36 protein-coding genes are annotated in these 42,805 nt (G+C 52.6%); 17 read left to right on the plus strand and 19 right to left on the minus strand.

Annotated elements, in window-relative coordinates; translation table 11 throughout:
- Positions 1 to 260, plus strand: a 260-nt coding sequence (locus DT73_RS26855) for a hypothetical protein (protein WP_235234558.1), incomplete at its 5' end; no start/stop codon positions are given.
- A gap of 594 nt (positions 261 to 854) precedes the next feature.
- Here the strand turns inward: DT73_RS26855 and DT73_RS20065 are convergent.
- The 4 genes from DT73_RS20065 to DT73_RS20080 all read right to left on the minus strand — a co-directional run bounded on the left by DT73_RS20065 (position 855) and on the right by DT73_RS20080 (position 7,025).
- Positions 855 to 3,926 carry an efflux RND transporter permease subunit gene (locus tag DT73_RS20065; protein WP_036114110.1) on the minus strand — a complete coding sequence of 1,024 codons (3,072 nt, stop codon included), beginning with the start codon at positions 3,924 to 3,926 and terminating at the stop codon, positions 855 to 857.
- The gene (locus tag DT73_RS20070; RefSeq protein ID WP_036114112.1) at positions 3,923 to 5,074 is read right to left on the minus strand and encodes an efflux RND transporter periplasmic adaptor subunit; all 1,152 of its coding nucleotides are present in this window, start codon (positions 5,072 to 5,074) and stop codon (positions 3,923 to 3,925) included. The genes DT73_RS20065 and DT73_RS20070 overlap by 4 nt, the downstream gene beginning before the upstream one ends.
- Positions 5,075 to 5,142: 68 nt before the next feature.
- The gene (locus DT73_RS20075; protein ID WP_036114115.1) at positions 5,143 to 6,336 is read right to left on the minus strand and encodes a cell wall metabolism sensor histidine kinase WalK; all 1,194 of its coding nucleotides are present in this window, start codon (positions 6,334 to 6,336) and stop codon (positions 5,143 to 5,145) included.
- Entirely contained in the window at positions 6,333 to 7,025 is a 693-nt protein-coding gene (locus tag DT73_RS20080) for a response regulator (protein ID WP_036114117.1), read from the minus strand. The genes DT73_RS20075 and DT73_RS20080 overlap by 4 nt, the downstream gene beginning before the upstream one ends.
- Before the next feature lie 126 nt (positions 7,026 to 7,151).
- Here DT73_RS20080 and DT73_RS20085 point away from each other — a divergent pair, with 126 nt between their 5' ends.
- From DT73_RS20085 to DT73_RS20095, 3 genes are all read left to right on the plus strand, one after another.
- Positions 7,152 to 7,940, plus strand: a complete 789-nt coding sequence (locus DT73_RS20085) for a MipA/OmpV family protein (protein WP_036114121.1) — start codon at positions 7,152 to 7,154, stop codon at positions 7,938 to 7,940.
- A 233-nt stretch (positions 7,941 to 8,173) separates the two neighbouring features.
- Positions 8,174 to 9,187, plus strand: coding sequence for an ROK family protein (locus DT73_RS20090; RefSeq protein WP_036114124.1), 1,014 nt, complete (start codon positions 8,174 to 8,176; stop codon positions 9,185 to 9,187).
- A 102-nt stretch (positions 9,188 to 9,289) separates the two neighbouring features.
- Positions 9,290 to 10,813, plus strand: coding sequence for a nucleoside hydrolase-like domain-containing protein (locus tag DT73_RS20095; protein WP_036114128.1), 1,524 nt, complete (start codon positions 9,290 to 9,292; stop codon positions 10,811 to 10,813).
- Positions 10,814 to 10,979: 166 nt separating this feature from the next.
- Here the strand turns inward: DT73_RS20095 and DT73_RS20100 are convergent, their stop codons facing one another.
- A complete protein-coding gene (locus DT73_RS20100) occupies positions 10,980 to 12,188 on the minus strand; it encodes an aldose 1-epimerase family protein (protein WP_036114131.1) in 1,209 nt (402 codons plus the stop codon).
- Between the two features lie 414 nt (positions 12,189 to 12,602).
- Entirely contained in the window at positions 12,603 to 13,157 is a 555-nt protein-coding gene (gene yjgA, locus DT73_RS20110) for a ribosome biogenesis factor YjgA (protein WP_036114137.1), read from the minus strand.
- A gap of 93 nt (positions 13,158 to 13,250) precedes the next feature.
- Here yjgA and pmbA point away from each other — a divergent pair, with 93 nt between their 5' ends.
- From pmbA to DT73_RS20165, 11 genes are all read left to right on the plus strand, one after another.
- Positions 13,251 to 14,603: a metalloprotease PmbA gene (gene pmbA, locus DT73_RS20115; protein WP_036114140.1), complete on the plus strand. Its 1,353-nt coding sequence runs from the start codon at positions 13,251 to 13,253 to the stop codon at positions 14,601 to 14,603.
- 47 nt (positions 14,604 to 14,650) lie between these two features.
- Entirely contained in the window at positions 14,651 to 15,040 is a 390-nt protein-coding gene (gene cybC / locus DT73_RS20120) for a cytochrome b562 (protein WP_036114201.1), read from the plus strand.
- A gap of 302 nt (positions 15,041 to 15,342) precedes the next feature.
- A complete protein-coding gene (locus DT73_RS20125; RefSeq protein WP_051691490.1) occupies positions 15,343 to 15,675 on the plus strand; it encodes a glycine dehydrogenase in 333 nt (110 codons plus the stop codon).
- A gap of 10 nt (positions 15,676 to 15,685) precedes the next feature.
- Positions 15,686 to 16,051: an SFCGS family glycine-rich protein gene (locus tag DT73_RS20130; RefSeq protein WP_036114142.1), complete on the plus strand. Its 366-nt coding sequence runs from the start codon at positions 15,686 to 15,688 to the stop codon at positions 16,049 to 16,051.
- The gene (locus DT73_RS20135; RefSeq protein WP_036114145.1) at positions 16,051 to 16,347 is read left to right on the plus strand and encodes a DUF4312 family protein; all 297 of its coding nucleotides are present in this window, start codon (positions 16,051 to 16,053) and stop codon (positions 16,345 to 16,347) included. Before DT73_RS20130 ends, DT73_RS20135 begins: the two co-directional genes overlap by 1 nt.
- A 241-nt stretch (positions 16,348 to 16,588) precedes the next feature.
- A complete protein-coding gene (locus DT73_RS20140; protein WP_036114147.1) occupies positions 16,589 to 17,365 on the plus strand; it encodes a DUF4311 domain-containing protein in 777 nt (258 codons plus the stop codon).
- 11 nt (positions 17,366 to 17,376) lie between these two features.
- A complete protein-coding gene (locus DT73_RS20145; protein WP_036114150.1) occupies positions 17,377 to 18,021 on the plus strand; it encodes a DUF4310 family protein in 645 nt (214 codons plus the stop codon).
- 45 nt (positions 18,022 to 18,066) lie between these two features.
- Complete coding sequence (locus DT73_RS20150) at positions 18,067 to 19,200, plus strand: amidohydrolase/deacetylase family metallohydrolase (RefSeq protein WP_036114153.1); 1,134 nt, start codon at positions 18,067 to 18,069, stop codon at positions 19,198 to 19,200.
- Positions 19,184 to 20,302 (plus strand): DgaE family pyridoxal phosphate-dependent ammonia lyase, encoded by a 1,119-nt coding sequence (locus DT73_RS20155; protein ID WP_036114156.1) that lies wholly within the window; start codon positions 19,184 to 19,186, stop codon positions 20,300 to 20,302. The genes DT73_RS20150 and DT73_RS20155 overlap by 17 nt, the downstream gene beginning before the upstream one ends.
- Positions 20,299 to 21,039, plus strand: coding sequence for a KDGP aldolase family protein (locus DT73_RS20160; protein ID WP_036114159.1), 741 nt, complete (start codon positions 20,299 to 20,301; stop codon positions 21,037 to 21,039). Before DT73_RS20155 ends, DT73_RS20160 begins: the two co-directional genes overlap by 4 nt.
- Before the next feature lie 56 nt (positions 21,040 to 21,095).
- Positions 21,096 to 23,012, plus strand: a complete 1,917-nt coding sequence (locus DT73_RS20165) for a transcription antiterminator (protein WP_036114206.1) — start codon at positions 21,096 to 21,098, stop codon at positions 23,010 to 23,012.
- Between the two features lie 169 nt (positions 23,013 to 23,181).
- Here the strand turns inward: DT73_RS20165 and nrdG are convergent, their stop codons facing one another.
- The 5 genes from nrdG to treR all read right to left on the minus strand — a co-directional run bounded on the left by nrdG (position 23,182) and on the right by treR (position 30,456).
- On the minus strand, positions 23,182 to 23,646 hold the full coding sequence (nrdG, locus tag DT73_RS20170) for an anaerobic ribonucleoside-triphosphate reductase-activating protein (RefSeq protein ID WP_036114161.1): 465 nt from the start codon (positions 23,644 to 23,646) through the stop codon (positions 23,182 to 23,184).
- A gap of 2 nt (positions 23,647 to 23,648) precedes the next feature.
- Positions 23,649 to 25,784 carry an anaerobic ribonucleoside-triphosphate reductase gene (nrdD, locus tag DT73_RS20175; protein ID WP_036114163.1) on the minus strand — a complete coding sequence of 712 codons (2,136 nt, stop codon included), beginning with the start codon at positions 25,782 to 25,784 and terminating at the stop codon, positions 23,649 to 23,651.
- 415 nt (positions 25,785 to 26,199) lie between these two features.
- Positions 26,200 to 27,864 carry an alpha,alpha-phosphotrehalase gene (gene treC, locus DT73_RS20185; protein WP_036114168.1) on the minus strand — a complete coding sequence of 555 codons (1,665 nt, stop codon included), beginning with the start codon at positions 27,862 to 27,864 and terminating at the stop codon, positions 26,200 to 26,202.
- Between the two features lie 59 nt (positions 27,865 to 27,923).
- Positions 27,924 to 29,342, minus strand: a complete 1,419-nt coding sequence (treB, locus tag DT73_RS20190; protein WP_036114173.1) for a PTS trehalose transporter subunit IIBC — start codon at positions 29,340 to 29,342, stop codon at positions 27,924 to 27,926.
- A 148-nt stretch (positions 29,343 to 29,490) separates the two neighbouring features.
- Positions 29,491 to 30,456: a trehalose operon repressor TreR gene (treR, locus tag DT73_RS20195; RefSeq protein WP_036114176.1), complete on the minus strand. Its 966-nt coding sequence runs from the start codon at positions 30,454 to 30,456 to the stop codon at positions 29,491 to 29,493.
- 468 nt (positions 30,457 to 30,924) lie between these two features.
- Here treR and mgtA point away from each other — a divergent pair, with 468 nt between their 5' ends.
- Positions 30,925 to 33,624, plus strand: a complete 2,700-nt coding sequence (gene mgtA, locus DT73_RS20200; RefSeq protein WP_036114209.1) for a magnesium-translocating P-type ATPase — start codon at positions 30,925 to 30,927, stop codon at positions 33,622 to 33,624.
- Positions 33,625 to 33,702: 78 nt separating this feature from the next.
- On the opposite strand, the gene ridA is transcribed toward mgtA, so the two are convergent.
- From ridA to arcA, 8 genes are all read right to left on the minus strand, one after another.
- Entirely contained in the window at positions 33,703 to 34,107 is a 405-nt protein-coding gene (gene ridA / locus DT73_RS20205; protein WP_036114178.1) for a 2-iminobutanoate/2-iminopropanoate deaminase, read from the minus strand.
- A 118-nt stretch (positions 34,108 to 34,225) separates the two neighbouring features.
- Positions 34,226 to 34,687 carry an aspartate carbamoyltransferase regulatory subunit gene (pyrI, locus tag DT73_RS20210; RefSeq protein WP_036114182.1) on the minus strand — a complete coding sequence of 154 codons (462 nt, stop codon included), beginning with the start codon at positions 34,685 to 34,687 and terminating at the stop codon, positions 34,226 to 34,228.
- 13 nt (positions 34,688 to 34,700) lie between these two features.
- Entirely contained in the window at positions 34,701 to 35,636 is a 936-nt protein-coding gene (gene pyrB / locus DT73_RS20215; protein WP_036114185.1) for an aspartate carbamoyltransferase, read from the minus strand.
- 203 nt (positions 35,637 to 35,839) lie between these two features.
- Positions 35,840 to 36,349: an arginine repressor gene (locus DT73_RS20220; RefSeq protein WP_051691489.1), complete on the minus strand. Its 510-nt coding sequence runs from the start codon at positions 36,347 to 36,349 to the stop codon at positions 35,840 to 35,842.
- 121 nt (positions 36,350 to 36,470) lie between these two features.
- Positions 36,471 to 37,943 (minus strand): arginine-ornithine antiporter, encoded by a 1,473-nt coding sequence (arcD, locus tag DT73_RS20225; RefSeq protein ID WP_036114188.1) that lies wholly within the window; start codon positions 37,941 to 37,943, stop codon positions 36,471 to 36,473.
- Positions 37,944 to 38,011: 68 nt separating this feature from the next.
- Entirely contained in the window at positions 38,012 to 39,016 is a 1,005-nt protein-coding gene (gene argF / locus DT73_RS20230; protein ID WP_036114190.1) for an ornithine carbamoyltransferase, read from the minus strand.
- A gap of 82 nt (positions 39,017 to 39,098) precedes the next feature.
- Positions 39,099 to 40,016, minus strand: coding sequence for a carbamate kinase (gene arcC / locus DT73_RS20235; RefSeq protein WP_036114193.1), 918 nt, complete (start codon positions 40,014 to 40,016; stop codon positions 39,099 to 39,101).
- Between the two features lie 18 nt (positions 40,017 to 40,034).
- On the minus strand, positions 40,035 to 41,255 hold the full coding sequence (gene arcA / locus DT73_RS20240) for an arginine deiminase (protein ID WP_036114195.1): 1,221 nt from the start codon (positions 41,253 to 41,255) through the stop codon (positions 40,035 to 40,037).
- A gap of 705 nt (positions 41,256 to 41,960) precedes the next feature.
- Between arcA and DT73_RS20245 the strand changes: the two genes are divergently transcribed.
- Entirely contained in the window at positions 41,961 to 42,416 is a 456-nt protein-coding gene (locus DT73_RS20245; RefSeq protein ID WP_036114197.1) for a YhcH/YjgK/YiaL family protein, read from the plus strand.
- The last annotated feature ends 389 nt before the right edge of the window (positions 42,417 to 42,805 follow it).

The following is a 42,805-nucleotide window of genomic DNA, read 5'->3' on the forward strand; positions in this document are numbered from 1 at the left end:
CTGCGCACTGCGTTCACCTCCGGGCAGTCAGCCTGCGGCCGGCTCGACTCGGCATCCATGCCTCGGTTCGCCTTATTCCGCCGTCCGGGCGGAATAACCTTGTCTTCCTTTCTGCGGTTCACCGGTCTTACGCGACACAACCCTCGCTGCAAGTAGCGGGGATTTTTGTGTTGTGTGGTGTGGCTGGGGGATTTGTGCATTGTCTGTTCTTTTTGATTTTTGCTGAGATATTACAGGCGGGTGTGGGGTGTGGCCTCTAAATCGTTGAGGCGTGCCTGGCGGGCCGGGGCTGCCTGCAGGACGCAGGCAGAGCGACGGGAGGCAGGAAGCCGACTCGGAGCGGTACCCGAACAGGCCGCCGGGGTAAGCCGAATGTCCGCGTAGCGGCGATTTTGCCGGCCACAAAAGGGGGTGCAGGGGGCCAGTGCCCCCTGCGGGCGCCGGGCGCAGTTGGTGAGAAAAATCAGTGTGGCTGACACGGCGCGCAATTTGCTCTGTGCTGGCAGATTATTGTTACAGTGGTGAAAGTTCCGTTCACCGGAAGTGATGCGCTTAATGTGGCTTCACAGCCAGTGAACGGGCTAAAGGGGGCTCGCCCCCTTTGCAATCCCCGTTTTCGCTGGCGACCGGTGCTGCGCACTGCGTTCACCTCCGGGCAGTCAGCCTGCGGTTCACCGGTCTTACGCGAGCAGGCCTCGCTGCAAGTAGCGGGGATTTTTGTGCTGTGCTGAGTGGCTGTAAGTCCTGTGTCCGGTATATCTTTCTAATGTTTTTTGCTGTGAGCATGCAGGGGGCAGTTGGTGAGAGAAAGCAGAGCGATGGACACGGTGCGCAACTGGCTCAGTACTGGCAGATCATTGTGCTGTGACAGGGTATTCTCCTTGCATGACCATACTCAGTGCGGCAGGTAATACTGTCAGAGTGACCAGTGTCGCGACCAGCAAGCCGCCGATGATGGCATAGGCCATCGGCCCCCAGAATACTTGTTCAGAAATTGGCAACATACCCAGGATTGCAGCGCAGGCAGTTAGCAGAATTGGCCGGGCACGGTGTTCTGCTGCCGCAATAATCGCAGTATCAAACTCCATACCTTTTTGCAGGTTACTGTCTGCCTCACTGATCAGAATAACCGCATTGCGGATTATCATCCCTGCCAAAGCGATAACGCCCAGTAGTGCAACAAACCCCATTGGTATACCGGCTGGCAGCATTGCCAGAACAATACCAATAAGGCCGAAAGGTGCCATCAATAGCGCCAGAAGCATCCGGGAAAAACGCTGGAGCTGTATCATCAGCAAAATCAGCATCACAACTAAGGTCACTGGCAACACAGCATAAACGGAACGATTGCCTTTATCCGATTCGGCCACCACTCCGCCTTCTTCAATCTGGTAGCCATCTGGTAATGTGGCTCGCAAGTGGTCAACTTGTGGCTTCAGCCGTTGTGACACAGTTTCTGCTCGCATGCCCGGGGCCAGGTCAGTCTGAACGGTGATAAAAGGCAGTTGCTGGCGTCGCCAGATAACCGGGTCTTCCACTCCCCATGCCAGTGTCGCAACCTGGCTGAGCGGAATCTTCTCCCCTTGCTCATTTGTCAGCAACAGGCCAGACAATGTCGCAATATCCTGGCGTTCAGCATCACTGGCTCTTAGCACTACGCCTTGCAACCTGTTGCGGGAACGTAAGGTTGTCACTTCACTACCAGACCAAATGGTCTGCAGTGTTTGGGCAATACTCTGCGAGGAAACACCTGCGGCCCGGGCGGCGGTTTGATTAATTTGTACGGTAATGACCCGTTCCGGTTCACCCGCAGTAAGGTTAACTTCACGAGTATAAGGGCTGTTGCCCAGAACAGAAGCCAGTTGATGGGCAATCACCTGAACTTTGGCGTATTCCGGGCCGGTTATTCGGTATTTCACCGGCCAGCCAACCGGCGGGCCTAATTCCAGTGGGGAAACACGGGTAGTGATATCGCTGAACGACTGGGATAGCAGTGTTTGCAGGTATTTTCGTAACCGGTCCCGGGCCTTGAGATCTTTCGCCACAATAACCAACTGAGCGGTATTTTCGTTATCCAACAAAACATCCATCGGCAGATAAAACCGCACAGCACCAGAACCTACATAACTGGAGAAATGATCCACATCAGGATTATGTATTAACACCTTTTCCAGCCGTTCAGTCTGCCGGGCGGTTTCCGTTTGTGATGCATTTGCCGGTAACGTCAGGCTGACCAGTAACTCTGGCCGGTCGGAAGCTGGAAAGAATTCACCCTGCATAAAAGTGGCACCATAAGCAGCCAGACCCAGCAGCATAAGGGCTGCGCCGATAGTGATTACCCGGTGTCGCAATACACAGCACAATAGTTGGTGGTAGCCACGCCGGAGCCTTCCACCGGAATGGGATGAATGCTGTGAACTGATTTTTGCCGGTAAGATCCTCACGCCAATCAGCGGTGAGAACACAATGGCGACAACCCAGGAGCACAACAAAGCGATTAGCATCACCGCGAACAGCGTAAAGCAGTACTCCCCTGCACTCGATGCAGCAAAACCGACAGGAATAAACCCGGCTATCATCACCAGTGTTCCAGTCAGCATCGGGAATGCGGTGGTTTTAAACGCACAGGAAGCGGCTTCCTTGCGAGTGTCTCCCATTTCCAGGCGAGTGACCATTGTTTCAACGGTTATCATAGCGTCATCAACCAGTAGCCCAAGAGCAATGATGAGCGCACCAAGTGAGATGCGCTGTAAGCCAATACCCGCCAGCATCATCCCGGTAAATGTCAGTGCCAGTACTAATGGTATTGCGGTGGCAACAACCAGCCCGGCGCGCAGTCCAAGTGATACAAATGAAACTGCAAGTACGATAATAATCGCTTCAACAAGAACTCTGACAAACCCATGAATAGCCTGGGTAACCACTGCAGACTGGTCGGCAACTTTGACCATTTCAATGCCCCGGGGCAATTGTTCGCTGAGCCGGGTCATGCGTGTATTCAGCGCATTGCCGAATGCCAGAAGGTTACCGCCTGAAACCATAGAAATTGCCAGCCCAATAGCGGGCTTACCATTGACCCGGAAGGTGGGTTCAGGTGGTTCGGTATTTTCCAGGTGAATAGTGGCAATGTCTGTCAGTGGAATATAACGATCATTTATGTGTAGCGTGATGGCCCGCAGGCTATCTGCTGTAGTTAGCGCCCCACTGACGTGCAGGGCGATGTTTTCGTGGTCTGTGCGCAAAACACCCGCAGGCTGGACGGCATTCTGTGCACTCAGGGCATCACTGACTTGCTGCAGTCCAATTCCCATTCCCGCCAGTTTTTTGGGGGAAAAGGCAATAACCCACTGTTCGTCTTGTTCGCCAATAAGGTGAATTTTACCGATATCCGGCACGGAGATTAGCCGGCGGCGAATTGCCTCCACCCGGTCACGCAGTTCACGGGGGGTAAAACCCTCAGCAGTAAAGCCATAAATGGTGCCCCAGGTATCGTCAAATTCATCATCCACCACAGGGCCCTGAACGCCTTCTGGCAAAGAAGACGCAATATCCTGCATCTTTTTACGTACCTGGTACCATATTCCGGCTACCTGACTCGGCGGCGTATCATCCCGCAGGTTGACAAATATCACTGATTTACCTGCATGAGTGTCGCTTTCAACGTAATCCAGATGTGGGATCTCCTGTAATTTTTCCTCCAGCGTATTAGTCACCAGATTCACTGTGTCCTCGACATTTGCTCCCGGCCATGTTGCCGAGACGACCGCGGTTTTAATGGTGAACGCAGGGTCTTCATTGCGAGGTAAATGCTCATAGCTCAGGATGCCGCACACCATGACCAGCAGCATGAAAAATGCCACGAGTTGCTGGTTATTCAGTGCCCATGCAGACAAATTGAAGGTTAATTTTTCCGGGGGCCTGCTCATTCAATTCCCTCCCCGGGAGCAACCTTTTCTCCTTGCCGTAGTTTACTGACACCCGCAGTGACAACGGCATCTCCTGGGGTAACACCGCCGGATACCAAAATTGTGTTTGCGGTATATCCTCCCAGTTTTATTGGTCTGAGCACCAACTGGTGGGTTGCCTGGTCCACCACGAATACAGCTGGTTCACCGTTAATTCTTGCCAGCGAAGATGCCGGGAGTGAAATCAGTGCAGGCCCGGAGTCAGGCAGGCGGACCTGTACACTGGCCCCCAGCGCCATTCCCTGCGGCGGGTTTATCAGTTGGATACGAACCCGCCAGGTCCGGGTTTGTGGATCTGCTTGTGGGCTGATATCTCGCAAAATACCACGGGCGTGAACTGAAGGATCACTCACCAGTGCAACACTAAAATCACCATGGCGCTGTTCAAACAATTGTGGATTGGCCACATTGATAATGGCATCAAGGGTGTCTCCTGCCGCGAGTGTCAGTACGGTTTGCCCGGCACTAAGTACTTGCCCCGGTTGTGCATCAACCTGAGTGATAATACCGGCTGCAGGTGCTCTGAGTTGTGCCCAGCCAAGGTATTCCTGCGCTGTTTTCAGCTCCGCTTCACTGCTTTTGCGGCGTGAAACGGCCGATAACCACTCTGACTGTGCAGTATCAAACTGAACACGCGCAATGGCGCCAGAGGGCATGAGTTGTTTCATGCGTTGTAAATTCAGTGCGGCCAGGTGCTCCGCAGCAAGCGAACTCTCCAGGCTGGAACGCGCGCTGTTGAGTTGGTTTTGTTGCACGGAGCTTTCCTGTGTTGCCAGCAATTGCCCGGTTTTCACCCGGTCGCCCACATCTACCAGCCGAGCCAAAAGGCGGCCATCCTGGCGAAACCCGAGTGGCAGTTCATCATGAGGGTGGATTTCCCCGGTCTGCATAAACTCGCCGGGCCCGGATGCCGCAGGAGCCGTGATGGTGCGCACCGGGCGCGGAACCACCACCGGCTTCTCGGGTTTTCCGCCACAGGCTGTGAGCAGTAACGCAAGCGGGAGCAATACAAGAAGACTGTATCCCAGCAGAGGCAACCGGTTTGGTGCAAACAGGTGGTAAAAAACCTGCCGAACATAGTCGGGCAGGTCAGGAATATTATCCGTCATGGCGGGGCTCCTGAATGATATTCCGGCCATTACACCGAAACACTGTCAGGATTTACCCCCGCAATCTGTCAGGAACGTGTCAAGACAACTGAATTATTGGCAGGAAGCGTGATGGTGATAACCAGACCTTTATCGGCACCTTGCGCTGCATGGATAGCGCCGCCATGAGCCAAACAGATAGCTCGCGCAATCGACAGGCCAAGGCCACTACCGCCGGAGTGCCGCGCCCGTGATGACTCGCCGCGTGTAAAACGGTCAAACATCACTGGCAGAAATTCGGCTGCCACACCCGGGCCTTGATCACTAAACGCCATTGCATACCCGCCTGGTGTTTTCCGCACTGACGCAGTCAGTGAGCCGCCCTCAGAGGCGTACCGCAGCGCGTTTTCCATTACGATAGTCACAACCTGGCCGAGGCGGACGGCGTCAACTTCACAAGGGCAGGGAGTATCAGCGATAACATGCAGCGCCATACCGGCACTCTGCGCCTGTGGCGCCAGCCATGCCGCTTTTTCATGCAGTAACCCGGCGAGGTCTGTTACCGATTTATGCAGACTGAGCTGGCCCGCATCCGCCAGTGATAACAAGTGTAATTCATCAGTCAGGCGGCTAAGCAACTGGAGTTGCTTCATCACCATTTCCAGTTGTCTGGGCTCAGGAGTAAATACGCCGTCGATCATTCCCTGCAATCGCCCAATAGCGGCAGTAAGCGGTGAACGCAGTTCATGAGCCATTGCAACATGCGAAGCCCTTAGTTCGCGTTCATAGCGTGCCAGTTGCTGCATCATCGCGTTGAAGTTTTGGGTAAATCGGGACATTTCCAACGGAGCCCCGTCAACCTGTGCTGCCCGTGTGCTGAAATTACCTGCAGAGACTGAACCCGCCGCCGCTGCCAGGTGGCTAAACTGCACAGAGAGTGGCCGGGCGGAACGTAGCCCAAAAAACACGATGAAAGGAATGATGACCACGACCAGCAGCCCGACAGTCAGCCAGTCGGCTGAGGCTATCGACGGGTCGGAATAGCTTATTCCCCACCATGCATCAATAATCTCATGGAAACGAGCAGGGTTGGCTTCCGGGTGCGAGCGTAACTGCACAAACTCATTACGCAAATCCGCAGGCATATGGTGCAGTATCCAGATATTTTCAATGGCGTAACGTAACCACATGCATAAGGCAATAACCACAACGGAACCCACAGCCAGTGCCAGTACCCGCACGCAGATCCAGCGCCATAATGTCTGTTGCTGTAAAGTTTTCATGGCTGACGGAACCGGTAACCAATACCACGCACATTGACCAGTACGTCAGAAATGCCGGCAGCTTCCAGTTTTTTACGCAGGTTATAAATGTGCGTATCCACTGCTCGTTCCAGAGCATCGCTCTCTGGCAGGCAACGCTCCAGCAAATCCTGGCGTGAAAAAGGACGAACGGGTGCCCCCATCAATACCGTGAGTAAGCTGAATTCTGTTGGTGTCAAATCAATCAACCCCAGCTTTCCGTCGTTGCCACGCACTCCTGCTGTCATCATCGAGGTGTCAACTTCCAGTGTCTGCCAGCGCAATAACTGTATTTCCGGCTCCCGGAATACCCGCCGCAAAACTGCCTGCACGCGTGCAACCACTTCTCCTGGGTTATAAGGCTTGACCACGTAGTCATCTGCCCCGTATCGCAATGCACCAATTTTATCTGGCGCATCGCCCATAGCGGTCACCATAATGACGGGCGTGGTACTTTTGCGCCGTATTGCTGCCAGCACTTCTGTGCCATTCAGGCCTGGCAACATCACATCAAGCAATATAAGGTCAGGGCGCAACTGTTGGCTCATGTCCAGGCCAGACAACCCATCACCCGCAACACTCACTTCGTAGTTTTCTCGCCGTAAATATGCACTTAACACATCTGCCGCATCTGTATCATCTTCAATAATCAGTATTCGTTTTCCGGACATTCAGACCGCCTTGACCGTTTCTTAATAAACCCCTGACAGTTTACTGACACTGCCTCCGTATATTCACTGGCACACCCGGCCACCCTGACAATGGCCCGTTAACAATACAGGTACGGAGAAGCCACAATGATAGCCAGAAAACTGAAGTTGTATATGGCCTGTCTCGCTCTCACAGGCACAGCAACGGCAGTACGTGCCGACGACACCAGCCCTGCGCAGCGCAGCCTTTCAATTGGCATCGCCGGGCAAAATACCCCCCGTTACAGTGGCTCAGACAAACGTAACTGGCAGGTGGTTCCTGTTGTACAGGCCCGTGATGGCGCATTCTTTCTGGATTCAGAGAAAGGCGTGGGATACGACCTGCAAAGTGACAATGGGCTCTGGCTGGAGCATACACTGGGGTACAACCTGGGGCGTTCAGAACGTAATTCCCTCTGGCGGGATGGTAGTGACAAACTGAAAGGGATGGGGAACATCAACCCGGCAGTGAATACAGCCATTGCGGTTGGCTGGTCAGTCACTTCCTGGTTGACTCTGGAAGGCAAGGCTACTCTGCCTCTGAGCGAAAGCCAGGGCGTGAGTTACCAGACTTCTGTCACGCTGGTTCCCTGGCAGACAAGCACGGACACGGTTGCATTAAGCTCAGCGGCCTTATTTGGCGATAGCCGTTACATGAATACGAACTATGGGGTCAACATCAGGCAGAGCCGCCGTTCAGGTTACTCATTCTATTCAGCGCCCGGCGGGTTTTACGGTGTGGATACCAGCCTGACATGGGAGCACCAGCTAACTGAGCAGTGGGGAGTTCTGGTCAGTGTCGATTACCAGTGGCTGGGCTCCCATGCTGCAGACAGCCAAATTGTATCCCGCCGCAATGAAGTGGGAACTACATTGGGTGTGCTGTATTCATTCTGAGAAATGCGCGCGACCAGTTATTTGAACCTGGGCCGGTTAAATCTGAGTCCCGGCGATACGTAGTTTTTGCTTAAGACCTGTCTTATCAATGCCTGTTCAGTAGCCATATGGCGTGGAACAGGGTGTGAATCTTGCCGGGATAAAGCAAATCAATTGCTTTCATTTTTTTTTGAAAAAGCTAACCATAGGCGAATTGCCTATATCTTATTGCGCTATTTCTATTTGAGGACGTTATGAACTTCAGGCATCAATTGCTGAATATTTTGCACAGTTCACCCGAATCACGCATTTCACTTGCTCAACAGCTTGAAGTGACACGCCCTTATATCACCAAGCTTACCAATGTGCTGCTTAATGAAGGCATTATTGAACAGACCGAACAGCAGAGCTCAGGCGGTGGCCGCCCCAGGACTTTGCTGACGGTAAAAAAGCGCCACTATTACAGCCTCAATATTATGGTCAGGGCTCTGAGTCTTGAAGCCTCACTGGATGATTATAATACCGGGGAGAAAAGCGTTTCTGCCACACAATATCTGTTTAGTGAACCTGTTTCCTCAGAAGCATTTGCCAGTAAAGTCAATGAACTGGTGTCATCGGTTTGTTTGTCTGCGGGGATAAACTCCGGTCAACTTAAACATATCAGCATCGCATTGCAGGGAGGCATTGAGCAGGATACCGGCGTCGTCCGGTGGAGCCCTACATTTACGCAGGATAATATCTCGCTGCGCAACCAGGTAATGGCTGTTACCGGGCTAAGTGTTTCAGTGGTCAATATTGCCTGGTGTTCCAGCTATTTGTTGGGTAAGCAGAAAGGGCTCAAAGGTTCGTGGATTGCCTTAATGCCGGGGTTTGGCAGCCTTGGGTTTGGCTACTGGATTGATGGAAAGCCCGTATTTGGTGACAACGGTTTTTATCCTGAAATAGTACACCTGCCTTATCCGGGGGGGCTCGAAACTGCCTTTGCAGAGGCTCCTGATGGCCAACAAATTACCACCAGCATTGATGCCTTACTGTTTGCCATTTACTGTACGGCCACAGTTCACAATATTAAACATGTGATTTTGACTGGTGAGTTTTTTGACGATGTTCCTGCAAACTTTATTTCCCAAATTGAACAACAGTTAGCCAGTCACCCTGACCCTCATATTAAGAATATCCAGTTGCGCTACATTAAAACTCAGCGCTATTACAGTATGAAAGGGTTAATTCGGCTGAGTTCCGATGCCATTACCACACTGATAACATAAGTGTTTATGTGATCCCAATACCATTTCAGGAGCATTTTTTTTTACTTTGTTTCCTGTGTTAACTAAGTTGAATCATCATCAACAGAGGTAACAAGGATAAAAATGAAACGCCAGTATATAGCCGCAGCGCTAACGCTTGCTGCAACCTTCGCCTTCCCCTTCAATGCTATTTCTGCGGAATCTGTTCACTCAATGGCTGCCAAAGTCATCCCCTGGCAGGATAAACCGCGTGTATTTGTGTTATCCGATATTGGTAATGAACCTGACGACCAGATGTCTCTGACTCGCTTTTTGCTATACAGCAATGAAATGAATATTGAAGGGCTGGTGGCCACTACATCCACCTGGCAGCGCAGTAAAGTGAGCCCGGAAAAAATGGAACTGGTTCTCAGCCACTACGCTGAAGTGCAACCTAATTTACTTAAACATAAACCTGATTATCCCAGTGCTGCGCAACTTAAATCACTTATCGCGTCAGGCCAGAGCGGTTATGGAATGGCTGATGTAGGGCCAGGGAAATCCTCAGCAGGTTCTGAATTGCTGGCGAAAGCCATTGAACGCTCAACGGATAGCAAGAAACCGTTGTATATCACGTTGTGGGGTGGCGCCAACACGCTGGCACAGGCACTGACGGATCTGTCTGCCCGGCATCAGGCAGGTAACGTTGTTACGCTAACGAAAAACCTTATTGTTTACTCGATTTCCGACCAGGATGACGCCGGGCATTGGGTGCGGGTACATTACCCGAATATCACCTGGATTGTGGATCCTTCAAACCAACAAGGGGAGGATTACTCACGTGCAACCTGGACCGGCATCAGTGGAGACCGTTACTACCGGAATGGGGCGGGTGCCGACTTTACAACGGTTTCGCAGTCATGGCTGGATAAGAATATCCGCAGCAAAGGACCAATGGGAAAAGGTTATCTCCAGTATGCCTTCATAATGGAAGGAGATACACCTTCATTCCTTGGGTTAATTCGCAATGGACTTGGTAGTGAAATGAATCCCGGTTGGGGTGGTTGGGGTGGGCGGTACATTGTGCGCACTCCTCAAAATGAACCGCATCCTGTCTGGACCAGCGGTGGAGATTTTTTCCCGGGTAACCCCAATGGCGCGGATACAGTAAAGGGTACGGATGGGCACCAATATACCTCTAATCAGGCGACTATCTGGCGCTGGCGTGAAGCCTTTCAGCATGACTTTGCTGCCCGTATGGACTGGACCATTAAGGATTTCAAGCACGCTAACCATAATCCAGTGGTGGTAGTGAACGGTGTATCGGGGCAGCAGCCATTATTTATTACCGGGAAAGTTGGCTCCACAGTACAACTCACGGCTGAAGGCACTCACGACCCAGATGGCGATTCCCTAAGCTATAAGTGGTTTACCTATCCGGAAGCGACTTCCGCTGTTTCAAAACAGATAGACAGTAAACTGGTTCAGGGCGTGCGTGGAGAGGACTACCTCAGTGCACCTGCAGTGCTACAGATAACTCAGCAAAGTGGCCGTGAAGCGAGTGTGAAAATTCATAGCCCTGGAACAGAACACATTATTTTGGCAGTGACAGACACGGGGACGCCTTCGCTCACGTCATACCGCCGAATCATTGTGAGTGGGGAATAATTGCGTAAGACAGGCAGCTTTCGGGGTGCCTGTTATTGCACCGGGTGCCCGGGTTTTGGATCCGGGAATGACCACACTGTTGCTTTGCCCGGTGACACTTGCCTGTAATCAGAGCTAAATAATCTGACTCAGTCGGAGAGCCCGCATCCCTGCGGGCAAGGCAGTCTTACTCCTTAGCCATCGGTGTGCTGACTTCCTCTACTTTCTGGTCACCCTGAATCGTGGCGATATCCTGTTTAATCTGGTTTACGTCGTTTGCGGAGTGCAGCAGTTGGTAGGTTAAATCAAAGTGTGCGCTCTGGCCTGGTGCCAGTTGTTTCACACGTTTCTGTTCACGTTCAATGGTTACCGGGTAGGCATAGCTGGTGCCAGGCTCAATGCCGGTCACATAACCTTGTTTCAGCGTATCGGTATTTTTCCACAGTGTCAGAACCGGAAGTTGTGTGGTATTAAAGTGAATGGCGGCACCTTTGTTGCCCGCTTTATTCACCACCGCAGCCAGTGTCTGGTGGTTGGCTCCAGACAGTGGAGCAATATTAAACACCATCTCGTCAAAGCCTTTGGTTGGTCCGGCATAGGTTTGCCAGGTGCTCAGGCCTTTTTTCGCATAGTCATTAAACGGGCTGATTTGCGCGATGGGCGCGAGGAACTGTGCGCCTTCTTCCAGAATCGGCTGACCAAAGTTACTGTGATAGATTATCTGGTAATCATGGTCGTAATCACCTTTATTGGTCAGTACGTCATGAATGCTGAACTGGCTGCTGCCCGGGACATATTGCAATTCTGTTTGGGTCTGCAAATCGGCTTTTTTAAAGGTGCTCTCTTTCAGTAAGCCGCGTACAGTAATGGTATAAGGTGCGCTGTCGCTTACGCTCACTTCCACTTTAGACGCCGGTGTATTCCCCGCTTTGCCGTGCAGGGTGTACAGCTGGCCATCAGCTGTGCCGGGGTGCCCGGTCCATTCATAACCGCAACGCACCATCATTTCATTAAACCCTTCCAGCCAGCCCAGCCCGTTACGGCTTTCCAGATTCATGTACGCCGGGTTGACCACCTCTTTAACCGGGGAATCCCAGCCCATCCGCACGCCAAACCCTTCCACATGCAGAATATCCATGCCCCGGGTGGGGATCAGGGTAATAGTCAGGCCATTTTGGCTTTTGATAACCAGCAGTTTACTGCCTTCCTGCTTGCCGCCATGCAGCACGGTTTGTTCAATGCTGAACGGAGATGATTTTATGTTCAGCTGATGGCTGGAAATATGCCAGTTCCCTTGTTCTGTATTGCTTTCAGTGTCTGTCAGCACCCAGGTTTTGGCTGCCACTTGTCCTGAAATCAGTAACGCGAGGGTAGAGAGGATCAGAGCTTTTTTCATCGGAACATCCTTTTTGCTGAATCGATTATGTTTGTTTCAGCAAAGACTAATTTCTCGGGTAACAAGAAAATGTGATCCTCTTCAATTCACAGTATTAAGTGTTATTTTATGTAAATAAATGGGATGTGGATCTGAATTTACGATGTAACAACTGATCTGTTGCTTTAATTTTGCGTTGTTTAATCTGTTTTGTTGTAACGATTCAGCTTTTGGAGTCGGAAATATAATTCAGCACCTGAAGGCTGGTCAGAAAAGTATGCCGGTACAGGGGAGTACCCGGGGCATAAGTGGCAGGGCTGCAATATGAGTAGAGTGAGAAATACTGGCAGCAGGCATAGCAAAAAGCAGCAACCAACAGGCCGCCATGGGGATGGTGAATAAAACTGGCTGCCATCAGGAATGGCAGCCGGAAGATTAATCCTGGTTTTCGGCCAGATCGCGCAAGTATTGAAAGATCAGGCGGCTGGATTTGGGCGGTTTATTGCCAGCAACTTCTTTCTTGGCATTACGCGCCAGGGAACGTAATTGCTGACGGTCAGCATCCGGATACAGGCGCAGTACTTCTTCAATGGCTTCATCGCCACCAGTAATCAACTGGTCGCGCAGGCTTTCCAGCTTGTGAAACACAACAACCTGTTGGTTGTGGCGGTTTTTCAGCTTATCAAGCGCCTGGCGAATCGGGTCCACATCACGCTGGCGCAGCATTTTCCCAATCAACTGGATTTGGCGGCGACGGCCTTCTTTCTTGATCCGTTGTGCCAGTTCCACTGCAGCACGCAGGTCCTGGTCCAGTGGGATTTTATCCAGCGCGTTTTTGCCAAGTTCAGTTAACTCAACGCCGAGACGTTTCAGCTCTTCTGCGTCGCGCTTAATTTCACTCTTGCTGACCCAGATAATTTCATCATCTTCGTCCTCTTCGTTTTGGCTATCGGGGACGTCATCGAGCCAGTCTTCAGGCTGTTTTGTCATATCAGGCTCCTTAAAAAGAGGCTAATACTACCAGTTAAGGTGCGCACTGCGAAATGGTTCTCTGTTAGACTGTCAATTAACTTACCTTACATTATGGCATTGGCGATGAAAGTAATCACTCAAGTTGCACAACAACGTAAAGCACTGGAAGAAGCGGTAGCCCATGCGCTGGAACTCGCCTCCGGTAAGGCGGATGGCGCAGAGGTCGCAGTCAGTAAAACGACGGGTATCAGCGTAAGCACCCGTTACGGCGAAGTCGAAAACGTAGAGTTTAACAGCGATGGTGCGCTGGGAATCACGGTGTATTCGCAAAACCGTAAAGGTAGCGCTTCCTCTACGGATTTGAGCAAAGAGGCGATTGCCCGCACAGTGCAGGCGGCGGTGGATATCGCACGGTATACCTCGCCAGACCCGTGCGCTGGTGTGGCGGAAAAAGAGTTGCTGGCATTTGAAGCCCCGGATCTGGACTTATTCCACCCGGCGGAAATTTCTCCGGAGCAGGCTATCAGCCTGGCTGCCCGCGCAGAACAGTCTGCGCTACAGGCCGACAAACGTATAACCAACACCGAAGGCGGCAGCTTTAACAGCCACTACGGCATCAAAGTATTTGGTAACAGCCACGGCATGCTGCAGAGCTATTGCTCCAGCCGCCACTCTTTATCCAGCTGCGTAATTGGCGAGGCCAACGGCAGTATGGAGCGGGATTATGCCTATTCTATTGGCCGCGAAATGAGCGACCTGGAATCACCCGAGTGGGTGGGTGAAGAGTGTGCAAAACGCACTTTATCACGCTTATCTCCGCGAAAACTATCTACCATGAAAGCGCCTGTTATTTTTGCCGCAGAAGCGGCAACTGGCCTGTTTGGTCACCTGGTAGGGGCAATCAGTGGCGGTGCGGTGTACCGGAAATCCACTTTCTTGCTGGACTCTCTGGGCCAGCAAATCCTGCCAGAATGGCTGACTATTGAAGAGCACCCGCACCTGTTAAAAGGGCTGGCGTCTTCCCCTTATGATGGTGAAGGGGTGCGTACCACCCGGCGCGATATTGTAAAAGATGGCGTGTTGCAACAGTGGCTTCTGACCAGCTACGCAGCCCGGAAACTGGGCCTGCACAGCACGGGCCATGCAGGCGGGATTCATAACTGGCGTATTGCTGGCCGAGGCCTGAGCTTTGAGCAGTTACTCAAAGAGATGGGCACCGGCCTGGTGGTAACGGAACTGATGGGCCAGGGTGTCAGCGGTATTACCGGTGATTATTCCCGTGGCGCTTCCGGTTTCTGGGTAGAAAATGGTGAAATTCAGTACCCGGTGAGTGAAATCACTATTGCCGGTAATTTAAAAGATATGTGGCGCAATATGGTCACCATTGGTGACGATATTGAGACCCGAAGTAATATTCAATGCGGTTCGGTATTACTGCCGGAAATGAAAATCGCCGGTCAGTAATGTTTTCGGGTGCGACCTGCCGCACCCTTTATAAAAAAGGTGAGCCAATGCGTAAAACACTGTTAGCCCTGTTAGCGGCCTGTTCATTCTCTTTGGTAAGTACTTCGGTACTGGCGGAAGACCTTGGCGTAGATATGGACACTCTGGCCCAAAACTATAAAACCGTGATGAGCACCAAAGATGCCGGTGAACTTAAAACGGCACTGACCAATATGCGCCAGGCAGCAGAAGACGCGAAAAAGTCCACACCGGAAAAACTGGATGGTAAAGCCAGCGACAGCCCGGAAATGAAAGATTACCGCCATGGGCTGGATATGCTGGTTGGCCAGATTGACGGCGCGCTGAAACTGGCAGATGAAGGCAAAGTGAAAGAGGCGCAGGCTGCCGCGGAAAACTTCAAACAAACCCGCAATACTTACCATAAGAAATACCGCTAATCCTTTGTTTATTAGCCAGCCTCAATGAGCTGAAAGATAAGCCCGTCTTATTATAGTGCCCCGGTTTACCGGGGCATTTTGTTTGCCTCTTCTCTGTTTTTCCTGCTTTCCCCCATGCTTCATGCCTGCCAGAGGCTGGCTGCCAGTGTTTTTGTTTATCGTTATGGCGTAATGCGAAACAGATCACTCCCTGCCGCTGTTTTTCCACTTTGAAGTGGAAAACAACTTGCTACAAACCCCCGCACGCGCGCGATAGCTTAATAGCATCTCAATGAATCAAGGTAAGTCGCGTGGATAACAAAATGGCCCTGAATACGGGGGCTTCTCAGGAAGAACATGCTGCGGCGCTGGCCGGGCAGGTACTACGCCAGGTAGAGCAGTTGCTGGCAGAAAAAGGAATTTTTCCGACGCCAGTGCAGCAACAAATGCTGGTGTCGCATCTTCGGGCCATGGCGTGGCGCTCAGTAAGCGGCGAACCGTTGCCCGAAGTGGACGCCAGTTTGTTTGATGAGATCCCGCAACCGGCAATGCAACTGGCTAAAACAGTGGTCGATATCTTCGGCAACTTACCCCAGGAAGAAGTCTGGTTGTTATCTGTCCATTTCGCAGTAGCAAAAGAAAACGGTGTCAGTTAAGGAGCGCACAGTGGAACAAATTACAGTGGTTATTGGCGACCGCCTGGGAAAAGGGCAGAAGGTTGCAGCAGGTGTGGAAAAAGCGGGTGGGCGCGCGGTTGTGGTACCGGGTGTCGCAGCTGATATGAAACTGGGTGATGTCATGAAAGCTGAACAGGCAACCTTTGGCATCTCGTTTTGTGGCAGTGGCGGTGCCGGGGCAATTACAGCCCAGAATAAACATGGTTACAAAGCCAAATACGGCATGCGCTCAGTGGATGAAGGCGTCACCGCAATTAAAGAAGGCTGCAATGTCCTCGGGTTTGGTTTTATGGACATCGAAGAACTGGGTATTCGCCTGGTTGAGGCCTGGCAGAAAAAATACGGCAACGGCTGATGAAACAATTATCAACAACCACCGTCAGCGTGCAGGGAAAGGGCGTCTCGAAAGCGGCTGCTTTTTCTGATGCGTTTTCCCATATCCAGCGTGAGGTGTTGAAAGGCTCTTCACAGGTATTACTGCGCATTGAACCACAGGATGTGAAAGTCATTGCCGCCCGCCAGTTTGTGCGGAAAGAGGCGTTTCTGTTTTTCTTTCTGCGCCGTGAACGACGGACATTCAGCGTTGAGCTGGAAGTCACCGTCAATGTGACGGCGATAGATCCAGAACAGGTGGATTTTATCGCTCAGTAAATAACGTGATACCCGAGGGTATTCGGGGTGCAGGCAGCGGGTTACGCAGTACCCGCGCGGACAATTGCCAGTGCTCAGGCGAGTACGGGTTGCCCATACGCCAGCAATCTGGAGCCCAAACGGTACCTATGCACGGCATCCTTCAGGTGTTTTTCTTGTTGGCTGCACCTGCGCAGCGGTATTTCTGTGCCGTTACGCATCCTGAAAGGTCTTGTGTATAAAAACAAAAAGGGCAGGACGTATGTTTTTCATCATATTAATAAAATCGCTCATTATTGGCGGGCTGGTCGGTGTGGGAGTTGGGGCCGGCGCCGCACGTATGTTCCATGCACCGGTGACACAAGGTATGGGGGCATTCCGTACGCTGGGTGAACTGAATGCCTGCGAAGGCGACCCGGCATCACACTTCTCCTTTGGGCTGGGTTTTTTCTTTAACGCATGGGCTTCTTCGGTTGCCGCCGGGTCATTCACTCAGGATGTTGACCACCGCATTATCCCCAACTGGGGTGTTGCTGCTCTCATGATAAAAAACCGTGATATCACCCAAACCCTGCATAACCCTAAAAAAATGGCGATTGCCTGTGGCCTGGTTGGCATGGTGGTGGTTGCCTTTCTTAACTCTACGGCATCTGCCGTACCCGCTGCTTTGCAGGTAACGGCAGTCAAAGTGTTGGTGCCTGCGGCTAACCTGCTGGTCAATACCGTTATGCCCGTTATTTTCTGGCTGGCTGCGATTGATGCCGGAAAACGCTCGGGCTTATGGGCCACCATTTTTGGCGGCCTGGCACAAATGATTATGGGGAATGCGGTTCCAGGCCTGGTGTTGGGCATCCTTGTCGGGAAAGGTGTGGAAGAAAGCGGGTGGAACAAAGTCACCAAAATCATGATGACGGCGATTATCACACTGTTTGTATTAAGTGCCTTCTTCCGCGGATTTGATCTGAAATTCCTTGAGTCGTTCCGCCTTGGCGCACCGAACTGGCTTGAACTGCTGCATAACTCGCTGAGCGGTAAATAAGGGGAAAGCAAATGGAAGATAACAAAGGTTTTTGGTACGCAGACTGGTCATTCCCTATTTTTGTTGGCCTGTTATCTGCAGGGGTATTCGCCGGAACACACATGTATTACCTGTATGGTATTGGCGCATTCAATGAAGTGGCGTTTGTGTCGATGTTGCGCTCAGGTATGGATACCGGGGTTTACGGAGCGGTAGCCGCATTTGGTGCCAGTTTTCTGTTTGCCCGCATTATTGAAGGCTCGCTGGTGGGGATTCTGGATATCGGCGGGGCAATTCAAACCGGCGTTGGCTTAGGTGTCCCGGCTTTATTGCTTGGTGCCGGTATTGTGTTTCCGGTAGCAAACTTTGCCGCATCACTGGCTACAGGGTTAGTACTTGGCCTGGCGATTGGCTACATCATTATCCTGGCGCGTAAGTTCACAATTAACCAAAGCGATTCCACCTACGGGGCCGATGTCATGATGGGGGCCGGGAATGCCTCTGGCCGTTTTCTTGGCCCGCTCATCATTCTGAGTGCCATTAGCGCCTCTATTCCTATTGGCCTGGGTGCTCTGGCAGGCGCACTGGTGTTCTACCTGTGGCAGAAGCCGATTACCGGTGGCGCTATTTTGGGTGCCATGGTGCTTGGCGCCATTTTCCCTATCGCAATCAGCTAAATACCACGCCAGTGGGCGCATTGCCTGCTGGCGTAAGGAGCAGTTATGTTCGATATGATCCTGCGCAGGGCTCGCCTGGTCGACGGTAGCATTACTGATATCGCCATTCACCAGGGGGTGATTGCGCAAGTCGGTAATATTAATACCCCGGCCCGGCAAGAAGTAACCCTGGGCGGGCGCTTTTTCCTCAGTGCCGGGTGGATAGACAGCCATGTGCACTGTTACCCCAAATCCCCCATCTACCACGATGAACCCGACAGCGTGGGAGTTGCCACGGGCGTAACAACGGTGGTGGATGCCGGCAGTACAGGAGCCGATGACATCGATGACTTTTGGCAACTGACCCGTGAGGCAGTCACCGAGGTTTATGCTCTGCTCAATATCGCGCGCCAGGGGCTGGTTACCCAGAATGAACTGGCGGATATGGCAAAAATTGATGCCAGTGCGGTCAGCCTGGCGGTAGCACGCCACCCGGATTTTATCGTCGGGCTGAAAGCCCGCATGAGCAGCAGTGTGGTGGGGGAAAATGGCATTGCACCTTTGCAGCGGGCAAAAGTGATTCAGCAGGAAAATGGCAACCTGCCTCTGATGGTGCATGTAGGCAATACGCCGCCAGACCTGGATGAAATCGCCGCGCTGTTGTCTGCGGGCGATATCCTGACCCACTGTTTTAACGGCAAGCCAAATCGCATTTTTTCCCCTTCCGGTGAGCTGCACGGCGCAGTACGGCAGGCGTTAAAACGGGGTGTCCGCTTTGATGTCGGGCACGGCACTGCGAGCTTCAGTTTTGCCGTGGCTGAAAAAGCAATCGGCATGGGGTTGTTGCCGCACACCATCAGTTCCGACATCTATTGCCGTAACCGTATCGACGGGCCAGTCAAAAGCCTGGCGTTGGTGATGGCGAAGTTCCTTGCGCTTGGCATGACGCTGGAACAAGTGGTGGCCTGCGTCACGCAGCATGCAGCCGAAGGGCTGCGCCTGGCGCGCAAAGGCCGCATAGCACCAGGGCTGGATGCCGATTTCACTCTGTTCGATGTGCGCCCATACCAGGGGGTACTTACCGACAGTGAGCAAAGTGTGCTGGCGGCATCAGAATGCATCGTTCCGCTGGCTGCAATGCGGGCAGGAACATGGTTTTTGACAGAACAAGGGAAGGCCGAACATGTCTTCAGTGTATGAGAAATATCAGGTTAAACCGGTCATTAATGCATCTGGCCGCATGACTATTTTGGGCGTGTCCACACCATCCAGTGCGGTTGTTGATGCAGTCACGCAGGGTATGCAGCACTATTTTGAAATGCATGACCTGGTTGAAAAAACCGGGCAGTACATTGCCCGGCTGCTTGAAACCGAAGCGGCAACTATTGTGTCCTGTGCCTCGGCAGGGATAGCACAAAGTGTGGCGGCAGTACTGGTCAAAGATGACGACTGGTTGTTAACTCACCTGCATGAAACGCCACTGACCCATAACGAAATCGTGCTGCCAAAAGGCCATAACGTGAACTTTGGCGCGCCGGTTGGCGCTATGGTTGCCCTGGGGGGCGGCAGGCTGGTGGAAGCGGGGTACGCCAACGAATGCAGCGCCCGGCAACTTGCTGCTGCCATCACACCGCAAACCGCCGCGGTGCTGTACATCAAATCGCACCACTGTGTGCAGAAAAGCATGCTGACTGTTAGCGAAGCCGCGCAGGTAGCCCGGGAGCATCAGTTGCCACTGATAGTGGACGCCGCAGCAGAGGAAGATCTGCGCTGCTATTACCAGGCCGGAGCAGATCTGGTGATTTACAGTGGGGCTAAAGCCCTGGAAGGGCCAACCAGTGGCCTGGTGGTTGGCCGGCAACCCTGGGTGGGCTGGGTACAGCGCCAGTCTGCGGGGATTGGCCGGGCAATGAAAGTGGGCAAAGAAGGTATTTTGGGGCTCGCCTGCGCTATTGAACAATATCTGCATGCACAGCACGAAACCGGGCAGCAAATGGTGGCGAAGATGTCCCCTTTCATTGAGGCGCTTAACCAACTGGATGGCGTGCAGGCGCGTGTGGTGTGGGATGCGGCTGGCCGGGATATCGCCCGGGCGGAAATGACCTTCAATGAAGCGGTAACCGGCCTGCCCACAGGCCAGTTGCTGGAGCAACTCAAACAAGGCGAACACGCTATTTATTTCCGGGGTTATAAAGCCAACAGCGGCATTGTCGAAGCCGATGTCCGCAGTGTTGATGCCCAACAATTAATGACGATTTTCCACAGCATTCGCGCTGTACTGAACAAGGAGACAACAGCATGAGCCTGAGCCCACGTTTTTACCAGGACCGCGTGTGCCTGAATGTTCTGGCGGGTTCCCACCAGAATGCGGTGGATATCTATGAAGCCGCAGAAGGTTATGTGCTGGTTGGCGTGTTATCCAAAAATTACCCGGATACAGAACACGCAGTGGCAGACATGCGCGAATATGCATCACTCATCAACAACGCGGTTTCGGTGGGGCTGGGTGCAGGCTCACCTGGGCAGTCGGCCATGGTGAGCGAAATCTCTCGCCAGATACAGCCACAGCACGTTAACCAGGTGTTCACCGGGGTTGCCGTCAGCAGAGCATTATTAGGGCAAAACGACACTGTAGTGAATGGCCTGATTTCCCCCACAGGCACACCCGGGTTAGTAAAAATCTCAACCGGGCCACTCAGCAGCCAGGCACCGGATGGCATTGTGCCCATTGATACCGCTATTGCATTGTTGAAAGATATGGGCGGCAGTTCAGTGAAATACTTCCCTATGGGCGGGTTAGCCTGCCGTGATGAATATATTGCGGTTGCAGAGGCCTGCGCACGCCAGGATTTCTGGCTGGAGCCCACCGGGGGGATAGACCTGGACAATTTTGAGGCCATCCTCGGCATAGCACTGCAAGCGGGTGTTAAACGCATTATTCCGCACGTGTACAGTTCCATTATTGAGAAAAACACCGGGCAAACCCGTCCTGGGGATGTGCGTACCCTGCTCAACAGTGTTAAAAAATATCTGGGGTAACCCTTATTCAGACTCACGGGCGCACTGGGGCGCCCGTGCCACCAGAGGACACAGACGTGCGATTTCCCAACCAACGGCTGGCGCAGTTGTTTTGTTTACTGGAAAACGAAGCACTGCCTCAGGATGAACTGGCTCGCCGCCTGGCTGTCTCCACCCGCACAGTCAGGGCAGATATTACGGCACTGAATACATTGCTGGCCTGCCATGGCGCGCAATTTATTTTGAGCCGGGGAACCGGCTACCAGTTGCGGGTTAACGACCCGGGCCGTTTTGGTGAGTTACAAAGCCAACACCAGGCACCATTACGCGTTCCCCGCACCAGTGCCGACCGGGTTAACTACTTACTGGTGCGGTTTTTAACTTCGGCGTTTTCCCTCAAACTTGAAGACCTTGCCGATGAATGGTTTATCAGCCGGGCAACGTTGCAGGGCGATATGGCGGAAGTGCGCGATGTGCTGGCTCGCTATAATTTGTCGATTGAAGCAAGGCCCCGGCATGGCATGAAACTGTTCGGCGATGAAACCGCTGTGCGGGCATGCCTGACGGACTTACTGTGGCAAATCAGCCAGCAGGACAGTGACAGCCCATTAATACAAGAAGAAGCGCTGAATTCCGGTGTGCTGGCGGCACTGGAACCCACTTTGCAAAACTGCCTTGAGCAGTTTGCCATCCGCATGACAGACGAGAGCGTTGATTTTCTCAGGTTTTATTGCGCAGTGGCCGTGCGGCGTATTAGTGAAGGTTACCCCATTGCCAGTTTCCACGCCGACAACGTAGATGAACCTGTGCGCCAGGCCGCCAGTACCATGAGCCACCTGTTACAGCACCTGAGCGGCAAAGCGCTGTCAGATGCAGAAGAAAACTGGTTACAGGTACATTTTGCCGCACGCCGTATTCTGGATGCCGACCCTTGTGCTATTAGCGCCGATGACGACGAAGCGCTGGTCAGCTACATTCTGCGTTATATCAACAGCCACTATAATTACGATTTGACCCGCGACCAGCAACTGCACGCCGATTTGCTGACCCACATTAAAACCATGATTACGCGGGTTCGCTACCAAATCCATATTCCCAACCCATTGCTGCAAAATATTAAACAGCATTACCCGCTGGCGTGGGATATGACACTGGCGGCAGTTGCCAGTTGGGGAAAACATACGCCATACACCATTAGTGAAAATGAAGTGGGTTTTCTGGTGTTGCATATCGGTGTCGGGCTGGAACGCCACTACGACATAGGCTGGCAACGTAACCCTCAGGTGCTGCTGGTGTGCGATACCGGTAATTCCACCGTGCGCATGATTCAGGCCCAACTGGTGCGTAAATACCCGCAAATTGAAGTCACACGTATTATCTCCCTGCGGGATTACGAACAACTGAACACCGTTGCCGAAGACTTTGTTATCAGCACTGCGCGGCTGGCGGAAAAAGACAAACCGGTTGCCACTATGTCGCCGTTTCCTTCCGATTACCAGGTAGAGCAAATAGGCAAGCTGGTGCTGGTGGACCGCACCCGCCCCTGGATGCTGGAGCGGTTTTTTGATGCGCGCTATTTTCGTATTATCGATAAGCCCGTCAGCCAACAGGCTCTGTTCACCAGCCTGTGCCAGCAACTGGAGAGCGAAGGCGTTGTCGGGCCAGATTTCCTGCCTTCAGTGACTGAGCGTGAAGCCATTGTCAGTACCATGCTGGGCGACGGCATTGCGTTACCACACTCGCTGGGTTTGCTGGCACATAAAACCGTGGTGTACACCGTACTGGCCCCACAAGGTATTCCCTGGGGAGATGAAACAGCAAAAGTGATTTTCCTGCTGGCTATCAGTAAAGAAGAATATGAAGAAGCGATGGCGATTTACGACCTGTTTGTGACGTTTTTGCGCGAGCAGCGTATGCCATTACTGAAAGACTGCCGGGATTTTGCTGAATTTAAAGCCGTGGCGGTATCCTGCCTGAATACTGCTCAGAGCTAGCCTGTTCAGCACAACCACAAGACGGGCACTGGGGAAAATTTTGCTGTAAGGCACACCGAAAGCCCACCGAAAATACAGGCGGAGACCATCACAAAAAAATACAGCACCGCGCCATATCATATAGGGTAGGTGCTGTATTTTTTATTACTTCAACTGGCTTTCACCGGCTTTAACGCAGGTGGTGGATAACCTGGTTGCTGCTACCGCGCCAGATCAACGCCGGGTCGCGTAAATCCTGCATGTACTTGCCATCAACCAGCGCATTAATCAGCGCAACAACTTCTTGCTGTGCATAATTCAGCTCGCTCAGCAGGTAACCGGTCCAGACCCAGATGTCTTTGCCCGGGCACTCGCGGCATATGCGCTGCACCAGCCGTAACACAGCAGGCACATTGGCCGGGTGAAGAGGGTCGCCACCAGACAGCGACAGCCCCTGGCGTTTCACCCGGGTGTCTTGCAGGTCGGCGATTATCCTGTCTTCCATTTCCTGGGTGAACGGCACCCCGGAGTTCACCCGCCAGGTGCTTTTGTTGTAGCAACCGGGGCATTCATGAACGCAACCGGCGACAAACAACGTGCACCGGGTGCCGGGGCCATTCACCACATCCACCGGGTAATACTGGTGGTAATTCATAATTAACCCAACTGGCCGTTATTGAGGTGTTTCACCCGGCGCTTCACTTCTTCCTGCTTACCGGCATTGAACGGGCGTGCATCCGGGCTGCCCAGGTAACCACAAACACGGCGGATAACAGACACCCGTGAAGAATCATGGTTGCCGCATTTCGGGCAGGTGAAGCCTTTGCTGGTGCACTCAAACTCACCAGTAAAACCACACTCATAGCATTCATCAATAGGCGTGTTAGTGCCGTAATACGGAACATGCTGGTAGCTGTAATCCCACACATCTTCCAGCGCGCGCAGGTTGTGTTGCAGGTTCGGGTATTCCCCGTAGCAAATAAAGCCCCCATTACTCAACGGCGGGTACGGTGCTTCAAAATCGATTTTGTCGTAAGGGTTAACCTTTTTCTCCACATCCAGGTGGAAGCTGTTGGTGTAATAGCCTTTGTCTGTTACGCCAGGCACTACGCCAAATTCGGCGGTATCCAGGCGGCAGAAACGGTCGCACAGGTTTTCACTCGGGGTACTGTACAGGCTGAAACCGTAGCCGGTTTCTTCTTTCCATTCGTCCACTGCTTTACGCAGGCGGGCGACAATGGCAACGCCAATTGCGCGCAGTTTTTCATCGTCATAAATATGGCGGTTACCGGACAACGCGTTAATGGTTTCATGAATGCCGATATACCCAAGCGAAATTGACGCACGGCCGTCTTTAAATATTTGCGCGACATCATCATCGGCTTTCAGGCGCACACCACATGCACCTTCCATATACAGAATTGGTGCAACACGGGCTTTTACACCTTCCAGGCGGGCGATACGTGTCATCAGGGCTTTCTTCGACAGCTCAAGGCGGCTGTCCAGCAGTTTCCAGAATTCGGTTTCATCGCCTTTGGCTTCCAGCGCAATACGCGGCAGGTTCAGGCTGATAACCCCAAGGTTATTACGCCCGTCGTGAATCTGCTCGCCGTTTTCTTCATAAACACCCAGGAAGCTGCGGCAGCCCATTGGTGTTTTAAAGGAACCGGTCACCTTCACTACCTGATCGTAATTCAGGATATCCGGGTACATACGCTTACTGGCACATTCCAGAGCCAGTTGCTTGATATCGTAGTTCGGGTCACCGTCACGGTGGTTCAGGCCATCACGGATCGCGAAGACCAGTTTGGGGAACACCGCAGTTTTGCGGTTTTTGCCCAGCCCGGCAATGCGGTTACGCAGAATAGATGTCTGAATCAGACGGGATTCCCAGCCGGTACCCAGCCCAAAACCGAAGGTGACGAAAGGTGTCTGGCCATTCGCGGTATGCAGCGTGTTAACTTCATATTCCAGAGACTGGAAGGCATCGTAACACTCTTTTTCAGTGCGTGAGCGGGCATAACCTTCGGCATCAGGGATCTGCCATTCATCTGCAGTTTTGCGGTGTTTTTGGAAACTGGCAGTAACGAATGGCGCCAGAATTTCATCAATACGGTTAATAGTGGTGCCACCGTAAATATGGCTGGCAACCTGCGCGATAATTTGTGCGGTAACCGCCGTGGCAGTAGAAATGGATTTCGGCGGTTCAATTTCCGCGTTACCCATTTTAAAGCCCTGAGTCAGCATGCCTTTTAAATCAATCAGCATGCAGTTAAACATGGGGAAGAAGGGCGAGTAATCCAGATCGTGATAGTGGATTTCACCACGTTCATGAGCCAGTACGACATCACGGGGCAGCAGATACTGTTTGGCGTAATGTTTAGCCACAATCCCGGCCAGCAAATCACGCTGAGTGGGGATGACTTTGCTGTCTTTGTTGGCATTTTCATTGAGGATAGCCGTGTTGGTTTGCTCTACCAGACCACGTATTTCCTGGTTGAGCTTGCCGCGTTTTTCGCGGGCGACATCACGGTCATGGCGATATTCAATGTAAGCGCGCGCCAGTTGTTTATGGTTTCCGGCCATTAACTGGTTTTCAACAGCGGTCTGAATTTCATGGATATCGACCTGGCTACGGCCTTCCATTTGTGCACGGACGACTTCTGCGACGGTGGCGCAATAGTCTGCGTCATCGACACCTGCAGCTTTAGCGGCACGAAGAATGGCTTCTTTAATGCGCTCTGAATTGAAAGGTACTTTGCACCCATCTCTTTTCAACACGTGCGGTGTCATGATCTCTCCATTTTTAAAAACAGGTTTTCCACAGAAACAAAGGTTCAGAAATAAGGCGCTATGTATCAGGAATACGCCAGAAAGCCCTTCTCTTTGCCTCGATTTATCCACAAATACTTCCCTTGCGGAAATGTGGCCTTAGTAAGGTATAACAGATGATTACTACAATATGTAGTTGAGGAATGCATTTTAGTGTCTACATGTAGTGATTTGCATCAAACATGTTTGCGTTTTTTTTGATGCAGGACAAAGTAATCTGGCGGAGAAGCTATGGCGCGGCTTGCTGGCTGAACGTGAAATAGGCAGTCAAACTTTTTTCTTAAACGCGTTCAAAAAACAACCAAAATATGCTGATTATGCAAACATTTCAGGCCAGCTTTTTCAGCCTGGCCTGAGTCCCTGGGAATAACCAGGATTAATCGGAGGATGCCTGCCACCAGACAGCTTCAAAGGGCCGCAATGTGATGCCTTCTGGTTGTAATGGTGGATGAGGGTAGTTGGCCGCCAGAACCTTTGCTGTACCTGGTAAAGCACAACCGGCCCAGGTTTGTGGCTGCGGGCTGAGGTTGATGGCGACCACCAGTTGCCGGCCCTGCCAGGTGCGGCGGTAGCACCACAATGTTGGTGCATCGGGCAGCAGGTCTTCATAGTCGCCCCAGGTTATTACCGGGTGTGTTTTACGCAGGCGAATCAGGTGCTGGTAGGTGTAAAACACTGAATCCGGGTTATCCAGTGCGGCACGGGCATTAATTTCCGGGTAATTCTCACACACGCCTATCCAGGGTGTTCCCTTAGTAAAGCCAGAATGTGGGCTGCTATCCCACTGCATTGGTGTGCGGCTGTTATCGCGGGATTTACTGGCCAGCACTGCCAGCAGTGTTGCCTCACTTTCACCACGCTGCTGCCCTGCGGCAAACATGTTCAGGCTCTCTACGTCGCGGTATTCCTCAATGGTGCGGAAATGCGGGTTGGTCATGCCCAACTCTTCACCCTGGTAGATATACGGCGTGCCCTGTAACCCATGCAGCGCCAGCGCCAGGGCTTTTGCCGCCACTTCCCGCAACGGGCCTTCACTCCCAAAACGGGACACAATGCGCGGCTGGTCGTGGTTACACCAAAACAGCGCATTCCACGCCTGGTTGTGCATGCCCTGCTGCCACCAGGTAAAAATCTTTTTCAGTTCGATAAAGTCCGGTTCGGCCAGGGCCCATTTTTGCCCGTTCGGGTAATCCACTTTCAGGTGATGGAAGTTGAATGTCATAGATAATTCGCGGCCATCGAGCGCGGCATACTGGCGGCAGTGCTCCAGCGATGTCGACGACATTTCACCGACAGTCATTAACTGGCGCGGAGCAAACACTTCACGGCTGAATTCCTGCAAAAAATCATGAATGCGCGGGCCATCGGTATAAAAACGGCGGCCATCACCACCGGGGATATCTTCCGGCCAGCCGGGGTGTTTGGACACCAGGTTCACGACATCCAGCCGCAGGCCATCAACGCCCCTGTCTGCCCAAAAATGGCATATCTGCTGGAGCGCCTGGCGCACTGCCGGGTTTTCCCAGTTTAAGTCTGCCTGTTCAGGCGCGAACAAATGGAGGTAATGCTGCCCGCTTGCGGCATGCCATTGCCAGGCACTGCCACCGAATTTTGCCTGCCAGCCGTTAGGCGGTGTATTGGGTGTGCCATCGCGCCAGATATAGAAATCACGGTGTGGGTCTTGCGGGTTTTCTGCTGCACGGAACCACGCATGTTCAGTGGATGTGTGGTTAAACACCATGTCCAGAACGATGCGAATACCGCGCTGGTGGGCTGCTGCAACCAGGTTATCAAAATCGCCCATGGTGCCGTACGCCGGGTCAATGGCCTGGTAATCGGCAACGTCGTACCCGTTATCAACCTGAGGAGAAACATAAAACGGCGTCAGCCAGATGGCGTCCACACCCAACGTTTGCAGGTAGTCCAGCCGCTGGATAACACCGGCCAGGTCACCCGTGCCACTGCCGGTAGTATCCTGAAAACTTTTCGGGTAAATCTGGTAAATCACACCGTTTTGCCACCAGGGCAGAGTTGTTGTCATTGTGCTTTCCTGCATCATCAAAAAGGAACAGGCGGGTAAGCCGCCTGTGAAGTAAAGACTTAAATCACCTGCAATGTGCCCTGATGGTTTTTTCGTTTGTACAGCACCGTGGTCAGAATAATGGGCACAACAATGGCGACCGCCATGGCAAGTGAAAAGGTGCCCCAGAAACGTGGCTGAATGGAGAGAATGCCCGGGATACCACCCACGCCAATGCCGTTTGCCAGTACACCACTTAACCCGCACAGCAGCGCGGCCAGCCCTGAGCCTGTCATGGCGCACAACATGGGGAAACGGTACTTCATGTTAATGCCGTACATAGCAGGTTCAGTGACGCCCAAAAAAGCGGAAATGGCGGCAGGGACAGAGATTTCACGTTCATTTTGTTTACGGCTGACCAGGATAACGCCCACAACGGCAGCACCCTGAGCAATATTGGACAACGCAATCAGAGGCCAGACAGGTGTACCGCCCATGCTTTGAATCATCTGCATGTCGATGGCCAGCGTGGTTTGGTGAACACCGGTAATCACCAGTGGGGCATAGAGAAAACCAAACAACGCGGCGCCAATTGGGGCAAAACTACCGGTCATCAGGTGGCGTACTGCAAAGGCAACACCGTCACCAATCATGCGGCCTGCGGGGCCAATCAGCGCGTGGGCAAGGAAAACTGCCAGTAACAGCGAACAGACCGGTACCACCACCAGGTAGAGGTAATCAGGAACCAGGCGTTTAAGGCGGGTCTCAATCATGCCCAGCGCCAGTCCGGCGAGCAGTGCCGGAATAACTTGCGCCTGGTAACCCACTTTTTGAATGGTAAACCAGCCGAAGTTCCACACTTCAGGAACCTGGCTACCCAGCAGGTAGGCGTTCATCAGTTGGGGGGATACCAGCGTGATGCCCAGCACAATCCCCAGAATGGGCGTCCCACCCATTTTCTTCACTGCTGACCAGCAGATCCCCACAGGCAAATAGAAGAAAATAGCTTCACCAATCAGCCATAAGAAGTCGTACAGGGTTTTTAATGCTGGGTACACTTGCGCCAGGGTTTCGCCGTTGCGAAAGGGCACATCGCCAATGACATTACGAAAACCGAGGATCAACCCGCCGCTGATAAGTGCCGGCAGGAGCGGGAAGAAGATCTCGGCAAAATGGGAGATCCAGCGTTCATGCCATTTCATATTCTGGCGTGCGGCCTGCTTCACCTGGTCTTTATTGGCGGAGCTTTGCCCGGTGTGCGCCAGCAGCGCCTGGTACCAGTCACCAACGTTAGTACCAATCACCACCTGGAATTGCCCGGCATTGGTAAAACAGCCTTTCACCATTGGCAAGGTTTCAATGGTTTTCGGCTGAGCCAGCGCCGGATCATTCAGTACAAAACGCAGCCGGGTAATGCAGTGGGTTACGGTGGCGATATTTTCCTTGCCACCCACCAGTGCAATCAGCGTATCAATATCCTGCGGGTTAATTTTTTTCATGGTAAATCCCTGTGGAGGTAGGTAAAGGCATCAGCGTGTTTTGCCTGCCCGCAGGGTAGCTATTTTCGTATTGGGTTAAAATGGGAACGTTCCCGAACCAGGGCGATGATCACAATAAATCGCCTTTTGCCTGATGAAGCTCGGGGGATCAGCCTGTCGTTATTGGTGGGGCCAGCCGCGCGGTGATCACTATCTGGCGGGGCGACTGCTGGTGGTTGATCTGATCAATTAATTGCCGGGCAGCCTGCTCGCCCGCTTCGTTGTAACCCGGATCCACGGTGATAATTTCCGGGTGCAGAAAACGCACTAACGGTGTGTTGCCCACGCTGGCTAATTGCAGGTGAGTGATATGCTGCTCCTGCAGATATTTACTGGCACCAATTGCCAGCATATCTGTTGCGCAGACCAGTGCCGTGGTGGCTGGGGTTAACACGCCCGCGGTATGGTCATAGCCCTGCTGCATGCCAAGCCCGGGCAGGGCCGCGCAGGGCGGGATTTGGTAGTGCTCGCAACTGCTCAGGTAAGCCTGGTGGCGGCGCAGACCTGTGGTGGTATCGCTGTGGGGGGCACCAAGAAAACTGATATGGCGGTGGCCTTGTTGGTAAAGCTGCTGCATCAAAAGCGCGATAGCGCCGTTATCGTCATAACAGACTGAAGCAAGCCCCGGGGCATCCCGGGCCAGTAAAACCAGTGAATCACGCCAGCCTGCCAGAACGCTTTCATTAATGCCGGTAAAGCCAAACAACACAATGCCATCGATATGGCGCAACCGCATCACACGCAGATGCTCTTCAACACGCTCTGGCGAAAACTGGCTTTCCAGCATAATTGGGTCGTAGCCTTGTTCATAAAACAACGGCAGCATGGTTTGAACGGCCAGGTTTTCTGACAGGGAATCCAGGCGGGTAACGATAATCGCCACCACTTTGTCGCTTTGCCCGCGCATGGCTCTGGCGGAACGTGAAGGGCTGAACCCTTGCTGGAGCATTACCGCTTCCACCCGCTCACGGGTTTTCTCACTGACGCCGCTTTCATTATTCAGCACCCGGGAAACGGTGGATTTGCCAACGCCACTGAGCCGGGCGATATCTTTGATTGTCAGGCGTTCTGGCATATCAGGGTCATCCTTCAGGTTGGTAGTGGCGTCGGCGGTATAATAATGCCTGACGCGCCAGATTTCCCCTGTTTGCCTGCAAGAAAAGTGTTTGCCAGCAAGAAAAGCGGAACTCACCCTGGTTGAGCTGCCGTTTACACAGCAGGGAGTACTATACGCGCGCTAAACGTGGGCCTGGTGGCGTGGTTATTCCACCAGATATGCACCAGACCTGTTTTTTTCACCTTACCGGAGGACTCATGGACCCTGATCCAGCACCTCATTTAACCGAGAACTACTTCACCCGGTAAGGCACGCCTTTTTCCGCCGTTGCCTTACTGGAACATGTAATGCAGCGGCGTCTTCGTATGACGTCCCTGTTGTTTTTGTTTTCGCCACGCAACCCTGTGGGTACCTGCGTGGTGCTGTTCTGTGTGCCTGCCACTGGCTGTGAAGGCGCACGGAGGGATAATTATGCATGTAAAAAAAATGACTCGTCGTCTCTTTTCTCAATTGATTCGCCGTTTACCCCACCGCCTGGTGGCACGCGACCCATTACTGGACAGCCGTTCAGCACACCAGGCCGGCACCATGCCAGCAGGCCTTGCTGAACAGTGCCTTAAAGTGGCGCAAATGCCAGAAAACGAACTCTGGCAGGCATTTAACAGCCACCCGGAAGGGCTGGCTGCCGATGCAGTAGCGCGGGCACGGGCACAGCATGGCTTCAACCGTATTCCGGAAGATGCGCCCACACCCTGGTGGGTTCACCTGTGGCAGTGTTATCGCAACCCCTTTAACCTGCTCCTGACTGTGCTGGCAATCATCTCTTATTCAACCGAAGACTTGTTTGCCACGGGCGTTATTCTGTTGATGGTGGCGATTTCTACATTACTGAACTTTGTGCAGGAAGCGCGCTCCACCAAAGCGGCAGATGCGCTGAAAGCCATGGTCAGCAACAAAGCAACCGTGTTGCGCATGGTGGATGAACTGGGTACCACTCGCTGGTGCGAGATCCCTTGTGATCAACTGGTTCCCGGCGATATCGTCAAGTTATCTGCCGGTGACATGATCCCCGCAGATCTGCGGGTGGTTCAGGCGCGGGATCTGTTTATCGCCCAGGCTTCCCTTACCGGGGAATCGTTGCCGGTAGAAAAAGCAGCCCACAGCCGCCAGGCTGAACAACGTAACCCGCTGGAAAGCGACACGTTGTGTTTTATGGGCACTACCGTGGTGAGCGGTACCGCACAGGCAATGGTCATTGCCACCGGGGGAAATACCTGGTTTGGGCAACTGGCTGGCCGGGTTACACAGCAGGAAAATGAACCTAACGCGTTCCAGAAAGGTATCAGCCGCGTCAGTATGTTGTTGATTCGTTTTATGCTGGTGATGGCACCCGTTGTACTGCTGATTAACGGCTACACCAAAGGCGACTGGTGGGAAGCGGCGCTGTTTGCGTTGTCTGTGGCTGTTGGCCTGACACCAGAAATGTTGCCCATGATTGTCACCTCCACACTGGCGCGCGGTGCCGTAAAACTGTCACGCCAGAAAGTGATTGTGAAACACCTGGATGCCATTCAGAACTTCGGTGCCATGGACATTCTGTGCACGGATAAAACCGGCACACTGACTCAGGACCGCATTATTCTGGAAACCCACACAGATACCGCCGGGGAAGTCAGCAACCGGGTTCTGCACCTTGCCTGGCTGAACAGCCATTACCAGACCGGCCTGAAAAACCTGCTGGATACAGCAGTGCTGGAACGGGTGGACGAATTCCAGGCCAGGGCGAATGTTGAGCACTGGCATAAAGTGGATGAGATTCCGTTCGATTTTGAGCGCCGCCGTATGTCGGTGGTGGTGAGTGAAACGCCGGATGCACACCTGCTGATTTGCAAAGGGGCATTACAAGAAATGCTGGATGTGTGCACCCATGTGCGCCAGGGCGAAGAAATAGTACCGCTCAGTGATGCGCTGCTGGTGAGAATCCGCCAGGTAACGGATGACCTGAACCGCCAGGGGTTACGTGTGGTGGCCGTTGCCAGTAAATTCCTGGTCGCCCGGGAAGGGGATTACAGCCGGGCAGATGAATCAGACCTGATTCTGGATGGCTATATCGCATTCCTGGACCCGCCAAAAGAGAGCACTGCACCGGCACTGAAAGCCCTGCATGCCAGTGGTATCACAGTCAAAATTCTGACTGGCGACAGCGAACTGGTAGCAGCGAAAGTGTGCCGTGAAGTGGGCCTGGATGCGGGGGATGTCATCACCGGAGACAGTATTGAAACCCTGGATGACATGGCACTGGCAGAACTGGCGCGCCATACCGTTGTTTTTGCCCGCCTGACGCCACTGCACAAAGAGCGTATTGTGCGCCTGCTGCGCCAGGGCGGCCATGTTGTGGGCTTTATGGGTGATGGTATTAACGATGCCCCGGCATTACGTGCGGCAGATATCGGTATTTCTGTCGATGGTGCCGTGGATATTGCCCGTGAAGCCGCTGATATTATTCTGCTGGAAAAAAGCCTGATGGTGCTGGAAGCCGGTGTCATTGAAGGGCGGCGCACGTTTGCCAACATGCTCAAATACATCAAAATGACGGCCAGCTCTAACTTCGGTAATGTGTTCAGCGTACTGGTTGCCAGTGCTTTCCTGCCCTTTTTGCCGATGTTGCCACTGCACTTACTGATTCAGAACCTGCTGTACGATGTATCCCAGGTTGCCATTCCGTTTGATAACGTGGATGACGAGCAAATTCAGAAACCTCAGCGCTGGAACCCGGCAGATTTGGGGCGGTTTATGGTGTTTTTTGGCCCAATCAGCTCCATTTTTGATATTTTGACCTTCTGCCTGATGTGGTTTGTGTTCCACGCCAATGTGCCGGAAGCACAAACTTTGTTCCAGTCTGGCTGGTTTGTGGTTGGCCTGCTGTCACAAACACTGATTGTGCATATGATTCGTACCCGCCGGGTGCCGTTCCTGCAGAGCCGCGCTGCATGGCCGCTGATGGTGATGACGCTGGTGGTAATGAGTATTGGGTTGTGGCTGCCATTCTCTCCGCTGGCTTCATACCTGCAATTGCAGGCGTTGCCGCTCAGCTACTTCCCGTGGCTGGTGGGGATCCTCGCCGGATATATGGCGCTGACACAACTGGTGAAAGGGGTTTACACCCACCGTTACGGCTGGCAGTAATACCGCTGTTTTTGCCAGATAAACAAACGGCCTGCCAATTATAGAGCAGGCCGTTTACAGTTGCGGTTCCGTTACCCGTTACACCAGGGAAAGGTGAGTACGCGGAATGGCAATTGCTTCAATTTCAATTTTAACGTCTTTCGGCAGGCGAGCCACTTCAACACAAGAGCGCGCCGGGAAAGCCGCATGGTGCTCATTAAAGAACGCTTCGTATTCCGCATTCACTGTGGCGAAATCGTTGAGGTCTTTGACAAACACAGTGGTTTTAACAATATCGCCAACTGCCAGCCCGGCGGCTTCCACAATGGCTTTCACATTATTCAGAGACTGGCGAGCCTGGGCGGTGATATCTTCCGGAACGGTACCGGTTTGCGGGTCTACCGGAATCTGGCCAGACGTCATAATCATGTTGCCCAAATTCACACCCTGAACATAAGGGCCAATAGCGGCAGGGGCTTTATCGGTACTGATTTCGCGTGACATATTTACTCCTGTTAATTAACCAGCCGTAGAAAAGATGCCCACCATTATAGGGAGCATCCGGGCCATTGCCAGCATTGCCAGCCTGTACTCAGTCATTCACAACTTAATCACTCAGAACTTAATCGTTCAGAACGACATGGCGGGCAAACTCTTTCTCACAGTACTTACACTTCAGGGTGACGGCTTCATCACGCACTTTCACACTAAAACTGGAAGCGACAGGTTCATTGTGGCTGATGCAGTTTGAGTTCGGGCACACCAGCACGTTATCCACACGCTCTGGCAGGCTGGGGCGGCTCTTACCCACCACGCTGTAATCGTCAATCCGGTTAACAGTGGCATGGGGGGCATACAGTGCCAGTTGGTTTACCTGCTCTTCGGTTAAAAACGTATTCTCGATTTTGATAAGGTCTTTGCGGCCCATTTCACCGGAAGGTAAATTCAGGCCGATAGTGATGCGCTGGTCGGTTTTGGTCAACTGGAACAAAGAGAGCAGTTTAAACCCGACCTGAGCCGGAATGTGGTCGATAACTGTGCCGCATTTAATGGCTTCAACCTGCAATTTTTTATCGTCAGTCATTATCTTGTCTCCCTTACAGTGCCAAATCTTCATTCAGAACCAGTGCCAGCAGTGCCTGGCGGGCAAAAATGCCATTCCCCGCCTGCTGGAAATACCAGGCATGAGGGGTTTTATCAACATCGGTCGCGATTTCGTCAACACGCGGCAATGGATGCAGCACTTTCATGTTGCTACGGGCACCTTCCAGGTCACTGGCGCGCAGCACAAACTGGGCTTTCACATTGGCATATTCAGAAGGGTCGAGGCGCTCTTTCTGTACCCGAGTCATATACAGAATGTCCACTTCTGCCATAACGGCATCAATGCTGCCATGCAGGCTCCACTGGATGCCTTTTTCTTCCAGCATATCGAGAATATATTGCGGCATTGCCAGCGCAGACGGGGCGATAAAGTAAAAACGGTTCCCGTTGAATTTTGCCAGTGCCTGAGTCAGTGAGTGAACGGTACGGCCATATTTCAGGTCACCTACCATGGCGATATTCAGGTTTTCCAGCCGGCCTTGTGTTTCCTGAATGGTGAACAGATCCAGTAAGGTTTGGGTGGGATGCTGGTTGGAGCCGTCACCCGCGTTCAGTACCGGAACATGGCCGGAGAATTCGGTTGCCAGGCGTGATGCCCCTTCCTGGGGGTGACGCATGACAATGGCATCCACATAGGTACTGATTACCGAAATGGTGTCTGCCAGTGTTTCGCCTTTTTTGCCAAGCGAGGTATTGCTGCTGTCAGAGAAGCCAACCACAGCCGCGCCCAACCGGTGCATGGATGTTTCAAAGGAGAGGCGGGTACGGGTTGAGGCCTCGAAGAAACAACTGGCGATAACCTTGTGCTTTAACAACTCCGGTTGTGGGTGCGCTTTTAACTGTGCGGCTGTTGCCAGCACCAGTTCAAGCTCCTCCCGGTTAAGATCATTAATCGAAATGATGTGTTTTTTATAAAGCGGATTGGCCATGTTTCTCTCCTGTTAACGAAACGCGGGCAAAAAAAAGCCCCTCAACGAGGGGCTCTGGATCGGTGCAACGGGAAGACAGCACCTGTATTCAGGTGAGTACTCAAAACGGCTTGTGGAATTGGCGTAACCATGCATCCCCCCGGCAAATTGTCCGGCATTATACGCATCCTGAGTTCCTCATCAAGGCGTAAATGCACATTTTTTTATCGTACCGCAACCGGTTGCGATAAAACGGCGGTCAGGCCAAAAGTTTGCACAATTTTGTGGTGCAAATGGGGCGTTTTAGTGACATCCCGGGGAGCGACCCAGACAACACTGCTGCCTGCCACTACGCCTAAAACATCAGGGAGTGCGCGGTAATCAAGTATTTTCCCAACCGCACGCCCGTAGCCTGCCACGGTATGGAGAATAACAAACTCGGCGTTGTGCTCCACACTGATGACCATCTCGCCAATGGCCCGCCCGGCACTGGGTTCTGGCTGTTCCTGTGGGCTGAGGCTGTAGATTTTCTCCCCCCGGGCATTACGAATTTTAATGACCCCAAGAATACGCAATAAACGTGAAATCGTGGACTGGCTAATGGCCTGAAAACCGTGGCGTTGCATGTCACGCCGTAACGCATCCTGGCACCCGTAGCTGTGGTTGATGATTAACCGCTGGCATAATGCCAACTGTTGCATCTCCTTTTCAGACGATGTAATCGGGGTTTTCATACTGCATCCTGTTCTTCAAAATAAAACTAAATATTGTGCTAACTGTTTAACATAACTGGATTATTTAAACCGCCGGGCCAGTCTTCCTTTGGCAAGCTCAGGTCAACTGGCCGGAAAAAAATCAGGCTATGCTCAGTGAACCCTGCAAAACCAGCAGCAGTGTCCAGGCTGCAGCCAGCACAATGGCAATCACCAGCCACCACTCGGCGTTGTTGAACATAAGGCGGTTCTGGATGCGGCGCTGCCAGATATACACCAGTATGCCGGGGGCAAAGAGCAGGGCGCTCAACAGCATGGAGTCCCCGGCGGCATAACACAGCCAGAAACCATAAACCGTGGCGATAATACCCAGGGCAATCGCTCCGCCACGGCGTTCATTTTCCTGGTAACGCTCACCTGTCAGCGCCAGTTTTAATCCATAAGCTGCACTGAACAGATAAGGCGGTAAAATCGCGGCGGTGGCAATGGAGAACAATGCCTGGTAACCTGCCTGGTAGAAGAGAGTCAGTAGCAGAAATACCTGAATCAGGCCATTGGTTATCCAAAGCGAGAAAGAAGGAGAATGGCGGCTGTTTTCCCGGGCAAATACCGCGGGGAAGATGCCATCCTGCGCGGCTACTCGCGGGAGTTCCGCGGCAAACAAGGTCCAGGCTAGCAGTGCTCCGGCAACAGATAAAATCACTCCGCCAGCCACGAAACGGGCACCCCACGGGCCGACAACATGTTCCAGTACCCCGGCCATCGACGGGTTCTTCAACCCGGCCAGCGTGGCCTGGTCCAGGATCCCCATAGAAAGCACACTGACCAGCACATAAATAGCCAGCGCGCCCAGTAAGCCGGTGACTGTCGCTTTACCAATATCAGAACGCCGGGCGGCACGGGCAGAAACTACGGTTGCGCCTTCAATACCAATAAATACCCAGGTCGTTACCAGCATGGTGTTTTTGGTTTGGTCGAACAGGCTGCTGTGCGTGTTACTGGTTTGCATCACACGCCCCCAGAAATCAGCTGTAAAAATACCCATTCTGAATGCCAACAGGGCGGCGATAATAAAGACAATCAACACCAGTACTTTGATAATGGTAAGCAGTGAGTTGATCCATGCGGCTTCCCGCACACCACGCAACACCAGCGCGTGTACCAGCCACAGAACAATTGATGCGCCAACCACAGAGATAAGGTTGTTGCCTTCCCCAAAGACAGGAATAAAAAAGCTCAGCGCGCTGAACAGCAGTACGGCATAGGATACATTGCCGAGCCACGCGGAAAACCAGTAGCCCCAGGCTGCCTGGAAGCCAATAAAGTCGCCAAACCCGGCGCGGGCGTAACTGTAAATCCCGCCATCCAGCTCCGGGCAGCGTGCGCTCAGGTTCTGGTAGATAAAAGCCAGGCACAGCATACCAATGCCGGTGATAACCCAGCCTGCCAGCAGTGCGCCGGGTGACGCCACCGCCGCAAAGTTTTGCGGCAGGCTGAACACCCCACCGCCAATCATTGAACCGATAACCAGGGCGACCAGTGCGCCCAGCCCTAATTTTTTCTCACCGAGTTCCGCTGTATGGGAATCGGTGTCGCTATGTGTGACATCTGCCATCGTCGTTCTCCCGCTGCCCGGGGGCAGCCTGTGGATAATGCGGCAGGCTCTGCTGCCGCATGACTGTGTTATTCACCCAGGGTTGCCACCATGACGGCTTTAATGGTGTGCATGCGGTTTTCTGCTTCATCGAAAACGATGGAACGGGGGGATTCAAAAACGCTTTCGGTTACTTCCAGCCCTTTCAGGCCCCAGGTTTTTTCAATCTCTTTGCCAACCGTGGTTTCATCGTTATGGAATGCTGGCAGGCAGTGCATAAATTTCACCTGTGGGTTACCAGTGGCTTCCACCACGGCATCGTTGATTTGGTAGGGCTTCATCAGTGCCACACGTTCTGCCCAGGCTTCTTTGGCTTCACCCATCGACACCCAGACATCGGTATAGAGGAAATCCACACCCGCCACGCCTTCCTGTACGTTGTCAGTCAGCATGATGCGTGCGCCAGTTTGTTTGGCGATGTCCTGGCACTGTGCAACCAGTTCAGGCTCTGGCCAGAATGCTTTGGGAGCCACCAGGCGGATATCCATGCCCATTTTCGCCGCGCCCACCATCAGGGAGTTGCCCATGTTGTTACGGGCATCGCCCAGGTAAGCAAAGGCGATGTCTTTCAGCGCACGACCTGGTGTGTGTTCCTGCATGGTCATCAGGTCGGCCAGAATTTGTGTGGGGTGGAATTCGTTGGTCAGACCGTTCCATACCGGGACGCCTGCGTATTGCCCCAGCTCTTCCACAATGGCCTGGCCGTAGCCACGGTATTCAATAGCGTCGTACATCCGCCCCAGAACACGGGCGGTATCTTTCATGGATTCTTTATGGCCAATTTGTGACCCGGTCGGCCCAAGATAAGTAACCTGCGCACCCTGGTCGAACGCGCCAACTTCAAAAGCACAGCGGGTACGGGTGGAGGTTTTTTCGAAGATCAGCGCAATGTTTTTGCCTGTCAGCGTTTTCTTTTCTGTTCCGGCTTTTTTGTCAGCCTTCAAAGAAGCAGCCAGCTCCAGCAGGTAGTTAATTTCAGCAGGCGTAAAATCGAGAAGTTTTAAAAAGTTTTTATTTTTCAGTGAAATGGTCATTTTTATATCCTTTCTTGGGATAACACTTTTCTGCCCCTGCCTGGTGGTGGCAGGGAACGCGTGTGGTAATAAAAAGTGAGAATCAGTTGTTTGAGATACGGGTGCCTTTGTCGCCCGCCAGAATCGCCAGGCCGTCTTCCAGGGCTCCAATACCGGCAATTCCGTGGCATTGCTCAACAAACTGGCAGCAGGCGGCCACTTTCGGGCCCATGGAGCCTGCATCGAAGGTCATGGTCTTGAGTTCCGCCGGGGTAACCTGTGCCAGCGGGCGCTGGTCTGGCTGCCCCCAGTTGAGATACACCCCGTTGGCGTCAGTCAGGATCAACAGTGCATCTGCTTCAATCTGGCGGGCCAGCAGTGCTGCGGAGAGGTCTTTATCAATCACCGCTTCAATGCCGTGATAACCATCGCCTTTTTCAACTACCGGAACACCGCCGCCGCCGTTGCAAATGACCAGGTGGCCGCGCTGGATCAGGGCGCTGATGGCATCACTTTCCAGGATACGTTTCGGTTGGGGTGACGGGACCACCCGGCGTGTCCACTCGCCATCCTGGCGGAAAACCCAGCCTTTTTCGGCGGCCAGTGTTTCAGCCTGAGCCCGGTCATACACCGGACCGATATACTTGGTCGGGTTGCTAAATGCCGGGTCACTGGCACTGACTTCTACCTGGGTTAGCAGCACACTGATTTCCTGGTCGGGCAGGGCGTTTTTCAGGGTTTGCTGCAACATATAACCAATCATGCCCTGGCTTTCTGCTCCCAAAATATCCAGCGGATACGGGGCAACTTTGTCGAAGGCGCTATTTTGCAGAGCCAGCAGGCCAACCTGCGGGCCATTTCCGTGCACCAGTACCACCTGCCACTGGCGGGTGAGTTGAGCTATTGTCCGTGCTGCCAGTGCAATATTTTCGCGCTGAACAGACGCCTCAAGAGGCTGGCCGCGTTTGAGCAGTGCATTGCCGCCAAGGGCGACGACCAGTGTGGGTTTACGTTCCGTCATGTTCGTTGTTCTCCGTTCTCAAATGCCATCACGTTCCAGCGGGCAGCTCATGCAGCGTGCACCACCACGGCCACGCCCCAGTTCATTGCCCGGAATGGGCAGTACGGTGATTCCGGCTTTATCGTATTTTTCGTTGGTCCAGGTGTTGCGTTCATAGCCGACAACCACACCCGGGCGCAGTGTCAGTACGTTGTTGGCGTCATTCCATTGTTCGCGCTCTGCTTCGAAGGCATCGCCGCCAGTGGTTATCAGTTTCACCTGGTCGATATGCAGGGCCTGTTCCAGTGCATGGAGTAAATTGGGTGCCTGCTGGCGTTTCAGCCCACCCCGGCCATCGGGCGTCAGCACCCAGCACTGTGCGTTCTGCCGCACCACTTCCGGGTAAACGGAGAAGGTGTCGATATCAATGTGGGTCATCACGGTATCCAGGTGCATACAGGAGCGGTGTTTGGGGAGCTCCAGCGCAATGACTTGTTTTGCCTGGTGATGCTGGAATAGTGATGTGGCGAGAAATTCCACCCCTTGTGGTGTGGTGCGTTCAGACATGCCAATTAAGACCGCATCGCGGCCAATCACCAGCACATCTCCGCCTTCCAGTGTGGCGTGGTCATAATTAATATTTTCATCGCCGTAATATTTAACAAAATCACCAGCAGAAAATAATGGGTGCCAGCGGTAAATAGCACGCAAATTATTTGTTTCTCGCTGGCGGGCTGTTTTTGCCATTGGGTTAATTGAAACGCCGTTATAAATCCAGCAGGATGTATCACGGGTGAATAAATGGTTAGGTAATGGCTTCATAATAAAATCGGTGGCGCTATGGGTATCTGTCACCATATTTTTAATATGCCCGGGTATTTCACCATAAGTGACCCCACCAGTAAGGCGGCGCGCCAGTTCGCGATGCGGTAAATCAGCCAGCCATGCACGAACATCGGAGGCAAATGCCGGCCCCAGGCGGTAGTCGGATATTTGGGTGCTGAGCAACCAGTCGCGGGCTTCTGTGTTATCCAGCGTTTCGCTCAGTAAATCAGTGAGTAGCAGCACCTCCACACCCTGCGCACGCAGTGTGTTGGCGAAGATATCATGCTCTTCACCAGCCTTTTCTACTGACAGTACATCATCAAATAATAAGTTCTGGCAGTTCGATGGCGTCAGGCGTTGTAAGCTAAGGTTAGGGCGGTGCAGTAACACACTGCGTAATTGCCCTATTTCTGAACCGACATAATGTTTTTGCATATTTAATCCTCATTATATTTTATTCCGCAAGCCAGTTTTAAATAGCAGTTATCCGCATCCTGTTATTGAGTAAACAGAATGGTAATTGTCTGTAGTTCCGGCCTGGTGGTGTTGGCTGTAAATTGTTTTGTTGAGGTTATTAAAAGCAGTTTGTAGAGGTGATGCAATCCGAAAAACAAAACTGTTTTGTTTGTTTGATATGGCTCTTAAATAATGAAAATTGCACCGAGTTAAATCTGAATAAATAATCTGTAGTTAAGTTTTAATATTTATGTTTGTTATGTGTTTGTAAAAATATGCAAAACAATAAATATTTTAATTTATTGATTTTAAATGATTATTTTGATAAATATGCATAACTATGCAAAAAATACTCTTTTTGATTTTATTAGCGCCACTGTGAGAGAAATAGTTAACCGTAAAACTGCATAGAAAAGAGAAAAACAAAACTGTGAGTGTGAAGACTTTTTTTTAGCATGGTCATAAAAATCAACAGGATGGTGGCTTTTTTATGCACTTATTTGCATAAGTTGTGCATAAATACGGCATGGCAGGTGCATAAAAAATGCCTGGGCAATAACAAGTGATTTACATCAGTGGAGATAAACATGCGGTGGATATCAAAGACAATAATTTACGCTGGTATGGCAGTACGATTCATCGTATAAATCAGAGAGTGAAACACGGTTTTAATAAGGAACTCCCATGATCATTGGTAACATCCATAATTTGCAGCCCTGGTTGCCAGATGCGTTACGCCAGGCCATTGAGTATGTAAAAGCACATGTCACTGACGAAACCCCCGCAGGTAAATATGAAATTGACGGCAACCGTCTGTTTTATATGGTTTCTAATGATGTCACAGAACCCTTTGCCGACCGCAAAGCGGAATATCATGCCCGTTGCCTGGACATTCAAATTGTTCTGAATGGCAAAGAAGGGATGACGTTCAGCACACATCCGGCAGGCAAACCAGACACTGACTGGCTGGCAGATAAAGATATTGCGTTCCTGGCCGCTGGCGTGGACGAGAAAACGGTTGTGCTGAATGAAGGTGACTTCGTCGTATTCTGGCCGGGCACCGTGCATAAACCGCTGTGTGCTGCTGGTGAACCCGGCAAAGTACGTAAGGTTGTCGTGAAATTGCGTGTGAATGATTGAGTAGAGCAGGGGGCCTGGCCCCCTATGCCCGCTCACGGGCTGTGAAGCTACATTGAGTGCATCACTGCAGGTGAGCGGAACCGTCACCGCAGTAACCATAATCTGCCAGCACGGAGCAAATTGCGCGCCGTGCCAGCCACTCAGCTTTTACTCACCCACTGCGCCCGGCGCCCGCAGGGGGCACTGGCCTCACCCCCTTTTTGTGGCCGGCAAAATCGCCGCTACGCGGACATTCGGCTTACCCCGGCGGCCTGTTCGGGTACCGCTCCGAGTCGGCATCCTGCCTCCCGTCGCTCTGCCTGCGTCCTGCAGGCAGCCCCGGCCCGCCAGGCACGCCTCAACGATTTAGAGGCCACACCCCACACCCGCCTGTAATATCTCAGCAAAAA

Source organism: Mangrovibacter sp. MFB070 (assembly GCF_000705335.1).
GTDB classification, from domain to species: Bacteria; Pseudomonadota; Gammaproteobacteria; order Enterobacterales; family Enterobacteriaceae; genus Mangrovibacter; species Mangrovibacter plantisponsor.

Bases quoted from the DNA above. Each gene is read 5' to 3' on its own strand.
- DT73_RS20065 (WP_036114110.1), bottom strand. From the start codon at position 3,926: ATGAGCAGGCCCCCGGAAAAATTAACCTTCAATTTGTCTGCATGGGCA.
- DT73_RS20070 (WP_036114112.1), bottom strand. From the start codon at position 5,074: ATGACGGATAATATTCCTGACCTGCCCGACTATGTTCGGCAGGTTTTT.
- DT73_RS20075 (WP_036114115.1), bottom strand. From the start codon at position 6,336: ATGAAAACTTTACAGCAACAGACATTATGGCGCTGGATCTGCGTGCGG.
- DT73_RS20080 (WP_036114117.1), bottom strand. From the start codon at position 7,025: ATGTCCGGAAAACGAATACTGATTATTGAAGATGATACAGATGCGGCA.
- DT73_RS20085 (WP_036114121.1), top strand. From the start codon at position 7,152: ATGATAGCCAGAAAACTGAAGTTGTATATGGCCTGTCTCGCTCTCACA.
- DT73_RS20090 (WP_036114124.1), top strand. From the start codon at position 8,174: ATGAACTTCAGGCATCAATTGCTGAATATTTTGCACAGTTCACCCGAA.
- DT73_RS20095 (WP_036114128.1), top strand. From the start codon at position 9,290: ATGAAACGCCAGTATATAGCCGCAGCGCTAACGCTTGCTGCAACCTTC.
- DT73_RS20100 (WP_036114131.1), bottom strand. From the start codon at position 12,188: ATGAAAAAAGCTCTGATCCTCTCTACCCTCGCGTTACTGATTTCAGGA.
- yjgA (WP_036114137.1), bottom strand. From the start codon at position 13,157: ATGACAAAACAGCCTGAAGACTGGCTCGATGACGTCCCCGATAGCCAA.
- pmbA (WP_036114140.1), top strand. From the start codon at position 13,251: ATGGCATTGGCGATGAAAGTAATCACTCAAGTTGCACAACAACGTAAA.
- cybC (WP_036114201.1), top strand. From the start codon at position 14,651: ATGCGTAAAACACTGTTAGCCCTGTTAGCGGCCTGTTCATTCTCTTTG.
- DT73_RS20125 (WP_051691490.1), top strand. From the start codon at position 15,343: ATGGCCCTGAATACGGGGGCTTCTCAGGAAGAACATGCTGCGGCGCTG.
- DT73_RS20135 (WP_036114145.1), top strand. From the start codon at position 16,051: ATGAAACAATTATCAACAACCACCGTCAGCGTGCAGGGAAAGGGCGTC.
- DT73_RS20140 (WP_036114147.1), top strand. From the start codon at position 16,589: ATGTTTTTCATCATATTAATAAAATCGCTCATTATTGGCGGGCTGGTC.
- DT73_RS20145 (WP_036114150.1), top strand. From the start codon at position 17,377: ATGGAAGATAACAAAGGTTTTTGGTACGCAGACTGGTCATTCCCTATT.
- DT73_RS20150 (WP_036114153.1), top strand. From the start codon at position 18,067: ATGTTCGATATGATCCTGCGCAGGGCTCGCCTGGTCGACGGTAGCATT.
- DT73_RS20155 (WP_036114156.1), top strand. From the start codon at position 19,184: ATGTCTTCAGTGTATGAGAAATATCAGGTTAAACCGGTCATTAATGCA.
- DT73_RS20160 (WP_036114159.1), top strand. From the start codon at position 20,299: ATGAGCCTGAGCCCACGTTTTTACCAGGACCGCGTGTGCCTGAATGTT.
- nrdG (WP_036114161.1), bottom strand. From the start codon at position 23,646: ATGAATTACCACCAGTATTACCCGGTGGATGTGGTGAATGGCCCCGGC.
- nrdD (WP_036114163.1), bottom strand. From the start codon at position 25,784: ATGACACCGCACGTGTTGAAAAGAGATGGGTGCAAAGTACCTTTCAAT.
- treC (WP_036114168.1), bottom strand. From the start codon at position 27,864: ATGACAACAACTCTGCCCTGGTGGCAAAACGGTGTGATTTACCAGATT.
- treB (WP_036114173.1), bottom strand. From the start codon at position 29,342: ATGAAAAAAATTAACCCGCAGGATATTGATACGCTGATTGCACTGGTG.
- treR (WP_036114176.1), bottom strand. From the start codon at position 30,456: ATGCCAGAACGCCTGACAATCAAAGATATCGCCCGGCTCAGTGGCGTT.
- mgtA (WP_036114209.1), top strand. From the start codon at position 30,925: ATGACTCGTCGTCTCTTTTCTCAATTGATTCGCCGTTTACCCCACCGC.
- ridA (WP_036114178.1), bottom strand. From the start codon at position 34,107: ATGTCACGCGAAATCAGTACCGATAAAGCCCCTGCCGCTATTGGCCCT.
- pyrI (WP_036114182.1), bottom strand. From the start codon at position 34,687: ATGACTGACGATAAAAAATTGCAGGTTGAAGCCATTAAATGCGGCACA.
- pyrB (WP_036114185.1), bottom strand. From the start codon at position 35,636: ATGGCCAATCCGCTTTATAAAAAACACATCATTTCGATTAATGATCTT.
- DT73_RS20220 (WP_051691489.1), bottom strand. From the start codon at position 36,349: ATGAAAACCCCGATTACATCGTCTGAAAAGGAGATGCAACAGTTGGCA.
- arcD (WP_036114188.1), bottom strand. From the start codon at position 37,943: ATGGCAGATGTCACACATAGCGACACCGATTCCCATACAGCGGAACTC.
- argF (WP_036114190.1), bottom strand. From the start codon at position 39,016: ATGACCATTTCACTGAAAAATAAAAACTTTTTAAAACTTCTCGATTTT.
- arcC (WP_036114193.1), bottom strand. From the start codon at position 40,016: ATGACGGAACGTAAACCCACACTGGTCGTCGCCCTTGGCGGCAATGCA.
- arcA (WP_036114195.1), bottom strand. From the start codon at position 41,255: ATGCAAAAACATTATGTCGGTTCAGAAATAGGGCAATTACGCAGTGTG.
- DT73_RS20245 (WP_036114197.1), top strand. From the start codon at position 41,961: ATGATCATTGGTAACATCCATAATTTGCAGCCCTGGTTGCCAGATGCG.